Here is a 56,809-nt window from a genome sequence, read left to right as displayed (position 1 = left end):
CGCGACGGCCGCCGTCCCGGGACTGTCGGTGACAGCCACGGCGCGCGTCACCAAGATCACCTACTCCATGGGAGACGGCGGCTCGGTCACGTGCACGACCGCGGGCACGAAGTACTCCAAGGCCTACGGGGACAAGTCCTCGCCGGACTGCGGCTACCGCTACACCAAGGTCTCCGCTGACCAGCCGGGCGGGAAGTTCACCGTCACCGCGACCAGCTCCTGGGAAGTCACCTGGCAGGCGTCGAACGGTGCCAGCGGGACGCTGCCCGACGAGATCCGTACGTCCAACACCACAGCGCGCGTCGGCGAGCTGCAGGTTGTCAACTAGCGCAAGGAAGACCATCACAATGCCGCGAACCAAGCAGCCGACGGCACCCTCCGAGCCGGGCTCCGCGCCTGTGCTGCTGCCGATCACCAACGACGCCCCACGCCGGCGCCGACGCCCGGTGGTCGTCGGCGCCGGCCTGGCGCTCGCCGCCGTGGGCGCCCTGGTGTCGGTGTGGCTGGTCGACGAAGCCGGTGACAAGGTCTCGGTCGTTGCCACCCGGCACCCCATTGCGGCGGGCGAGAGCATCAAGGCGTCGGACCTGGTGGCCACCGAGATATCCCACGGCACCGAGCTGCGCTCGCTGCCCGCTTCCCACGCCTCCGACATCATCGGCAAGCAGGCCGCATCCGACCTGCCGGCCGGCGTGCTGGTCACCGAGGACTCGGTGAGCGACGGATCCAGCGTGACCAAGGGCAAGTCGGTGGTGGGCATCCTCGCCAAGCCCGGCCAGTTGCCCATCCAGAAGCTGCGCACCGGTGATGCGGTCACCATCGTCCACACCCCGCAGGACGGCAGCGCCTCAGCCTCCTCCAGCAAGGCCGGCTCCACCCCGGACAGTCTTCCTGCCGTCGTGTCCCGCGTCGGCGCGCCCGACGCCAACGGCGCCGTGGTCGTCGACGTTGCCGCGCCCGAGGTGAACAGCACGTCACTCGCCGCCTGGGCAGCGAGCGGTGACGTGGCCATCGTCCTGAAGGCGACGAGCTGATGGCGGTCATCGCACTGGTATCGGGAAAGTCCAGCGGCGTCACCTGCTCGGCGCTCGCGCTCGCCCTCTCGTCGCCGAAGCCCTCCCTGCTGGTCGAGGCCGACCCCGCCGGCGGCACGATCCGGGCCGGCTACCTGGGCGGAGAAGGCAGCGCAGCCACCGGACTCCACCGCCTGGCGGCCGCGGACCGACAGGGCACCCTCGCACGGGAGTTCTCCCATCACTTCGTCAGCCTGGACCGCGACAACACCGGCCAGCGCATGCTCCTGCCCGGACTGACCGACCCCACGCAGGCCGCATCCCTCAACCGCACCTGGGACCCCATCTCCCGACTGCTCGGCGTGATGGACCAGACCGGCCACGACGTGATCATCGACGCGGGCCGCATCCTCACCGAGTCCGAGACCCGGCTGTCCGCCACCCGCTACCCGACGCCGCTGCTGCACCGCGCCGACGCCGTCCTCATGGTGGTCCGCACCACCCAGGCCTCGATCGCGGCTGCCGCGCCCGCCATCCGGGTCCTGAGGGAGGAACTGGCCCACCACGGCACGGGCTCCGACGCGCTCGGGCTGCTGCTGATCGAGGAGGGGTCCTTCAACTCCAGCCAGGTGCAGCAGCACTTGCAGGCGCCGGTCGTCGGCATGCTCGCGTGGGATCCCGACACCGCCGACGTCTTCACGCACGGGGCCTACAAGAAGATGCCGCGCACCCTTCTGCGGTCCGCGCGCACGGCCCACCAAACGATCAATGAGCTGGTGACCAGGCGGCGCGTGCAGCTGCGGCCGGCAGGAATGCAGGTGGTCACCGGGAGGGCATCATGACCGACACCAGGCCGGAGACCCCGGCCCCCGACTACACCGCCCTCTTCGCCCAGGCGCTCCAGGAGAGCCCCACGCAGGACGCGCCGGTTCTTCGACCCTTCCCTGCGCAGGTTTCTCCGGCCGGCATCCCCCAGGGCCTCGTCCGGGTCCCCGACACCGCGGCGCCGACCGCGCTTCCGGTCGGTCACGAGGTTCTCGCCGAGCTGCGTTCACAGGCCAGCATGAAGATCGGCGAGGCCGCCGGTGCCGACGCCTCCATGACCGAGCAGGACCGCCGGCAGCGCGGACAGTCGATCATCAGGCAGGTCGTCTCGGAGTGGGCGACGAAGTACGCGGCCAGCGGCTCGGACCTGACGCCCCAGCAGGAGCGTGCCGTACGCGAGGCGGTCTTCGATGAGCTGTTCCGCGCCGGCCGTCTCCAGCCTCTCCTGGACGACCCGAACGTCGAGAACATCATCATCTACGGCGACAAGGTGCGCGTCGACTACGCCGACCGTCCGACCCGCACCTGGGACCCGATCGCGAAGACCGACCGCGACCTGATCAACCTCATCAACCACCTGGCGCGCATGCAGGGGCAGGGCGAGAGGGCGCTGACGCCGGCCACGCCGAACCTGAACCTCCGGCTGGCCGACGGATCGCGCCTGGCGGCCTCGGCATACGTCACGCCGCGGCCGAGCATCGTCATCCGGCGCCACCGCACCCGCGGCCAGGGCCTGAACGACCTGGTGCGCTGGGGCACGATCGACGCCTCGCTCGCGCACTTCCTGACCGCCGCGGTCAAGGGCCGCAAGAACATCATCGTGGTCGGCTCCCAGGGCGTGGGCAAAACGTCCCTGCTGCGCGCCATGGCCCGGGAGATCCCGAGCACCGAGCGCGTGGGCACGCTGGAGTCGGAGTACGAGCTCCATCTCCACGAGGACCCCGAGGGCCCGGAGGTCGTCGCCTACGAAGGACGCGAGTCCAACGGTGAGCGCGGCCCGGACGGCAAGCTCCAGGGCGAGCTGACCCTGTCCGACCTCTTCCCGCAGCTCCTGCGTATGTCGCTGCGGCGCGTGATCGTCGGCGAGGTCCGCTCCAAAGAGGTCGTGCCGATGCTGCACGCGATGAACGAGGGCGAGGGCGGGTCGATGGCCACCCTGCACGCCCGCAGCCCCCAGCTGTCGATCGAGCGCTTGGCCACCCTGTGCCTGGAGGCCGGGATCGGCATGACCGAGGCCCTGGCCTACCGGCTCATCGCCCAGGCCGTCGACTTCGTCGTCTACGTACGGCTGGTCGACGAGACCGAGCTCGTCGGCCACGACGGCAGGCCGGGGCGCAAGCACCGGTTCGTCAGCCACGTCATGGAGATCACCGGCATCGGCGAGGGCGGTCGCCCCTCCCACCAGATGGTCTTCGCTCCCCGCGAGCAGGACGGGCGCCGCGAGCCCAGGGCCGTGCCCCACGGGAACATCTCCCAGAGCTGCCTGGAAGACCTCGTCCGGGCCGGGCTGGACCGCACCGTCCTGCAGCGGCCGTGGGGCAGCTGGGGCGCGCCGCTGGAAACGGTGGTGCCGCTGTGACGCTCACCCTCGAATCCCTGCTCGCCGCGCTCGGCGGTCTCGCAGCCGTCGGCGGACTCGCCCTGGCGGTCGCCGGCGGCGTCGGCTGGGCACCCTCGACGACGGTGCGCCGCCGCAGCCGTCTGGAGCGCAAGATCCGGGCAGTCTTCGTCAAGGACGCCCGAACCCCCACCTCCTGGTGGGCCCGGGGCCAGACACGCCTGGTCGGCTCTGCGGTGGCGGGCCTTGGCGTGTGGCTGTTCACCGGCTGGCTGATGGGCGGCCTGGTCACCATCGCCGTCGTCATCGGCCTGCCCTGGCTGCTGAACACCTCCGGTTCCGGCAAGGCACAGATCGACAAGCTGGAGGCGATCGAGGAGTGGATGCGGCGCATGTCGGACATCCACACCGTCGGCGTCAGCCTGGAGGCCACCATCCAGCGCAGCCTGGAGACCGTCCCGGGCGCCATCCGCGAGGAGGTCCGCCTCCTCGTCTCGCGCCAGCAGGCCGGATGGGTGCCCCAGGACGCCTACCGCGCGTTCGCCGACGAGCTGAACGACGCGATGGTCGACGAGGTCGCCGCCCTGCTGATCCTGCACGTCGAGGACCGGGGCAGCGGGCTGAGCAAGGCGCTGCGTGAACTTGCCGAGGCCCTCCAGCATGAAGTGCTCTCACGGCGCGAGGTCGAGGCCGACCGGCAAAAGCCCCGCACCAACGACCGCTGGGTGACCATCTTCTGCCTGGCGATCTTCGGAATCACCGCGTTCTCCGGCGCCTACGTCGAGCCCTACGACACCGTTGCCGGGCACCTCGTCCTGGCCTTCGTCGCCGTCGCCTTCGTCCTGGTCAAGATCTGGATGCGACGCATGGCGATCCTCGAACCAGCGCCCCGGTTCCTGTCGCCGGCCGACCGCTCCGGCGGCCAGATCGCCAAGGAGGCGCCGTGATCTTCTCCCCCTATGCCATCGTCGGCGGCGCCGTCACCGGACTCGGCCTGGTCATCGCCGCCCGCGGCATCCTGCCCGGCCGGCCAGACCTCGGCGACGTGCTGTCCCGCATGGATGCCACCCGGCTCGAGAACCTCGACCGCAACCGCGACAGCCAGCCCAACTCCCTCATGGAGAAGGCCGGCGCCCTCCTGCTCCGGACGGCTGGGGAAGGCACCCTGCGCCTGCCCCGCCAGCAGTTGGAACTCGTGGGCCGGTCTCCCGCCGCGCACCTGGGACGCAAGATCGCCCTCGCGCTGTACGGGCTGCTGCTGCCCGTGCTGGCGGTGGGGCTGGCCAACCTGGCCGGCTACCCCTTCCCCGTGGCGATCCCGGCGATAGCGGGCCTCGGCCTCGCGATCGTCTTCTGGCTCCTGCCGGACCTGCAGCTCAAGCAGCAGGCCGTGGAAGCCAAGGACGACTTCCGGTACGCCGTCAAGGCCTACCTGCGCCTCGTCCAGCTCGAACGCGCCGCGGACGCCGCCCCCACCCAGGCCCTGAAACGGGCCGCGGAAGTCGGCGAGGGCTGGGTCTTCGCGAAGATCCGGGACACCATCACCCGCTCCGAGCTCGAAGGCATCAGCCCGTGGGAGGGCCTCAAGCGTCTCTCCCTCGAACTCGACGTCCCCGAACTCGGCGCGCCGGCCGACATCATCGCGATCGCCGGTGAGGAGGGCGCAGCCGTCGGCGACACCCTCGGCGCGCAGGCCAAGTCGCTCTCCGGCGCCCTGGTAACCAAAGCGAAGGCACAGGCCAACATGGCCTCCGAAAAAATGGTGATGCCCGTCGCGATGCTCGTCCTGATCATGACCGTATACATCGGCTATCCCGCGATCGCGCGGATCATGGCCAGCTAACTACCTAAAGAGACAAGGAAATCCACGATGGGCAACGACCCCAACTTCACCTTTCTGAAGACCTTCTTCAGCGCCCGGATCGAGCGGCTGCGCAACGTCCGCGACGACCGAGGCTCCGTCTCGATCGAGACGATGATGATCGTCGCGGGCCTCGTCGTCGTCGCCGCGATCGCCGCCGCTGTCATCCTCACCAAGGTCAACGAGAAGGCAAACGAGATCAAGTGATCCGCCTTCGCCGGACTCTGCGCCGTTGGTCCCGCGCGCTCGCCGAGCGCGACGTGCGGGACCGCGGAGCCGTGTCCCTGGAAATGCTCATCGTCTTCCCTGTCGTGCTGCTGATCATCCTGCTGGTCGTCCACGTCGGCCTGTGGTGGCACGCACGCAATGTGGCGATGTCCGCCGCACAGCTGGGAGTTGAGTCCGCCCGAGTACGAGGAGCGTCCGCAGGGACCGGCACCGCCGAGGCCCGGGAATTCCTCTCCAGGGCCGGCAGCAGCATCTCCGGCACGTCCGTCAGCGGGAGCAAGGGAGCCACGGTGACCATCCGCGTCACCGGCTACGTCGACACCATGATCCCCGGCCTGAAACTCAAGATCGACCAGCACGCCGACGCGGCCGCCGAGCGCATCACGGAGGCACGGTGACCATCGCCGAACGACTCCGCGACGACCGCGGCGCGCTGTCGCTGGAAGCGGTCATCCTCTTCCCCGTCCTCATTCTGGTGTTGCTGCTGGTCATCGCGTTCGGCCGGATCGGATCTGCCGACAACGCCGTCGACACCGCGGCCCGCAACGCAGCGCGCGCAGCCTCGCTGGAACGCACCGGGGGTGCCGCCAGCTCCGCCGGCTCGGAAATGGCGCGCAGCGTGCTCAGCCAGCAGGGACTGCAGTGCACGTCCACCTCGATATCCGTCTCCACCGGCGGGTTCGCCGCGCCGATCGGTGAGCCCGCCACGACCACCGCCACCGTGACCTGCGTGGTGAACCTCTCGGATATCGGATTGCCCGGACTGCCCGGATCCAAGACTCTGACCAGCAGCTTTACCTCGTCAATCGACTCCTACCGCCAGCGCGGCTGACAGGACCACCGCATGCCACCCGCCCGCTTCGCCCTCACCCAACGGATCCGTCGTGCCCTGCGCAACGACCGGGGTGCGATGAGCGTGTTCGCCCTCGTGACCATCGTGGCGCTCTTCGCCGTGGCCGCGCTCGTCTACGACGGCGCCGGCAGGCTGCGAGCGCTCACCCACGCCGAAGGCGTCGCGCACGAGGCAGCCCGAGCCGGCGGCCAGGCCATCGATGCGGGCAAGGCGATCGCCGGCGAGGGCATCACCGTCGACCGCAACGCGGCCGTCGCCGCGGCACGGACCTACCTCAGCCACGCGGGGGTCAGCGGCACGGTGAGGGTGAGCGAGGACGGCGGTTCCCTCGAGGTGACCGTGACCGAGTCGTACCGCGCCGTATTCCTCAGGGGGGCCAGCGGGTCCGTCACCGGCCACGGCAGCGCCGACCTCGTATACAAGGGGTGACGATCATGAGAAACCGCAGTGCTGCCGCCACCCTGGTCCGTGCGCTCTTCGCCCTGGTGACCCTAGTCGTGCTCCTGGCGGGCGTGCCCGCCGTCCTGCTCGGCATCGGGGTCCTGCCCGACCACGTCCCCGGCTTCGACGAGATCGCCACCGCGCTCACCAGCCCCGACTCCGGCCAGCTGTTCCTGGGCGCCATCACCCTCATCGGCTGGTACGGCTGGCTGAGCTTCGTGGTCTCGGTCGTCCTGGAGACGGGCGCCGCGCTGCGCAACGTCCGGGCCCCCCGGATCCGCATGCTGGGCGGATCCCAGCAGCTCGCCGGCGCCCTCGTCGGCGGCATCCTCGTCCTGCTGCCGACCAGCACCGCGATGGCTAGCCCCGCGAGCGCAGCCCCCGCCACCGTGGCCACGGCCAGTGTGACCGCCGACGCCCACTCCGCGACGGCCACTGCAGCCCAAGCGGCGTCCTCTACTTCTGCGGCCTGGGACGGCCCCGTCCACCACGTCCAGGACGGCGACACCCTCTGGGACATCGCGGAGAAGCGCCTGGGCGCCGGCATCGAGTGGCACCGGATCATCGACGCCAACGAAGGCGTACGCCAGGCGGACGGCTCCCTCGTCACCGCCGACACCACCGTTCTGCAACCCGGCTGGACCCTGCGCCTGCCCGCCGACGCCTCCCCCGACCCGGCAGCCGACCAGGACGGAGCCCGGGCACAGACCGCCGGCTCCAAAGCCGCAGCCCAGACCCACACCGTCCGCGCGGGCGAGACACTGTCCGGCATCGCCGAGGACGAGCTCGGCAACGCCGACGCCTACCCCCGGATCGTCGAGGCGAACAAGGGCGTCAAGCAGGACGACGGGCGCGCCCTCGACGACCCCGACGAGATCTATCCCGGCTGGAAGCTGCAGATCCCCACCGCAGCCGGCAGCGACCGGAGCGACTCGAAGCCGGACGAGGCGCAGCCGCCACAGGAACAGCCCGCCGACCAGGACAAGGCCGAGGAACGGCCCGGCGCCGAGCAGACGCAGCCACCCGCCCAGGATGATTCGGGCCCGGGCGCTGACAAGGGGGAGAAGAGCGACCAGGCCCCCGGCGGCCAGGGCGCGGACAAGGACCAGCAGGACGGCGGGCAGCCGACCGCCCGCCCCGACACCCCGAGCGAGCCGCCGGCCGCGCAGAGCCCGGCGCCCGACCGCGAGCGGGAGCAGCACGGCACGCCCACCCAGGCGCCCGAGGCGCACGACACGGCGGAGGCCGGCGACAGCGCCGACACGAGCGTGCGGACGATCGCCGCGGCGGGGAGCATCCTGGCCGCGGCCGTCCTCGCGGTCGTCGCGACCCGACGGGCGCACCAGCAGCGCCGACGGCGCCCCAAGCGGCGCATCCCGATGCCCTCCGGTGCGACCGCCGACTTCGAGAAGCAGCTGCGCGTGGCGTCCGACATCACCGGCACCGCGCTCGCCGACCGCGCCCTGCGTACCCTGGCCGCGAACTGCCGCCAGAACGGCCGGCCTCTGCCCGAGGTCGAGGCGATGCGCATCACCGCGCGCGGCATCGAGCTCCACCTGGCCGCCGTCACCCCGCCCGTCGCTCCGTTCACCGAGCATGAGGACAACCCGACGGTGTGGGTGTGCCCCGCCCGCGGCGCGGCCCTCCTCAACGAAGACGAGGCCGCCGACATCACGGTGCCCTACCCCGCCCTGGTCAGTCTCGGCGAGACCGAGGACGGCGACGCGGTCCTGGTCAACCTGGAGGCCATCGGCCTGCTGCGTCTGGCCGGCAGCCCGGCCGACGTTCGCGCGGTCATGCTCGCCCTCGCCGTCGAACTCGCCTCCTCCCAGCTGGCGCCCGACACCCAGGTCCTCCTCGCCGGCGCCGGAAGCGACCTGCACCACCTCTACCCCGACCAGATCGAGCACCACGCTGATCTCGGCCCGGCCACCAGCGACCTCCAGGCGCACGACGCCTTCCAGCGCCAGGCACTGACCGACGGCGGCCACGACCACCTGCGGGCCGCCCGGCTGGTCGAGGACGGCGGCGACACCTGGATCCCCCGCATCCTCATCGCCACCGCCCCGCCCACCGGCGCGGCGGCCGCCGAGCTCGAGGACCTCCTCGCCTCCCGGCCCCGCACCTCGGTCGCGGTCGTGACCGCCGCAGGCGGCGAACTCGACCTGCCCGGCGCCTGGACCCTGCCCGCCCAGCCCGGCACCCTCGTCGAACTGCCCGACCTGGACCTCGCGGTCAAGCTCCAGCACCTGGACGCCGACTCCTACGACCGGCTCGTCCAACTGATCGCCACCTCCAGCCGCACCGACGACGTCCCCCCGCCGGCGTGGACCGGTCACACCGGCCCGGCCGATTCCAATGGTCCCCGCCCCGCCTTCACCGTCGGCGAGGGCTCCGCGCTCGCTCCGGAGACCTCTGCCGTTCCCGCGGTGACCGCGGTCGCCGCCCAGGGCAGCGGCCTGGCGACCGCTGTGCCGAGCTTCACCGGCTTCTCCGCCGCTCGGACGCCCGACGACGCCCTGACCGGCAGCGGCGACGACTGGCAGGAGGAGGACGGCAGCGCCCTCTCCCCCGCGGTCGCGGGCTCCCCCGCCCTCGACGAGCCGGTCGACGACGACACCGACAGCAACTCCGCTGGCGAGCCCACCGGCTGGGAGACGCCCGAGCCCGCTGAGGAAGAAGACCCCGAGGAGGCGTCCGCGCTGGGTGCCGAGGTGTGGGACACCGCCGAGCCGAAGCAGGACTTCGAAAAGGTCCTCGACGAAGTGCTCGGCGAGCGCGATGACGACTCGCCGCTTCAGCCCGACGAAGAAGAGGTCGGCTCTGGTCTGTCCGCCGACGCGCTCGGCGACGGCCCGGACGAGGAGGAGACGCAGGAAGGGGACTCGGCCATGACCGGCGACCAGGACGAGGACGCGTCCGGCCTGACCGCGGCCGCGCTCGGCGAGACCACGGCATCCGCGACAGCGGCCGAAGCGCGGATCATCCCCCGTCCCAGCGCCGCGACCTCCACCGTGCTGGCCGCGCTGGCCACCCCGCCGGCCGAGCCCGAAGACCCCCAGGTCCAGGTCCTCGGCCCGGTGACACTGGCCGGCGCGCAGGGCCGGGTGGGCAGCAACCGGCGCAACCACCTTCTGGAGATCGCCGCCTGGCTCGTGCTGCACCCGGGCCTGGGCCGCCAGGACCTCGACAACGCGATCTGGCCCGGGCTGCGCAAGACCTCCAGCACCCGCAACACCGCGATGTCGCGGCTACGTTCCTGGCTCGGCCCCAACCCTCACGTCCCCGCCGACGACCCCCGCAGCGCCTATCTTCCCGCGGTCACCGACGGCATCTACCGGCTCGGCCCCGCCGTCACCTCCGACTGGGACCGCTTCAAAGAGCTGTACCAGCAGGGCATGCACCACGACGGGCAGGACGCCGACGTCGCCCTCGCCCACGCCCTGGCTCTCGTGCGCGGCCGGCCCTTCGCGGACATCGACCCCTCCAAGTACGCCTGGGCGGAGGCCGACATCCAGGAGATGATCAGCGCGATCGTCGACGTCGCCCACGAGCTCGCCGAACGCCGCCGCCAGGTCCGCGACTACCGGGCGGCAGCCCAAGCTGTCACCAAGGGCATGCTCGTGGACTCCCAGAGCGAGTTGCTCTACCGGGACCTCTTCACGATCTGTCACGAGATGGGCGACCGCGAAGGCCTGGAGCGCGCCGCCGCCCAACTGGCCCGGATCAACGCCGAGGAGGGCGTTGACTCATCGCCCGAGACCCGTGGTCTGCTGCGCACGCTCCTCAAGGGCGAGAGGAACAAGCCCACTTTGGGGTCTGCGGCCTCATGACCACGACCCGCTCGAAATTCACCGACCTCCGGTGTCACACCGCACCGCTCGATCACACCTGTAGAGAGCGAGGGGCCTCTTCGGCCGACCATCCGACGAAGGAGACCGCGCACATGAGCCGCCGTCGGCAGCACGCCGCCGTCCCGCCGCCCGCCGGGCCCGCCATCCCCGCGGCACGCTCCAGGGAAGGGGGCCGCCGATGACCACCTTCCAGTGGGCGCTGTCCGCGGGTCTTGCCGTGGCCGGGATCGGGACCGCGACAGCCGTCGCCCTGCTGCTGGGCAGCCGCCGCAGGGCCGCGGAGCAGAACGCCACCACCGAGGAGCGCGCCGCGCTCGCCCTCCAGCGCCGCAACGCCTGGCAGCGTCGCCTCGCGGTGATAGCGCTCGGTATCGGCTGCCTGATGATGTTCGTGCTCGCCGGTATCGCTGCCTGGCTCTCCTTCGGGGCGCAGCGCGAGTACGCCCACGCGCACAATGGCGGCGACTGGGACGCGGCGACCGGCTTCGCGCTGCTCCTGGACGCCGGTGCCCTCAGCCTCTCCCTCATCCGCTTTTTCGAGGCCCTGACGCTGCGGTCCTCAGCGATCACGCGGATCCTTCTGCTCGCCTTCGTGTCGGCCTCGGCGGCGATGAACCTGCTCCACGCCCCCGGGTCGGGTGCCGGCAGTGCGTTCCTCGCGGTGGTCCCGCCGCTGGTGTACGCGATCCTGCTCGAGATGCTGCTGTACAAGATCGAGCAGGTCATCATGGGCCGGCAGAAGCGCCGCAAGGCCGACAGCGAGCGGGCCTACAGCCTGCTGCTGTGGCTGCCCTGGCCGATCGGCGCGCCGGTCAAGATGTGGAAGGCGTGGCGGACCGAGCTCCTGGCGACCGTCGACAACGTCCGCGTGATCGGTTCCCAGCGCCCCCGACCAGTCGCCGCCGCGGCCGAGGTGACCGTGGAGCGCGCCGACTCGGCCGCCATCGTGGGCACCGCCGCGGTCGGCGCGGTGCCGGTCAACGCGCTGGCCAGCGCCCCGAAGACCGCCGTCGGGAAGGCCGAAGAGGCTCCGGTGGCCGCAGTGGCCCCACCCGCTGCCTCGGCGTCCGCGGCGGTCATCACGCCGCAGGAAGAGGGGGCGGCCACGCAGGAGGCCCCGGTGCCGGCCGTGGCGGTCGAGCCGCGCCCTGCGGCCGTTCCCGAACCGGAAGCAGAGCAGGACCCCGAACCTGAGGAAGAACCTGCCGCGCCCACCGCGACGGCCTCGCCCACCGGTCAGCCCGACGAGGAGCCCGTACCGGGCGGCGGCGCCCCCGGTGACGAGGATGCAGAAGAGGAGGAGCCCGAGGACGAGGAGCCCGACCCCGAGCACGACACTCCGCCGCACGACGAGGAAGACGAAGAAACTCGGGAGCGGCTGAGCATCGACATCGACCTTTCAGTGCTGCCAAAGAACCTCACCCAGCGGCAACGGGCCGAGCGGATCTACGTCGCCCACCAAGCCGCTGGCGTGGCCCTGTCGCAGGCCGACCTGGGCAAGTGGGCCGGGTACAAGAACCCCAACTCCGGCGGCAACGAATACCGCCGGCTGGAGAAGGAGCACGGCCCCATCGTCGTCCGCGAGGGTGCCACCCACGTCGACCTGAACTGGTCCCACCAACCGGTAGCCGCCTGAACGTCCAGCTCCCCCAACTCCCCGGCTGGCACGCCCCCGAGCCGGGGAGAATGCCGTGTCGGACCATGCGGGTAGCCTCAGGGCGACACCACACCGGGTACAGAAGGGGGGCGGCCGGTGAGCAGCCGCTGGCACCGGGCGATCGCCGAGCTGAGCGCCCAGGGCGACGCGGCCCGGGCCGCCGCCCAGCGCGTGCAGGACGTTCCCAGCGGGCAGCGCACGACCGCCGCGGCGATCTCCAACGTTGCCGAGACCGACTATCTGCGCAGCGCGAGCGCGCTGCTGCGCGCGCACCTCACCGACCGGCGTCCGCCCCGGCGGCTGCCGGTCGCCCGCGTCTGGCCGTTCCTGCGCGATGTGTGGAAGGACCAGGTGTTGGACCGGCGCGGCGGGGTGTGGCGGGCCATCCCCCGGAACGCCGCCCTCGTACAGATGCGCAGCGCCCCGTCCGACCCTCTCCTGGCCGCCGTCATCGACCAGGCCGAGGCACTGCAGGCCAGCCTCCGCGGCGAGCGGCAGGTGAACCGGCTGTACGAGTCGTACATCCCTGACCGGACGGGCAGCCCGGACGCGAGTCTGCTCGTCGGTGGGCGCACGGCGCCCACACTGCCCGGGTTTCCCGACCCGGGGCATCCCCTCAACCGTGCCTTTCCCCGCGGCGGGGCCACGGGTACGCGGATCCAGCCCGGCCGGGAGGCCGAGTTCAACCAGCTGAGCAGCGACCGGTCAGCCGTGCACGCCAGGGCCCTCGCCTTCGGCGACGCGGTTCTCGCTCTCCTCGTCACGCACCGGGCGGACGGCGTAGCGCCGGAGTCGGGACGACTGCGCGGTGCCGGCCGCTGGGTGGGACGCGAGCAGCAGCTGGTGCCGGACCGGGCGAAGTGGCCGGCCAAGCTCAACGGCTACCAGGGCGCGACACTGGCCGGGCTCGGCTGGCTGGTGCTCGCGTGCACCGGACTCCCGCTCACCTTCGGGCAGCGCGCCGACCTGCTGTCCCACTACACGCTGCTGTTCCTGGCGGCCGGCCTCATCGCCTGCACCGGGACAGCCCTGATCTACCGGCACGGACCGAAGCTGATCACCCCGCCGGGGCCCCAGGCCCTGTTCCCCGGGATCGTCGCGGCGGTGATCGCCTTCACGGTGTGGCAGGGCCAAGGTCCCGTCGCCGATTACTACTTCGCCGGCCCGTACGACCGCTACGACCGGCAGTACGCGAACGGATGCCTCGCCGCCAGCCCCTACCGGCACGATGCCGTCCAGGCCATGGTCGACGACGGCGTGCTGACCGTCACGCCGGTGACCGGCGGGACGACGCTGCGCCTGGGGCCGGCCGAGGACGGCAGCACGCATCCGCTGCGCCCGCTCGACCGGGTGACCCGGGCGGTGCTCGACGAGTACGGGTGCTGACCCGGCCCGTGGGATCCGCCATCAGGACGTGGTGAGCCTTTTGAAGGCGGAGGCGGCGCCGGCGGCGCCGGGACCGTAGCGGGCGCGTGCCCGGTCGAGGGCGGCTTCCAGCCGATGGAGCTTTTCGTCGCGGTCGTCGAGGGTGAGCTGGTGGGTGGCGTGGGCGGCCGGGCGGAGCCGTTCGGCTCGCAGGGCGATCCCTCGGACGCGGGCACGCTGGAGACCGAGATCAGCCACGAGCTGGCGGGCGGTTCCTGCCAGGGCGGGGGTATGCGCGGTGGCCTCGGCGAGCGTGCGCGTGCGCACGGTGTGGGTGTGGTCGGCGTACATCACGGTGAGCGTGAGGGCCTGTGCGATCTCGGAGGCCTTGCGCAGGCGCTCGCCGAGGTCCTCGGCCAGGGCCAGGGCGGTGCGCTGGTGCTGGTCAGTGTCGAGTTCATCCAGGTCGAAGCGGTGGCTCGCGCTCAGGGAGCGGGGAGCGGCGGCGGGGACGACGGGGCGTTCGTCAATGCCGCGGGCGAAGTCCTGGATCTGGCGGGCGGCGGATCCGAGGATCCGTTGCAGGGTTGCGGGCGTGGTGTCGGCGACGTCGCCGGCGGTGGTGATGCCGTAGCGGGCGAGCGTCTTGGCCGTCTTGGGCCCAACTCCAGGAAGCGCGGGGGCCGGCTGGGGGCGCAGGAACGCGGCGATCTCGTAGGGGGTGTTGCCGACGATGGTTGCGGCGCCGGGCGGGGTGAGGGCAGCGGCCATGGCGGCGATCGACCGCGTGGGACCCGCCCCTGCCGAGCTCTGCACGCCGTGGAGTGCGAGAAGGCGCAGGCGGATCACCGCGGCCAGGCCTTCGACGTCGCGGTCCCAGAATCGCAAGGAGCCGGTGACGTCCATGTAGGCGGACCAGTCGGCGGGCAGAGGTTCGGTGGTCGGGCTGATGCCGCCCAGTACGTCCATCAGCTGTGCGAACAGCTCTTCGCTGCGCTGCTGCGCATGGAAGTGGATCCGAACGATGGCGCGGGGGCGGGAGACCGGCGGTGTGCTGCTCAACCTGCGCTCCCTTGGCTCCGGTGGCCCAGGCGGGTGAGGTCGGCGGAACGGGTGCCAGCGGGCTGGAGGTCCGCGTAGGGGTGGAGCCGCGCGCCAGCGGTTCCGTCGGGGATCGTGCGTGCTGGTGTCGGCTGGGCGGGTGTGGGTGCGGGGGTCTGGCCGAGGATGTCGAGGACGGCCTGGGGCCCGTGGGTGGCGCGGGTGGTGGCGAGGGAGTCGAGGTCCCAGGCCATCTCGCCGACCACGGTGCGGCGTGGACCGCGGGCTTCGACGGTGCCGCGGACGAGGAGCAGTCCGTTGTGGAAGATGGTGTGGGCGCACTGCTCGTGGGAGTCCTCGAAGAAGGCGAGATCGACCAGGCCGGAGCCGTCTTCGAGGGTGACGAAGATGATCCTTTTCCCGGACGCGATGGGTGGGGTCTGGGTGGAGGCCCGTACGCCGGCGACGAGGACTTTCTGTCCCGGGTGCATGGCTTTGAGGTGGGCGGCGTCGGTGGCGCCGATCTCGCGCAGGAGGCGGTGGTGGTCCTCCATGAGGTGGCGCGAGACGTCGATCTTGAGTACGCCGAGCTCGGCCTCCAGTTTCTCGCGGGCGGTCATCTCTCTCAGCCCGGCCGGGCCGGCGGTCACCAGAGTGGTGTCAAGCGGGAGTTGGCCGGTGCCGGGGCGGGTGCGGGTCTGGCGGTGCAGCTCGGTCGCCTGCAGCAGCAGGTCCCGCCGTGACGCCTCTCCCTTGAACTGGTCGAGTGCGCCAATCCTGATCAGGCGTTCGACGGTCGGCAGCTTCGGCCGGGCGCGGGCCCAGAAGTCCTGGAGCGAGGTGTAGGGCTGTGCGGCGGCGATCCTGACGACCTCGTCCTCGCTGATGCCGTGTACCGATGACAGGGAGATCCGCACGCCCCAGCTGTCCGGCGTCTCCTCGACCGTGTACGCGGGCTTGGAGTGGTTGATGTCGACGGGGAGGACGGGGACGTCGTGGCGGCGGGCGTCGGCGACGATGACGCGCAGCGGCCACATGCCGGGGTCGTGCTCCAGCAAGCCGGCGTAGAGGGCGGCGGGGTGGTGGGCTTTGAGCCACGCGGACTGAAGGGCGGGGACGGCGAACGCGACGGCGTGGGCGCGGCAGAATCCGTATGCTCCGAACGACGAGACGATCTCCCAGACTTCGTCGAGAACGCTGTGCGCGTAGCCACGGGCGCCGGCCAGTTTCCGGAACCACGACTCGATCTTCGGCAGGCGCTCTTCGTCGCCGAGGGCGCGGCGGGCGACTTCGGCGAGGGCTCTGTCGCAGCCGGTCATGACGGCGAAGATGTCGATGATCTGTTCATGCCAGATCGTCACTCCGTAGGTGTCGGCGAGGACCGGTTCGAGGTCGGGGTGGGGGTAGGTGGGTGCTGCGCCGTGTCGTGCGGCGATGTAGAGGGCGGGCATGCCGCCGGCGACCGGGCCCGGGCGGAAGAGGGAGATGTCGGCGATGACGTCCTGGGGGCCGCGGGGCTGCAGGCGGCCGACCAGGTCCTGCTGGCCGGGCGACTCGAGCTGGAACATGCCGACGGTGTCGCTGGCCTGGATGAGCGCGAAGGCGAACCTGTCGTCGAGGGGGACGTGGTCGGGGTTGTCGAGGTCGATCTGCCGGCCGGTCGTGCGGCGGATCTCCTTCACCGCGTGGGCCATCGCGGACTGCATCCGCACGCCCAGGACGTCGAGCTTGAGCAGGCCGAGGTCCTCGACGTCTTCCTTGTCGGCCTGGACCATCGGGTACTCGCCACCGGGCGTGGGCTGCACGGGCAGGCGGTTCAGCAGGGTGGAGTTGGAGAGGATGACGCCGCAGGGGTGCATGGCGATCCCGCGCGGCAGCTTGTCCAGGCCCTCGGCGAGCTCCCACAGCGGGCCGAAGTTCTCGGCTTCCGTGGCCAGGCCGCGCAGTTCCGGGAGTTCTGCGAGTGCTCCGCGGATGTCGGCGGCGCGGATGTGGGGGAAGGACTTCGCGATTCGGTCGACGGTGGCCGGCGGCAGGCCGAGTGCGAGGCCGGTATCGCGCAAGGCGTGGCGGGCGCGGTAGGTCTCGGGCATGCCGGTGACTGCGACGCGTTCTGTGCCGAAGCGGGCGATGATCCGGTCGTAGACCTCCAGTCGGCGCGCGGATTCGACGTCGATGTCGATGTCCGGGAGCGAGGCTCGCCGCTCACTCAGGAAACGCTCAAAAAGGAGAGAATGCGACAAAGGGTTTGCGGTCGCCACAAAAAGCGCGTGGTTGACCATCGAGCCGGCACCGGAGCCGCGCGCGGCGACCCGGATGCCCATCGCGCGGACGTCGGCGACGACCTGAGCGACGGCGAGGAAGTAGGCCTCGTAGCCGAGTCGTCCGATGATGCCGAGCTCGTAGTGCAGCTGGTCCATGGCGCGCCGGTCGAGGTCGAGGCCGCGAGCGACCATCCCGGCCTCGCACCGCTGCCGCAGCAGTCGCATCGCGCCGCCCGGCACCGGCTCCGCACCCACCACTTCGGGCTCGGGGAAATGCGGGGTGCCCAGTCCGAGGTCCCGTACGGGGTCCAGGGTGCAGGCTTCGGCGACGGTAAGCGTGTCGGCGATGAGGCGCTCCGCCCGTCGGCCGTCGGCACCGGTGGCCGCCGCGACCCGCTGTGCGATCGCCGTCATGTCGCCGGCGGGCTTGAGCCAGCGCTCGCCGCAGTCCAGCCGTCGCCGGTCCACAGGGCGTAGCAGCCGCGCGGCGTCCAGCACGTCCGCGATCCGGTGCTGGCCCGGGTCGGCGTAGCGGACGGCGTTGGTCAGGACGGCCGGGATGGCGAGGCGGTCGGCAAGCATGAGGGTGTGCGCGGCAAGTCGTACGGAGCCGGGTCCGGTTCCAGGCAGGCCCCAGCACACGACCTCCAGCCGCAGGCCTTCGCCCGCGGCCTGCCGCCACGGCTCCAGGAGCTGTTCGGCGATGTCCGCGCGGCCTGCGGAGAGGGCGCGCAGCGGTTCGGAGGCAGGGCCGAGCATCACCACCAGGCCGCTGCCCGCGTACTGGCGGAGGTGATCCCACGACGCCGCCGGCGGAGCGCCGGCGGCAAACGCGGCGGCGTGGGTGGCGGACACCAGCCGGCACAGCCGCGCCCACCCGTCGGGGTCCTGGGCCAGGAAGGTCGCCCGGAACGGTGCTTCGGCCACGTGCGCGCCGCCCCGCACCGGAGTGCGGCGGCGGGCGGCCGGAGCGGCGGGAGTGCATGCGGCGACCCCGAGGTCCACACCGAACAGCGGGCGGATTCCCTCGGCCGCGGCGGCCTTCGCGAAACGGACGGTCCCGGTGACCATGTCCCTGTCGGTCAGCGCCAGCGTCCCGATGCCGCGCTCGGCGGCCCGGGCGGCGAGATCGCTTGGATGTGAGGCGCCGTAGCGGGCCGAAAACCCGCTCGCCACATGCAGATGAGGAAGCCCTCCGCGCATGCCACCCTCCGCCCGAATACCCCCAAACCAGTACCAACCGACTCCCTCCGCTTCGACTCTATCGAACATTAATTCGAACACGCGAGTTTCGGACACCGAGGACCAGCCATCCGGCTGCCGCGACAGAAGGCCGGCTCGGGTGAAGGCGGTGCCGAGGCCGCAGTGGTGCGGTCGCCGCGATAGGGCTCTCGGGCCTGCGGCAGCGTCCTCCCCGGGTCTCGCCCGCCCTCGGCTGGCCCGCTGAGTACCCCTGCCCGAGGCGGTCATCGGAGACAGACTGTGCGCGGGCGAGCGGGATGCGAAGAGCGTAGGACTGGACGGGTGCACCTTTCACCGCCGGTCGAGCCGATGCTGGCACGCTCCGTGACGACGCTGCCGCCATCCGGGCCCAGGCCCATGCTCTTCGAGCAGAAGGCCGACGGGTTCCGGGTCCTTGTGTTCACCGGTCCCGAGCCGTACCTCCAGTCCAGGCGAGGCGCCGACCTTCGCCCGGCCTTCCCGGAGATCGCCCGTGCCGCGGCCGCGCTCAGGGTCGCGGCAGTCGTCGACGCCGAGCTGGTGGTCTGGCACGACGGCAGGCTGGACTTCACGGCCCTTCAGCACCGAGCCCGGCTCCGCGGGCCCCGTGCAGAGCGCGCCGCCCGCGAGCAGCCCGCCCACCTGATCACCTTCGATCTGCTCGAGGTCTCCGGCGCCGTCCTCATGGACCAGCCCCTGCATCAGCGCAGGAGGGCACTGGAGAGCCATTTCGCATCCCTGGAGCTCGCAGCGCCCTGGGCGCTGTGCCCACAGACCGCCGACGCCGCAACAGCCCGCACATGGCTGGATCCGGCCTGGGGAGCAGCCGGCGTCGAAGGCCTCATGATCAAGGATTCCGGCTCCCGGTACCGGCCTGGGGAGCGCGGATGGCTGAAGCTGAGGACGCGCATGACGACGGAAGGGATCATCGGTGCGGTCACCGGCACCGCGCACGCCCCCCGCAGCCTCCTGCTCGGCCGGCTCGACGCGACCGGCCGTCTCCGGCTGATCGCCCGCTCCACACCGCTGTCCCGCACGGCGGCGATCGAGCTGGGTGCGGTCCTGCGCCCGGCGGGAGCCGACCACCCTTGGTGGGGCCGGGAGTTCTCAGCAGGATGGGGAACGAAGGAGCTGCTGGTCTTCCAGCCCGTCGTGCCCGAGCACATCGCCGAAGTCGACACCGACACAGCGCTTGACCTGGGCCGACACCGCCACCCGGTGCGCTACCTGAGGCTGCGGGACGACATGGCTCCCGGCGACATACGGGAGTGAGCGCCGCTCGCCGGACCGCTCTCGTGCTGCGCCGTCGGGTCGGAGAGTGAGAGCCGGGTCACAGCCGTAGCGCCCAATCGTGGACTATGGCGCGCCTCTCACCTGGTCATGATCAGAACTCCACTCGCGACCAGGAGGAGTTCCGCTGTGCCAGTCCTGCGCCAGATCACCACATGCACCGCGCCGTCGACCGTCGTCGTTGAACGCCGCACCCGGGCACGGGACCGGCCGGTGGACTACCGGCTTGAGGTCTGCCATCGCCACCGGTGGCTGGCGAGCAACTGGACCGGGCGGCGCGGCGCCGACGGAGCGGGAGGCAGGTGTGGCACCGTCACGGACTACCGGGCTTTCGACACGATCGTGCAGTCCCACGCCGACCTGTGGCTCCGGGCGTTAACCACGAACGGTCCCGAGGATCACGACGGCGACCTCGCGGCCGCGCTCCGCGCGGGCTTCGAGTGGCTGACCGCACACAGGGAACCGACCGGCGTGGCGATGGCTCTGGAGCACGCGGCCCGGGTCGCCGAGGCGACCGCGGCCGGCACCCTCAAGCCGGCAGAGGGCCAGGTGCAGGTCCTGGCCGCGCTCAGCCTGGCGGAAACGCTCGACGCCGGCTCACGGGGAGCATGAGCCGGCGGCCGTACGACGGAACGTGTCATCGGTTCCCGCCGGGCCCGGCGCTCAGGGCAGGGGACCCGTGGAGGCGGGCCGGTGGGAGTCGTCGCGGCGGGCCGTAGGGTCGAAGCCGACCGGCCCGTCACGGGGAGGCCGGGCTGCACGTAGGAGTCTCCTTTGTCCGTCCTCAGCGTTGCCCTGATCGCCGCCGTCGGAGCGCTGGCCGGCGCTGCGGCACGCCCGGTGGTCTTCGCCCGCTCCGTCCCGGCGGCCGCGTCCGCACGCAGTGACTGCCCGCACTGCGGCAGCAGCGTCCTCGGACGTCGGCTCCCGGTGCTGCCCGCCTCCGGGCGCTGCCCCGCGTGCGCACAGGCGATCGGACCGCACGCCTTCACGCCGGAGGCGGCAGCCGCCGTGGCGTTCGCCGTGATCGCGGCGGGCGGGGCGAACGGCTGGGTCGCCGCTGCCCAGTACTGGATCGCCGCATGCGGTGTCGCACTCGCCCTGATCGACGTCGCCGTGCAACGGCTCCCTGACGTGCTCACCCTCCCCGCCTTGTGCGGGACGTTCCTCCTGCTCACCGCGGCCCAACTGGCGGGCGAGCCCGGGAGTCTGGGCCGCGCGGCCGCCGCCGCTGCCGTGCTCACCGCCGTCTTCCTCCTCATCGCGTTCACCGGCGCCATGGGGCTCGGAGACGTCAAGCTCGCACCGGCCATCGGGGCGCTCCTGGGCTGGAGCAGTTGGACGGCTTTGTTCTGGGGAGCAGCCGCGGGCTTCGTCGTCGGCGCGGTCCTGGAGGTGGCGCGGATGGCAGTCGGCCGTACCCGCCGCACGCACGTGTCTTTCGGCCCCTACATGGTCATCGGGGCCCTCGCCGTTTCGGTCACCGCGGCCTGACCGCGCTGCGCATTCCCGGAAATACCGCTTCCTGTAATTCCTCTTCCTGCACACCGCATTCCGGAACGGCTCATACCTGACCCCGCCGTTCCGGAACGCGGATTCACGGAATAAACCAAGCCTGGTCAACTCCTCGGCGCAGAAAGAAGATCGAGTCCGGAACGAAGACGAACCTGTCACGTTCCCGATCTTCTTCGCCCTCCTAACTGTCTATCAGCACCGCGATGAGGAAGTCAGACGGGCGGGGAATTCCGGCCGACGACACCAGGAAGAGCCGCACATGCACACCCTCACCCGCCGCGTAGCGACCGTGGCAACCACCGGCGCCCTGCTCCTCGGCGGCGCCGTCGCCACCGCCTCCACCGCCAGCGCCGCGACCGTCGGCAGCGGAGCCTGCACCCACCAGATCAAGCTCAACACCGACGTGTACACGACGGTGAAGTTCCGCACCGGCCCCGGCACCGGCTACACCGCCACCGGCCAGCTCTCCAAGGGCACCGACGTCTACTGGCAGTGCAACAAGGGCGACAACGGCAAGCCCGGCGCCTGGGGCTACGTCACCGTGAAGTCCGGCGCCCACAAGGGCAAGAAGGGCTGGGTCGCCGCCCAGTACATCAACGTGCCCATGCAGCTGGACTGACCTCCACCCCCGGCCGACAGAGACGACCTGACTCGAGCTCTCCCGGCCCCACCCACGCCTGAGCCGTCACCTCGAACAGGCTCAGGACGACGCGACGGCGGCCCGGCCCACTGTGACCCCGGGCCGCCGTCGGCGTACCCGCACCCGGAACCCGGCACCCACCCCGCCGGTGGCCTGGCGCCACGCCCGCTCCGCTGGCCCGGCCCCGAGAGTCGCCGACCGGGCGATCGAGCCCCAGGACAGGCACCTTGAACCTCACTTTCTCGTCACCCGGCGCCCCGGCATCCCTCCTCGACCGCGCCCTCGACTCCGCCCCCGGCCCCGCCGGCGCCCTCCAGGCCGTCCTCCTCGCCCAGCGCCTCGCCGACGGGCTCCTGTGCTCACGGCCGCCGCAGCCTGACACCCGCGCGCTGACGGACCACGATCCGGACCCAGAGCGCATAGAACGTGTACCTACCAGGCAGTAGACGTCTAAGGTGCGGACGGGACACCAGACTGCCGACCGCTCGCGGACGAGCACACAGGAGCGGACCGCATGCTCACGATGCGCCCGGCCATTCCGGACGACCAACCCGGCCTCGCCACGATGATCCAGGCTCGCTCCGACTGGATGAAGGCCAACCAGCTCCCCGGCTGGCGCAACTGGGGGAAGCACGTCCACGAGCTGGCCGACAACTGCACGCGCCACCCAATCGAGATGTGGGTCCTGACGGAATGCGGCGACCGGATCCTGGGCTGTACCACGATCCTCCGGACATCCGCGCCCTGGACCTGGACCGCGGCCGAAGCCGTCGACACCGCCTACTACCTCAACGGCACCGTCACCGATCCCGCCGAACGCCATCGCAAGCTCGGCACACTCATCGCCGACTGGGCCGTCGACCGCGCGGCACGCGAGGGCATCAGCCGCGTACGTCGCGACTGCAGCTCCCCGGCTCTCGCCGAGTACTACCAGCAGCAGAACTTCCAGCTCATCCGAAAGGTCTCGACCCCCGGAGGGCACACTTCGTACGCCTTAGAACGCAAGGCAGAAGAAATCCCCGAGCTCGCCAGCTGGCTTATCCCCGACATTACCTCTCCGGGAATCTCTGGAAGGTGGAGGACACCTCTCGCCGAGAGCGCGAGATCGAATATGGCGGGAGCAATGGGATACTTCTCACGATCGTTCCGCGGTGCGGCCGAAGTATCCCTTTCGGTGTAGGACGCCACTGCAGTGAGGCAGTTGAAACGAGAGCGGCCTGTCTTCCCTGCGATATCGGCAGAGAGGGCAGGCCGCAACATCCGCTCACCGGGGTTGAGGTTCGCTTCAGTGAGATGCAAAGCGGCCGAACACCTGGGTGAGCCCGCCGTCTACTCGCCCTTCGGCCGCCCTGCGGCCAGCCCAGGGGCAAGCCGCGCGCAGCGGGCTGCGTAGGCGGCGAGATGCCGGGCTTCGAATTCCGTGGCATCCCAGTCATCCACTCGTACATCACCTCCAGGCCATATGTACGCCCAACCCCACCGCCCGTTGGACAGCGGCAACTCTCGCAGCTCGTATCGAGCGTCCTCGAACGCGTCGAGGATGCGCCACTCCTGGTGGCTCAGGTCGGTCAGGACCACCCCGGAGGCAACGTCGGCGGACGTTCCAGCGACGAGGCCTGGGTATACGCGGCCTTCGAGCGCGGCAGCGCGGTAGCCCGGCGCGGATGCCGGAGACTGCTGCGGGACTCGGCCCAGCAGGGCCCGGAGGACGGCGTCGAAACGGAGCGTGCCGTAGCAGAACAGCACGTCGGGGCGTTGCGAGAGTCGGTCCCGGCGCCCAGTGGCTTCCGGGGCCGAGGTGGTTATGGCTTGCGTCATGTGCTTTCCGGTCTTAGTGGGAGGTCAGGTACATCGCGTCGTAGACGGGTGATTCTGGGGCGTGCTTGATCTGGCCCAGGATCGTGTACCCCCACCGGAGATAGGCACTGCGTGCGGGCTCATTGTCCTCGATGCACGTCAGGGCTGTGACGTTCTCCTCCCGGCCGGAGATGACCGTGTCGTGGATCTGGCGTCCGAGACCGCGATTCTGGTGCGCGGGCAGCACCATCAGCTCCCGCAGCCAGAAGATGCCGCCAGAGTCGGCGAGTTCCTGCAGCCAGGCTGGGCGCTGGGTGCCGAGGGACGTCCACCAGGGCTTGTCGTGGGGCAGGGTGGCACCGTGGACGTATCCGACGATTCGACCGTCCAGCCGGGCTGTCACCGTCTCGAAGCCTTGGGTGTCGAAGGCAGCCTCGAGTCGGCTCCGGAAGGAGTCGACGGAGAAGAAAGGGTCACCGATGTAGGGGGGCGTGTCGTACACCGTGGCGTAGACGTCGACCAGTTCGGTGAGTATCGCCTTCGCTGACTGCGCATCGTGCCGCTGGAACTCCGGGTCCACCGTCTGCACTCTCCTTTGCTTGCTCACGCGACGTGAGTACGGATCTGTTCGAGTAGGTCCCCCACGCCGCGGGCGCGTCGATGGGGAATCAAGCCGTCATGAACGATCGTCAACTGCGCCGTCGTTCGCGTAGAAGACATCCCGCTCTCCACGAGTCGGAGAGCCTGTGTCGCGGCGGCCAGACCGTGGTCGACGTCGCCGTTCTGCACGGCCGCAACCGAGAGCCGGCCGAGGCACATTCCGCGGTTCCTGGAGTGGGCGACATCCTGAAGCGCCTCAGACCGTGCGAGAAGGTCTTGGGCTCGGGCCACCTGGCCGAGGTCGAGCCGGCACATGCCCTCCAGACACGTCAGCTCGGCAAGGTTGAGGAAGTGCGCCCAGTCCGGGTCCAGCTCGTGGTCTCCGTGCTCCCATTCCTGCCAGGCGCGCTTGATGGCGGCCTCACAGTTGAAGACGTCCCCGACGCGTGCGTGTCCCTGAGCCTCCCGGATAGCCAGAAGTGCGGTGACGCGGCTGGGTGCGTTCCAGAGTTCGGCGTGCCGCTGTCCGAGCTTGGCGAAGCGCACGGCTTCGCGTCCCTTGTTCAGGTCGACGGCTTGTCTGGCCATGTTGCTGAGGGTGCGGCTGGCCAACACGTCGTCGCTGGTGTAGTTGGCCGCGTTGAGGGCCTCGGAGAAGTACTGGCGGGCCTGAGTCTGCAGCCCCGCGTCGTAGCAGAACCATCCGAGCGACGTAGTGAGCTTCCCCGCGAGTGCGTGCAGCCGCTGTCCCAGAGCGTCGTCATAGATACCCCGGTCGATCATGTGATGGGTCCAGAGCAGATGAGCCCGGGTCGGTCGCCATAGTCGATTCGCGCCGAACTGCTGGTCGATCGCATAGTTGTCGTCGGCGGCACCGGACAGCAGTTCGACTTCCTCCGGCGAGATTCGCCACTCGCCGGCGCGGTTGGCGCTCGTGGTCGTCTCGGCCAGCCACGGGGGCGGCGCCTCATCGGTGAGAGGACTGGAGCCGGCCGCGACCAGGAGGGGGCCAGGTGACGCCTGGCTGATCATGGGCACCGGTGTGAGAACCAGAGGGCCGCCGCGGTCCCCATCCGTTGGAGGGCGAAACCCCAGTTCCTCGACGGGGCACTTCCAGTAGGCGGCCAGCACCGCCCGACTGTCAGGGTGCGGCCAGGGCGGAGGTTCGGCGTTCTCCCACTTGGAGTACTGGCGGAGCGTGAAGGTGGGCGCCTTGCTCAAGCGTCCCTCTGCATGAAGGCGTCGGGCAAGAGCGGAGAGTTCCTGGACGACCTCTTCCTGCGTGCGGTTCGCACGGGTGCGTAACCGCTTGAGTTCACGCATGGCCACCTCCTCACCGTCTGGATGGCCTCACGGTAGCGACTTCGACGGCCTTGCGTGTGGGTTCGTCAACTGAATGCCCTGGTCAGAGGGAAAGGGCTGGCGAAAGGGCGGCCAAAGGGCATGTAAGAGGCAGCCAGAGTTCCGGGTAAAAGACCTGTTCACCGCTCCAGCCCTTCGCTGCACTAGGTCACGTTGCAGACACCCTGCGTTTGGTCCTGATGCTGGAGGGCTCATGGAGACCGGCGAGATGGCTGACGCCGAGAGCGCGGCTCTGTCCGTGTGGTTCTCCACGGCTACGCCGGACCCGGCTACGTCGACGGGCTTGTGGCGGACGAACCCGCACCTTCCGCGACGACTTGAGTGCGGCGTCACCTTCGACATCGTGCTGGCGGACCGGCATCTGATCGAGGCGGCCTATCGGCTCCTTGCCGAGTACGAACAGCCTCTCGGGCCCGCTGTGGCGTTCACCAGCCTTCGCTCTGCCGCCGTGCTCGTGCCGTGCGGCACGAGCGAGAGCTGGAGCAGTTTGATGGCGGCCTCCCAGTGGCCGGGCAGGCTTCCCCGGCCGGCCTGCCTCGGCAAGCGCCACGCCATTCTTGTACCCGCCCCGGCCCCACGATCGGGAGCCGGAGTCGCACGATGGCTTGTCCCACCCGATGACGAGCAGGTGATCGGCGGGACGCCGCTACTGACGAGCCCTGCTCCCCTTGCCCGCTGCCTTGCCGAGGCTCTTGCCCTTCATCTGCCTTTGGAGCGATCGCCTCTGAGCCGTGCCATGACAGCGGTCAGGTCCGTGCTGCCATCAACCAGGAGGCCGTGATGGCGACGGCACTCGCGCACGTGCTGCGCGCAGCTCTATCCGGGCAAGTGACTGGGAAGCAGGACGGCTCAGGGGCGCTCGTCTGCTCGCTTCCAGTAGTTCCGAAGCATGTCAGTGGGCCATTCCGGCTGGTGCACGGGTCCGCGGGGCAGCATCTCCTGGAAGACCGGCGCCAGGTCGATGACGGGAGTCCCAGCGTCCGCGTCCAGGTCCGTGACGTGCAGATCCCGTCCCTCGACTCGCAGCAGTCGCGGGTAGGAGATGCCGATTCGGGCCGGCCGCCTGTGATTGCGGTGGACGAGTCCTCCGGTGGCCGGCCAGTCCGGATTTCCGCGGGGGCTCCGCGGCTCAAGCTCGACGTCATTGTCCGACCCAAGGCTGAAGTGCCAGACGACCTCCAGGTGGCTGAACTCCTCGATGCCCTGGAGGGCACTCTCCGGGATGCTCGGCACGAGACGGATGATCGACTCGACTCCGCCTTTGTAGTCGTCAAGTCGGCCGGTCTGGCCTCCTACGACCGTGGCGATCACCGGCAGCTGGATGTGCTGGTCGAACACGCTTCCCCTCTCGTGGGTCTTCTCCCTCGGCGCCGAGAGATGGGCTCTCTGCGCCGGATTTCCCTACCGTACGGGTCACTTGTCCGCGAGGACCGCTCGGGCTCGCGCGTCGAGGTCTGCGGCTGGCCCACCGCCTCGGCGGAGGACGGGACTCAGTGCTCGGCGCATCTGCACGACGGTCTGCCGTGCCCGCCCGGACTGGACGCCGGTCATCGTGTCGAGCGCTTGGTGCCACGTCGCGCAGGCCGCATCGAGTTGCCCTTGCCGGACCTGAACCTCACCCAGGTATCCCAAGGTCACGGAGTGAGTCCTCTTGAACTGCCTCCGACGGGTGCGGACACTGCGCTTGAACTCGCGTTCGGCGCCCTTCAGGTCGCCCAGATCCCGCAGCGCGGCTGCGGTTTCATGGGCGAGACTTGCCTCTCCGAAAAACCACACCCGGGCGGGCTCGTTGCCGCTGTCGCTGGCGCGGCCCAGGTCGGACTCCGCGCGGTTGAGCGCGACCGCAGCCCGCTTCTTGTCGCCGGCGGCGGCAAGCCCTCGAGCGTGGACGACACCCAGCAGGGCTTTCTCCCGCCAGCAGGCTTCGGTGTAACGGCGGCTGGAGAGGGATCCTTCGGCCAGGCGTACGGCTTCCGCCGGCTGGTGCAGGTCAACAGCCTGGTGGGCCATGGCCCGCAGTACGTGCCCGGCGAGCGGCGCGTCGCCGGCCTCCTCGGCCAGCTGCGTTGCGAGGGTCAGCCACCGCAGCGCAATGGGGTGCTCCCCGGCGTCGAAACTCGTCCAGCCCGCGAGGTAGGCCAGTTCGGCAGCGGCCGACGTCATGTCCAAGCGCAGACTGTCGGAGGGGAATCGTGCGGCCAGGAGCTCGGCAACGTCGGTGCGAAGATAAGCGACCAGGGCGGCGCGTCCCACACCGCGGCCGCCGCGCTGCTGGTCCCGCTGAGACAAGAAGGCCGTCATCTCGCGCACGCTAGCGACGTCCTCGGCCGTGACCGTGTGCTGCGACAGCGGCTTGCGAGTGCGTGCGCGATCGGCGGCCTCCTGCCACCAGGTCTCGGAGGGCAGGGCCAGGCCGGCGACCGAGTAGGCCGACTGTGCCAGCACCTGGCGCCGAGCTATGTCCATGTCCGTGCTCCCGAGGGTCGCCAGCGTCGCGAGTGTGTCGACGCTCCACGCCGGCGCCTGCGGGTCGGCGGCGTCGTCCGGTGCCAGCCCAATGTCGGTCAGCGTGATGGTGCGACCGAGGCCGCGGGAGAGCGTCTCGGCCAAGATATGCGCTGCTCGGCCCTCCGGGATGGCGCCGCCGATCCAGCGAGCGATGCGGGACTGGTCGTAGCGCAGAAGTTCAGTTGCACCGTTCTCCGCGGCGACAGCCCGGAAGCGAGCAGCCAGTTGCCGCTGCGACACGCCCCATTCCTGGATGACGGCTTCCAGCCGGGTGTTGCGTGTGCGCCCCATGGGTGTGCGCCCCCATCCCCGAAACGATCTTGCATCACGTGCATCGCTTTGCCGAGCCTGCCTGCATTCCCACCGGCCCCGGCACGCGGTTGTCTCGTGAAGACGATATTCCTCCAACTCCCAGGCGGCGTACCGGAATCGGCCACGTCATGCCCACGATCTCGGACGGTGACCGGAATTGGCCCCAGCCGGGGCCGGGAAAGGCAGCTGATGAACGTGCAGTACCCGATGGGCGGCCTTCGTGGGGCGCGCACCATTTCGGTGGTGCGCGGCGGCCGGAAAGCGATCGCCCCTCCGTCCGAAAGCGACAGCACCCCGACCTGCCGGACCCGTGACTTCCAGATGGCGACAGAGATCCCAGCCCAGGCGGAGGCCGTCGCCGGAGCGCGTCATCAGCTCGGCACGCTGCTCGAGCGCTCCGGACTGTCCGAATGCGCTGACACAGTCATGCTCGTCACCCAGGAACTGATGGTGAACGCCATGGTCCACGGGTGCGGAAACAAGCCGGCGCTCCGATTCGCCGTACGGGCCACGCATGGGCACGGATGTCTGCGGGTGGAGGTGGAGGACCCCTCGATCGAGCAACCTCATCCGCGGCCGCCGTCTGCGGATGAAGAGGGCGGCCGCGGGCTGCACCTGGTCGATTCCCTGGTCACCCGATGGGGAACCGACAGCTCCGCGCCGGGGCCTGGCAAGACAGTCTGGTTCGAGCTGGACCTGGCTCCCGAGGAGGCCGCGTCGTGAGTCTCCTCCACCTCGGCCGTCGCCCGGCCTCCTCCCCCTCCGTCACTCCCCGGTCGGTGATCGCCGCTGCGGAGGAGACGTTGTCGATGGTGTTGTCGGACGGCGCACCGACTCCCGAGACTGACCAGGACATTCACGACTTGATGCTGCGGCTACGGGGTCACCTCATGCAGTTGGGGGCGATGGCGCCCGACCGGTCCCGTGCTGTGGCCGAGGTGATGAAGATGGCCCGACAGCGTGAGGTCGAAGTGCCGGACAGCTGCGCCCGGGCCCTGATGCCCCTGGCGAAGTTCGCGACGGCCGTGCGCACGGTGCTCTGGACCCTTCGAGCAGAAGGGGCGTTGTGCGAGCACTCGACCCCGTGCCCGCCGGCCAGCGCAGCCGATCACCTGGCGGCAAGCGTCTTGATCGGCCACCCCGGGGCCGGCTGGAGTGTGCTGTGCAACGGCGTGATCCTTTTCGAGGACACGGGATACCTCCTGCCAACGGGCGGCGCTGTCGGCCCGCGACGGCCTCTACCAGGTGGGGCGGTGACGACATGACCCCGTCGCCCCCGTCCCCCGTCCAGCAGCTGGACGTACGGATTCTCCCCGCGACGGCCGCCTGCGACTACGAGTTCTGGAAGGCCAGACTCATCAGCCCCCATCTCCTGCGTGACGCGGTGGCCGTGGCGCTGCACCGCCTCCCGCTACTGGCAGTCCCGGTCGGCGCAGACCGCCGCAGTGGTCACATGGACATGCTCGACCCGGGCTTCGCCCAAGTACTCGCGCACGCTCTGCGGGGACGTCCCGGATTCGAGCGGCCTGTCGCCTCCGGCCAGCTCGTGCGTTGGGGCGATCCGATGCCGGACAACCTCGCCCCGGACGCACACCGCCGATTCCAGGGCCTGCGTGAGCATCCCAGGCGCCCGGCTTCCATACGGCCCCCCGCCGGACACGGGGGGCACGACTTGGGTCTTCCCCCGCCCAAGTCGCCGCCCGGAAGACAGCCCACTCCTCCCCGGGCCGTCGTCCAGGCAGGCGCCGCGCCCACCCCCTGACGCTCGCGGCGCCCGTCCCGTTCTGGTGCCGCACCGGCCCCCTACGGCGCGGCACCAGAACACCCCTCACTCACTGGAGCCACCCTCATGACCTTAGGTAGTGACTTTCCGTGGAACATCGCTCTCAGCGAGCGCCCGCCTGCCGTGGTTCCGTCGGATGCTGGCGTGGTGCGCGTGGGCCTGGCGCTCGGCCTGCGCGCGATCGACGCCCTGGTCGCTGACGGCTCGGATGTCGGGCCGGTGAAGTACTGCCTGCTCCACCACAGGCTCCTGGTGCCGGTGGAACCCGGCTCAGTCCACCGGTGGAGGGCCGCGCACTCCGACTGCGTCCCCGCACCCAGGTCCTGGGGCTGTGACGCCAGCGGCTACCGCGGCTGTTCGGGCCTATGGGTTACCCGCCCCGGCATACCCCTGATCGAAGCCACCGCAGCCGAGGCGCTGCACGATGCACTCAGCCGGACCCGCGCCAGCCTGAGTTCAGCCCTCAGCACGCCCTACCCGCGTCACCGGCAGGTGTGCCGTGCCTAAACCTGCGTCGAGGAGCAAGCGCTGGTCAGCCTGGCGTCCCAGCCGTGGTCAGCTGCGCATCCTCACCTTCACCCTCGCGATGGCCACCGTCATCTGTGCCGCATCCGCCCCGAGGCAGTGATGGCTCCCACCGGATTGGCGCGCTGATCGTGACCGCCATGGGCGCCCTGGCGCACCTGAGCCCAGGCGAACCGCTCGGCGAACCCCGCCCACGCCCGGAGACCGCCCGCCGTCCCCGCCACATGCCCCCTCCTGACCTGCCCGAACACTCCACGCAAGGACCATTCCGCCATGCTTTACGCTGCTCCGTCGCCACCGGCCGAGGCTCCGCAGCCTCCTGCCCGGATCGTGACGGGCCTCTACCTGCGGTACCTGCGCGAGACGAAGGGCATCACGCTGGAGGCCGCGGCCCACGCCATCAGGATGTCCACATCAGCCGTCAGCCGGTGGGAGCGGGCCCAGTCCCCTATACGGCCGGACGTGCTGCGCACGCTCCTACGGCTGTACGGCGTTGCGGGCGATCACACGGACTTCCTGGTGAGCAGCCTGCCGCCGCGGGCCTACACCCGCAGCGGGCGCGAGGAACGAGGCTACGTCCGGCGTGCCCCGCACGACTGCTGGGCGGATGCGGCCCGTGACGAGGCGACGGCCCGCTACATCGCCGTGATGCGGACGGCGAGCGAGGTCACCCAGTTCTGCATGATGGCCCCGGCGGGCTTGCGAACCCAGGAATACGCGCGGGCGGTTCTTGCCCCCGAGGTGTGTGCCACCCCCGATGAGCCCGTGTTGGGACTTCCGTCGTGGGTGCACCGCGTCCCGTGGGTCGCAGAACAGCGGCGGACCGTGCTCCTGGACGAGACCGTGCTCACCAGGGGAAGCCGCCAGGCAGCGGTGATCGCCGAGCAGCTTCGGCATCTGGCCGGCCTCGTGAGCCGGGAGGAGCCCGGCCGCGGCCTGGCTGTCCGCATCCTGCCGATGAACCCGGTCCTGTTCATCCACACCATCGGCCCGGTCGCCGAGGTGACCGTCCATGGGCACCGCATGGTGGCCGGCGTCGGCCTTTTCCCCAGCTACGAGACCGGCTCCCGTGTCGCCCACCTTGTCAGCGCCGGCCTGCGGGAAGCCGTGGACGCCGCTTGGACCCGCGAACAGACCCGCGAGGAGCTCGCGTGCGCGGCTGAGGCCATGGAGCGGAGGCCCGCTTCATGAACGTCGCCCGACTGCTCGCGGCCCTGCTCGGCACGGCCCCGCCTGATGAGCCCATGGCCCGGCTGCTCGTCCTCGATGAGGAGGCCTTCACCCAGCGCGTCCGCCTCCCGTACCCCGCCGACGGCGCGGACACCACGGGCGACCTGCTCCGCTCCTGGACGCCGCTGGAGACCAACGGGCCCGTGACCGCCGCATCCTGGCGTCGCCCCGCTCCCTTGCACGAACGCATCGACCACTCCCACGCCTACGCCATCCTCGCCTCGCCTGGAGACCGCACTTCATGACCACCGCGACGCCGATCCCCCTCGCACCGTCGGTGCGCCGTCCGCGCATCGAGGACTACGCCCTCATCGGAGACATGCAGACCGCTGCCCTGGTCTGCCGGGACGGCAGTGTCGACTGGCTGTGCCTGCCGCGCTTCGACTCGGCCGCCGTCTTCGCCGGCCTACTCGGTACGGACGAGCACGGGTTCTGGCGGATAGGCCCAACCGTTCCTGCGGGCGAGCCCGCCGCGCACGCGAACCGCCGCCGCTACCGCGGGCAGACGCTGATCCTCGAGTCCGAGTGGGACACTGCGACCGGCACGGTCCGCGTGCTCGACCTGATGCCGCCGCGTCACGAGCACGGTCCGCAGCTAATCCGGATCGTGGAGGGCGTCTCCGGCACGCTGGAGATGACGTCGACAATGAGCCCACGTGTCGGCTACGGCCGGCGCACGCCGTGGATCTACGACACGGACGGGCGGACGGCCGCGGTGTCCGGACCCGACGCGCTCTGGCTCGACACGTCCGTGCCGGGAACGGAGAAGGACGGTGCGGTCCACCACCGCTTCACCGTCACGGCCGGCGCGTGGGTGGCCTTCACCCTGAGCTGGCAACCGTCCCACGCTCCCGCGCCCGAGGTTCCCGATGCCGAGGCGGCGCTCACGCAGACAAGCGCATTCTGGGAAGCCTGGGCCGAGCAGCTGGTCTACGACGGCCCGCACCGCGAGCCGGTGATCCGGTCTCTGATCACGCTGAAGGCGCTCACCTACGCCCCCACCGGGGGAATCGTCGCTGCCCCGACGACCTCCCTGCCCGAAGAACTCGGCGGGGAGCGCAACTTCGACTACCGCTACGTGTGGCTGCGGGACGCCGCGGTCACGCTGTCCGCGCTGCTGCGGACCGGATGCCGCGACGAGGCGATCGCGTGGCGGCGGTGGCTGCTGCGCACACTCGGCGGCGATCCGGAGAACCTGCAGATCATGTACCGCCTTGACGGCCGCCGCGACATGCCCGAGCGGGAGCTGCACTGGCTGTCCGGTTACGAAGGCTCGAGTCCGGTCCGTGTCGGCAACGGCGCACGAGACCAGCTGCAGTTGGACGTGCCCGGTGAGGTCATCGAGACGCTGGCTCTGGCGCACGAGCACGGCGTAGCCCGGTGCGAGAACACCGAGAGCTTGATCATGAAGCTCGTCGACTTCGTCCGACGGCACTGGCGCAAGCCGGACGACGGGATCTGGGAGGTCCGCGGCGGCCGACGGCACTTCACGCACTCCAAGATCATGTGCTGGGCGGCCATCGACCACGCGGTTCGGCTCGCCGACCAGGGAGTACTCGACGCCGACCTGGCCGAGCTGGTGAGTCTGCGTGAGGAGATCCACGCCGAGGTGTGTGCGCGCGCCTTCGACTCGCAGCGCAACACGTTCACTCAGTCGTACGGCTCCAAGGAACTCGACGCCTCGCTCCTCCTGCTGCCCCGCACCGGGTTCCTGCCGGCCGACGACCCGCGGGTGGTCGGCACGGTCGACGCTGTCCGCAGGGAACTCGCCTCCGACGGCGTCCTGGTCCACCGCTACCGCACGGACGGCCGGCATGTGGGCATGGACGGGTTCTCGGGCGACGAGGGCGCGTTCCTTCTGTGCTCGTTCTGGCTGGTCGACGCGCTCGCCCTCACCGGCCGACTGGATGAGGCCGAGGCCCTGTTCGAGCAACTGTTGTCGCTGCGCAGCGACCTGGGCCTGCTCGCCGAAGAGTACGACCCTGTCACGAATCGGCAGTTGGGCAACTTCCCTCAGGCGTACTCGATGCTCGGGCTCACCAACAGCGCCGTCCTGCTGGCCGAGATCCGCAAGACGGCGGCCGCGCCGGTGATCGCCGCGTGAGCACACCGACGAGCGTCGCCGGTCCGGGCTCCTGGTCGTCTTGGCCCGGTCAGCTCACAGGCCGCACGCCAGTTCTCCAGCCGCGTCTCTGCGCCGCCGCGCGCCGCCCACAGCCGACCCCGACGTGTGAGGAATCCCCATGCTCGATCCGCAGGTGACCACGGCCATATTCGGTGTCGGCTTCGCCGCCACGTCAGCCGGTCTCTTCGCGCAGACCCGCGCCAAGCGTCTTCTGGCTTCGCGCTGCGCGGGGCTGGAGAAGCAGCACGAAGCCGACGGCACGCGCATTGCCGCGCTGGAGACGGAGGTTCGTTACTTCGCCGAGGTGACGATGCCCGCTCTGGTGGACGTCCTGGCGCGCGGGCACCGCGGTGTGCCGGTCCCCGGGCTCAGCCAGGAGCAGCTCGCTGGCACCGTCGTCGACCACGCGCACCAGGCCGTGAGACGGCTGCTGCAGGAGGCTGTGGCCGTCACGCGCGAGCAGATCGGGCGCGCGGCCAGGTCTTCGGTGCGCGACATGATCGACGAGGCGCAGACCGGTCTACACCGCTGCCAGATGCGTGTCGTTGAGGAGATGGAGCGCCATCCCGACGGCACGGCGTACCACCAGAGCCTGATGAACTTCGATCACCTGGTTACCCAGTCGCTGCACACGCTGCAGCGCATGCGGATCCTGACCGGATCGTGGCCGGGGCTACAGCGCGCGGACTGCACGGTTCGCGAGGTTGTGGAGTCGGCTCGCGGGCGGATCAGCGACTACCTGCGGGTCAGCTACACGTACGAGCCGCGCACCGGGGAGACCTGGCTGGAGGGGCGGGTCGTCGAGCCGGTCACCGTCGCGCTCACGGAGCTGCTGTCCAACGCCACGGCGTTCTCCGACGGCAAGGTGTTCGTCGAAGTGCAAGCGTTCCAGACCGGGTACTGCATCGTCGTCGACGACGGCGGCCTGAACATGAACCGCTTCCAGCGTGAGGAAGCGAGCCGGATGCTGGGGCAGCGCGATGTCCTGGACGTCACCACCGTGCAGGACACCGGCCAGCTCGGATTTGCGGTCATCGGCCGTCTCACTGGCGAATACGGCTTCTCTGCGGACGTCACCAGCACCTCCCCGTACGGCGGTGTGCGGGCGGTACTTCGAATCCCGCTGGAGCTGTGCGGGCACGGCCCGACCGACGAGGAGATCGAGGCCAACCGCCACGCGGCCGCGTCCCTTGCCGGGCACACACCCCTCCCCATGGGGGCTGCTGCGGCCGCCGGACCGACAGATGCAACTCCTTTGGAGCCAACGGCTCCTGGAGGTCTGCCCCAGCGGCGGCGGCGCACGCCGGTTGCCACCGCGCCGACCCGGGCCAGCGAGCCCGCACCGGCGGACGACCCCGATGCGTTCTCCGCCAGCCTTGCCCAGCTCGGGCGGACCATCCACGACACCGAGAACACCCCTGAAGGAGACCAACTCCATGACTGAGCAGCAGCAGCCGACCGCCGACACCCACGACATGACCTGGGTGCTCAACCGCCTCGCCGGCTCGAAGGGCGTCGAGCACGCCGTCCTGTTCACCAGCGACGGCCTAGTGCTGGCGCACTCCGAGGGACTGCACCGCGACGTGGCCGACCGGACCGCCGCCAGCTCCTCCAGCCTGTTCTCGCTGGGCCGCGGCGTCGGCGAGTTCGCGCCCACGCCCGACGACACGATCCCCCGCAAGATCATCATCGATCTTCCCGGAGCGTGCGTCCTCGTCTTCGCCGCCGGCCACAACTCGGTGCTCGCCGTCTCGGTCGGTGCGGAGATGACCGACGCCGAGGTAGCGGTCGCGTCCGCTGAGACGATCAAGGCCATCAAGGGCCTGGCCCCTGCGCTGTCCGCGCGCGCGAGGGCCCGGACCTCGTGACGCCCCGCGGCCGCCGGCGCGCCGGGATGGTACGGCCCTACACCCCCACCGGGGGCAGGGCCGTACCCACCCGTCGCACCCTGGACGTGGCCACGCTGCTGATCGCCGATCCGAACAAGCCGCTGGCCGGACTGGACGCTCACTCCCACCGCCTGATGCAGCACTGCCTGCCCGGCGTGCTGTCGCTGGCCGAGGTGAGCGCCGATCTGCAGTTGCCGGCCGCCGTGACGAAGGTCTTGGTCGCCTCCCTCGTCGACAGTGGCCACCTCCTCAGCCGCAGCCCTGTCCCCGCCGCGCAGCAGACCGACCGTCATCTGCTGGAGAGGATTCTCGATGCGCTTGAAAAGCTCTGAGGGCCACTACCTGGCGCCTGGGGTCAACCAGTCCGTGAAGGTGGTCGTGCTCGGGCCGTTCGCTGTCGGTAAGACCACCCTCGTCGGCGCCGTGTCCGAGATCCGTCCCGCCTCGACCGAAGAGCGCATGACGAAAGCTGGCGAGGCGGTTGACACCCTGCGCGGCCTGTCGGACAAGACCACCACCACCGTTGCGCTTGACTTCGGCCGGCTCACCCTGACCGACGACATCGTGCTCTACCTGTTCGGCGGCCCCGGCCAGCCCAGGTTCAGCTTCATGGTCGACGAGCTGATGCAGGGCGCACTGGGCGGCGTGGTCCTGGTCGACACCGCACGGATCACCGAGTCCTGGGACGCCATGGGACGCATGGAGGAAGCTGGCCTGCCCTACGTGGTCGCCGTCAACACCTTCGACAACTCCCCACGCTACGGCGAAGCCGAACTGCGACGCGCCCTGGACCTCGCCCCTTCCACGCCCCTGGTCGAGTGCGACGTCCGGCACAGGGAGTCGGCAAAGAGGCCGCTGATCGCGCTCATCTCTCACCTGCTGTCCCGCCCCAGCCTGGAGCCCGCCTCATGACCACGCCGCCCCCGCTCGCCACCAGTGGCTGCCCCATGCTGCACGGCGCCGCATTCGCCGCCCGCCCAAGCGCCGTCTACGATCAGCTGCGCGCCCAAGGCCCGGCCGGATGGGCCGAGATCGCCCCCGGCGTGCACGCCCTGGTCGTCACCAACCACCGGGCCGCCGTCACACTTCTCAACGACACCGCCGTCTACTCCAAGGACTCGCGGCTGTGGGCTGCCCTGGCACAGGGGCAGGTCCCCCCGGACAGTCCGGTGCTCGGCATGATGGCCTGGCGGCCCTCCGTCCTCTACACCGATGGTGACGAGCACGCCCGCCTGCGCTGGGCCATGGACGACTGCATCGCCCGGATCAGCCCCCACCGGCTCAGGGAGATCACCCGGCGCAGCGCGCTGACGCTGATAGCCCGGGTCATCGCCCGCGGTCAGGCCGACCTGATGGCCGATTTCGCCGACATGGTGCCCATGCTCGTCTTCGCCGAGCTCCTTGGCTGCCCGCCCGAGAAGACCGATCAGATGGTGCGCGCCTGCCAGGACCTCATCAGCGCTGGCCCCGAAGCCGCCCAGGGCGCCGCGGACTTCGCAGGACTGCTTTTCGAACTCATCCAGCTGCGCCGGGCGCGGCCCGGCCAGGACCTCACCTCCTGGATGATCAACCATGGCGCGGCGCTCAGCGACGACGAGGCGCTCAACCAGCTGTTCTGCGTCACCGGCGCCGGCCTCATCCCTGCCGCCGCCGCCACCGCCTGGACTCTGCACCTGCTGCTGCGGGACGACGAGTACGCCGGCAGCCTCGCCGCCGGCACGCTGACCGTGCGCCGGGCCCTGAGCAAAGCGCTGTGGGAGCGCGCGCCCATGGCGAACTTCTCCGTCCATTTCGCCCGATATGACACGTACCTCCACGGTGTTCCTGTACCGGGCGGTGTCCCGGTCCTGATCTCCCACGCCGCTGCGAACACCGACCCCGCACTGCCGAGAGGCCTCAGCTACGACAGCCAGGCGCACCTCGCCTGGTCGGCCGGGCCGCACCGCTGCCCCGCGATCTCCCAGGCCACCACGATCGTGCAGACCGCCGTCGAGACGATCCTCGACCAGCTGTGGGACATGGCGCTGACCGATGAGAGCGCCCAACCTCTGCTGCGGCACGGCCCCTTCCACCAGTGCCCGCAGACGATGCCCGTCACCTTCCGCCCCAAGTCCGCCGACCGCATCCCCGCCACTGCCATTGCAGGAGGAACCTCGTGACCAGAAGCACCTCCCCTACCGCGGCCGTCACCCTCGACAGCAGCGGCGGCCGCGCCCTGTTCGCCCAAGCCGACATGCTCCGTGCCGCCGGACCCGCCGTCCGCGTCCGTCTGCCTGGTGCCGTGAGTGCCTGGGCCGTCACCCGCGGCGCCGTCGCCAAGGTGCTCCTCACCCACGACAACGTGTCCAAGGACGCCCGCAAGTCCTGGCCCTCCCACACCCCCGGCTCCATACCGTGGCTGTACCCGTGGGTGGACGTCGTGTCGATGTTCACCTCCGACGGCGCCGACCACCAGCGCCTGCGCCGACTGGTCGACCGCGCGTTCACGCCCGCCCGCATCGAGGCCATGCGCCCCGCCATCCACGAGATCGTCACCGACCTCCTCGATCACCTGGAGACGCTCGCCCCCACCGGCCCCGTCGACCTGCGCGCGCACTTCTCCTACCCGATCCCGACCCGGGTGATCTGCGACCTCTTCGGTGTGCCCGCCGAACAGCGGCCCGAGATGCTGCGCGTGATCGACTCCGTGCTCGCCACTGACGTCACACCTAAAGAGGCTGAGGCCATCAAGCGTGATCTCGGCAAGGCCATGCAGGCCCTGATCGACACCAAGCGCAGCCACCCGGGCGAGGACATGACCAGCCTGCTGCTGGCCACCCACGAGGAGGACGGCGACCGCCTCAGCCACACCGAGCTCATCTCCACCCTCATCCTGATGATCGGCGCCGGCAGCGAGACCGCCGTCGCCCTCATCAACGCCGCCGTCCGCGAACTCCTCGCCCACCCCGACCAGCTCGCCGCCGTGCTGGCCGAGCCGGCGCGCTGGAGCGACGTCATCGACGAAGCCCTCCGCCTACACCCCCCGATCATGTACATGCCGCTGCGATACGCCACGGCGGACATCGACCTCGGCGACGGCGTCGTCATCCGTCAGGGGGACGCGATCATCATCGGCTTCGGCGCCCACGGCCGTGACCCGGACATCCACCAGAACCCCGAGGCCTTCCGCGTCGACCGGGAGGACAAGCAGCACCTGGCCTTCGGCTACGGCATTCACTACTGCCTGGGCGCCCGCCTCGCCAAGCTCGAAGCCGAGGTCGCCCTCCCGGCCCTGTTCCAGCGCTTCCCCCAGCTCGCCCTGACCGGCGACGTCAACGACCTCGAGCCGCAGCGGTCCTTCATCGGCACTGACGTCACCGCGCTGTCCGTCGCACTGCATCCCAAGCCGTAACGGCACCCGGGCGCGTGCCGGGGAGCCCTCGCCCCGGTACGCGCCGACCCCCTTCGACAACCCACCCGCCCTCCCCCTGTCTCAGGACCGCCGATGACCACCACCGACACCCCGCCCTCGCCCGCCCTCCTCACTCACGACCAGCAGCGCGTCGCCGCACGACTCGTCTACGGAGCCTCCAACCAACTGATAGCTCGCCAGGTCAACTTGACCGTGTTCACGGTGGCCAGCCACCTCGCCGCTGCCCGCCGCAAGCTCGACGTCCCGAACTCCTCGCGCGCCGTCCTCACCCATGCCCTGCTCACGGCTCGGGAAGTGCCGCCGCCCTCCACCACCGGGCCGGCACCGGAATTCACCGAGCACGACCGGCAGGTCATCCGCGCGGTCGCCGAGCACACGCTCAACAGCGACATCGGTGGTGCGATCGGAGTGCGCGCCGACGACGCGCGCGCGGAGATCGACGCCGTCGTAGCCAAGGCGGGCGCCCACAACGCGGTCCACCTCGTCGGCCTGGCCCGCGCCTGGGGCATCCTCACAGACACTGCCCCGCCCCGCCTCCGCAGCCAGCCCGTGCCCGCCGCTGCCACGGCCACGGCAGGAGCAGCGTGATGGCCACCGTCGGCACACCGGCGTACGCGATGCTTCCGGTCCGCACCGGCGCGGCAAGAGCCGAGGCCGCGGCACTCGCCCAGGAGACCACCCGCAGACTCGCCGAGCAAGGCATCGACCATCCTGCTGATCAGCTGGTCGCCCTCATCCGGTCGCAGGCCACCGTCACCGGCCTCTACGACGACGGCGAACTCGCCGGATGTCTCGTCGTGCACCCCGGCGCGGATCTGCCGCACTGGAGCCATGGCTGCCCGGGCCCCGGGATCTGGGTGTCCCTGGTTCCGCCGGTGCCGGGACACGACGACCAGGCGGCGCGACTGCTCACGCTGTGGCTCGCCGACCACGCGGCACAGCACGGCTTGGAGTGGGTCTGGTGGGAGGTCCCAAGTGACTCCCAGACCCGCGCGACGTTGCTGGCCCTGCTCCGTGATCTTGGATGGGAGGATCTGCCGCCTGTCCGCCGCGCCGACGGCGAACGCATCACGCCTCTACGACTGCGCGCCGAGCCGCGCCCCGCTCCCACCGTGGCGATCTCCGCTGCTGACGACGCACTCCCCTTGCCGGAGGTGAGCGCCCGATGAACACCCATGCACCCACCCTGTCTGCCGCTGCCGACCCGCGCCAACGGCCGCCCGACGGTGTCCGGACCCTCACCCCTCGGACCCTCACCCCTCGGGCCCGCAGCCAGCGCCCCGCACCCGTGCCGCCGTGGCGCCCCGCAGGAGCGCAGGCTCTTGCTCGGCAGAGGACCGCCATCAACCAAGCCGCACTGCGGCAAGTCGACGGGCCGCCGCACGTGGTCTTGTATGCCCTCACCCGTGCAGACCTGGACCCGCACGACGACCTCGCCGCCGCCCAGGGACATGCCGCCCGGCACTCCTTCACCGTCGCCGACCGGATCGTCGACACGCTCGACGGCCACGGGGACGGCGACGACCCCACCCTGCGGCGCGGCTACGCCCGTGCGCTGCGCCTCCTCGCCGACCCAGCCTCGCCCGTCCGCGGCGTCGTCGCCGTCAGTCGCACTTCGGTATCCCCCATCGACCGGATCTATGAAGCCCAGCTGCATTGGATTGCCGCTCGGTCGGGCGGGCTGTGGCTGGTGCGCGCCGAGACCGACATCTGACCAGCCGGACCAATCGAGAGGCAGACGCATCACCATGACTACGCCCGGCAGCCCGCCCAACTGGCCCGCCATCGGCCGCGAGCTGACCACGCGGGCCGAGATCGCCAGGGAGTCGTGGCGCACGCCCGCCCACCGCCGATCCGCCACGCCTGCGGACGTGTTCGCGGCGGCCCGGAAGGCAGACGCCGACAACGCCCTCTTCCTAGGGGAGATCGTGGTCCGGTACGGCTGGCCAGGGCGGTCCCAGGTCGGTGAGAACGGATGCCAGGCCGCAGTGGCCATTGCTGTTCACGCCGATCAGGACCGCCAGCTTCAGAGCCGGTTCCTCGCCGCCTTGCACGAGGCGGCGCAGCAAGGCGAGGCGACGCCTGCCCAGTGGGCCCACGTGCAGGACCGGATGCTCGTCAACAGCGGGCAGGCGCAGCTGTACGGAACCCAGCATTGGTACCGCCCCGACGGGCTCCTCGAACCGCACCCGATCACCGATCCCGCCCAGCTCGACGCCCGCCGGGCCGACGCGGGCCTGCCGCCGTACACCGAACAGGCCCGCCGTCTGCGTGAGCGGCACGGGCCAATCGCATCCTTATCCGCCCCCGCTGCGGTGGGGCCCGCTCCTGCACCCGACGCACGCGCGGCGTGACCGCGCCACCACCCCAGCCCGAGTCGGTCCTGCGAGCCGCAACCCGCCCAAGGAGATGCCCTCTTGTCCCTTGCAGAGCCCCCTTTCGACAACGAAATCCGCATCGTGTGCTGGAACGTCGAGCACAACGGCGGCGGTCGGCATGGAGGGGAAGACCACCGCGACCTGGCCCGCGACATCCTCGTCTCCATCAAACCGCACGTCGTGCTGCGCCAGGAGCTGACCGGCGCGTGGGACCGAGGAAAGGCGGACCTGTACGCCGAGGCCAACCGGCTCGGTGGCCTCACGCCGTTCATGGCCGCCCCGCGGGAAGGACGCAGCCATAACCCGGTCGGCGTGATGGTCGACCCCAACCTGTTCTTCGTCGACGGCGAGTTCGAGCACGACATGCCGTGGAAGCCGATCTGCAATCCCCGCGTCCGCCTCAAGGGCTGCGCGAAGCCGATCGACCTCGCCTCGGCGCACCTGTGCCACTTCGACCCGGACCTGCGCGCGACCGAGGCGCGGCGGCTCACCACCCTCGCCGACAACTCCCGCAGCGCCCTGGTCGGGATGGACGCCAACAGCTACCCGCACCGCACGGACCTGGAATCCGTGGCGCTCCCGGACTGGGACAAGGTCGAGGACCGCGTGCACTACCAGCACCGCACCATCGAGCGCGCTGGCCGACGTGTCTCGGACACTCGACCGGACGAGATCCTCTCCGGCGGCAACCCGGTCTTCACCGACCTCGGCCTGCACGCCGCCACGGCCCTCGGCCAGCCCGGCGCGCTCACGGCTACGGCGAGCCTGAAGCGCACCGACCAAGGGCCCGCCCAGCGCATTGACCGCATGTACTGCACCCCCGACCTCGCGCCAGCTCTGACCGCCTTCGAGGTCCTGGCGAACGACGACGTGCAAGCGGTCTCCGACCACGCCCTGCTCCTCGCGCGGTTCGACCTCGAAGTCCTCCGCCGAGCCCTCACGCCCACCCGCTGACACCTCTACCTCCGGGGAGACCTTCGTGCTCATCAACGCGGCGATCTGCAATTTCGAGAACAACGGCGGCGGCGACCGCGACCTGTGGCAGCGCATGCACGACCGCCTGGCCTCGCTCGACCTGCACCTGCTCCTGCGGCAGGAGATGTGGGGCGCCCACGACAACGGCAACGCGCTCGCGGACGCGGCCGAAGCCGTGCTGGGTATGGTCGGTTTCATCGGCCGCGAGTGCTGCACCGCCGTCTACCACGACCCGAAACTCTTCATCCCGATCAGCGAGTACCCGAATACCGGTCCCGTGTGGGCGCTCCCGCCGGCCGTGTGCAGCTTCCAGCTCGCCGGAACGGCCCCCGACGCCACCCCGCTGATCGTGGGCTCCTACCACCTCAACTACTGCTCCACCACGACGCGCCTGGCGGAGGCCGAATGGCTGACCAAGTGGAATGACAAGTGGGTGAAGGACGGCGACCGGTACGTCCACTACCCTGCGCTGCTCGGCGGCGACAACAACAGCTACCCCGCCGTCGGCACTCCGGGAGACCCCGCCCCGCCCGTCCTGGAGGAGATCCGCGACGAACCCCACCAGGCGCACCGTTCCTACCTCGGGCCGGACGGCGTGCGCCGGATGGACGACCGCCCAGACGACACCCTGCGCACCGCCGGCCTCCAGGACGTCGCCCGGCACCTCGTCGCGGCCACGGGTGACACCAGCGCGGTCGCGCCCACGGTCGACGCCTGCGACACCCACGGCCCGGACGCGCGCGTCGACCGGATCTACGCCAGCCAGCAGCTCTTGCCCGCCGTCCGCGAGGTCGAGGTCGTCGACATGAAGGGCCTGTCCGACCACCACACGGTCGTGGTGCGCCTGGACCGGGACACCCTCACCGAGATCCTCAACCACCCGCTCACCCGGGCGGCGTGACCGATGTCCACGACGCGAGGCCCGCACCTCCTATGCCGCGCTCCCCGCTGGCGCGAATCGCCGCTCCGCTCTGCCGCCCCTCACCCGAGGAGTGCGCTGAGGACTAGGCCTGGTTCCGGGCACGCCTCGCCGACCCGAATCTCCTCGACGGCGCGGTTGGGGTGAAGGTGGACGGCGCCGTACTCCTTGGGGTGCCCGCCGGCGGTAGCCGCCGTGCCGGCTACCTGCCGGTGGGCAACGTGGCCGATGCCGTGCGCGTAAGTGCGGCCCTGCGGGGCCGGCCCGGATTCCCGCGCATCCGACTCGGCCTGTCGGTCCACCGAGACACCTGCCACACGGTCAACTGGGGTCCGTGCGAGTCCAGGAACGACGCTGAGCGGGGCAGGCACTTCGGGTACGCGCCGTCCGCCATCGACACCTTCGTCCGCCGCCGCTCGATCCCCGACCACCCGGCGGCCCAGGCGGAGCACGACCCGGATCAGGACGACCGGTGGTCCTGGTACCAGGATCCGCTGAAGTCGACGCTGCGCGACCTCGGCGGCTGCCTCGCCGTGATCCTTCTGGGCGTTCTGATCACCCTGCTCGTCTCGGCAGCCAAGGCGAACGCCACCGGTCCCACCTCTACTTCCCCTCCCTCCTCAACGTGGAAGCCAACCGTCGAAACAGCGCTTTCGGCAGGCACCACTTCGCCCTCTCCACTGACCTCACCCCGATGGGCGGCGCGATGACGAAGCCGAGATCAGCGAAGGCGGAGCGCAACGAGGTCTTACTCAAGCATCTGGAGACACTGGACTGGTCCATCAGCGGCTTCGCCCGCCGGATCGCCGCTCGATGCGAGGCCATCCACCTGCCCTACACGGTGGTCACGAGCACCGTCTCGCGATGGTGCAAGGGCGCAACCCCCAGCGACGACCTCGCGGCCGCCGCGTGCCATGTTCTGTCCAATGCCCTGCACCGGGTGGTGACGCCGGAGAGCCTGGGCTGGCCGTCCCACACCGGCCTGGTCGCGGCGCAGTCGCTGGAGTACCTGGACGTCCCTCACGCCGTGCGGATGCTCTCGAAGCTGTGGGCCCTGGACGCCATGCGCCGACGCAACGTCGTCAAAAGCGCATTCTCACCTAGCGTTTTCGGCCCCGCCTCAAGGGAGGCGCTCGTCATGCCGGCCGACGCCGTGATCGGTGGTCACGGGCAGCACAAGGTGACCGCGGCGGACATTGACCTTCTCGACGAACAGACGCGGTTGTTCGGCAAACTCGACTCCCAGCACGGCGGGGGCAAGTTCCGCGGCGCGTTCGCGTCGATGATGGACACGCACGCCACGCCGATGTTGAACGGAAGCTTCTCCGCCCGGACTGGGCACCGGCTGTACGGCAGCGTGGTCGACGCCGTCCTCGCGATGGCCTCGATGGCCTACGACGACCAGCTTCCCGGCCTAGCCCAGCGTTACGACCTTCAGGCGATGCGGCTGGCCCAGGCAATCGGCGACCGCGCCCGCATCACCCGGGTCCACATCCACCAGGCCCGGTTGGCGGCGACGCAGGGAGGGCAGGCGGATGTGCTCGCTCACGCACGTAGCGCTGTGCTGGCGGCCAGTGGAGCGCCGCCTCTGGTCAGGGCCTACGCGTGCGTGACCGAAGCCCGGGCGTGGGCGCTGAACGGTCACGCGGACCAGGTTGTGGCGGCGGTGAAGCGGGCCCGCGAGTTCTTCGTCCGCGCGCAGAGCAGCACGGGCCCGGCCTGGCTCGAGTGGTTCGACTTGCGTGAGCTGGAAGGACAGGCGGCGTGGGCGTTCGCCGTCGCCGGACTGGCCGAGCAGGGTGCTCAGGCCCTGAAAGAGGCCTCGGCCCTTCCGTCGGACCGGACGCGCGACACGGTGGAACTCTTGATCACGGAGGCCGAGCTGGCGCGGCTGCGCGGTGACTCGGCCGAGCACATGGCGGCGGCGAGGCGGGCCTCCCAGGCCTCGCAGCACCTGATGAGCCGACGGCTGTCCGAGCGCCTGGACCGCCTGAACGCGGGCGAGCCGCTGCGCGACTTCTGACCTTCTTCGTCCCCCGCCAGGACGCCCCGTGCCCGGGGCCGGGGCCGCGATGTACCGGAGGCCGCGGCCCGGTGGCCGGTCAGCCCGCGGGGAAGAGGTCCCGGTAGAGCGAGTGGGACCTGAAGGCGCCGCCGTGATGCGGGGAGATCAGAGATCCGCGGCGCTGTTGCCCGTCGGCGGTGCGCAGGACAGCCTGGAGCTGATAGTCCGGGTGAACACGGTCGTCGCTGAGGGCGGCCGCGAAGGTGAGCTCCAGGACATCTCCGGGCTCGACCGGCACGGGACTGTCGAAGAGCGGCAAGTAGATGGTGGCCCAGTTCGTCTTCATGCTCAGTGCGTCGAGAGGCTCTTCGTCCGGCAGGCACCAGAGGTTGAGCCAGGTGAGCACGCCATCCACGAGGCCAGACCGCGTGATGGCCAAGTGCGTAGTCGTACGCTGCTGCGTCTGCAGGTCACCGTTGAAGTCGAGCACCTCGATGGGAGCTCCCTCGGAGAGCAGCGCGTCGGCGGGCGGGTTCTCGACCCTGAGTCGTACGTCGAAGGGGCTGCCGTGCCAGCCGAAGATGCTTCGTAGGTACGGGAGTGCGGCCTCGGCGAACGCCACGGGCTGTTCGGGGAGCAGGTCGGACAGGCGGACCGCGGCGGCCAAGGTGACCGCGCGGTGGGGGATGACCAGCCCGCCGGGTTCCAGGAGGCGGGTGCGGGCGTCGGCCAGGACGGCTGCCGCGCCTTCGGCGCCGGCGAGCGAGCCGATGATCTCGGCGACGCAGACATCGGCGCGGGGGGCGAAGCGGAGTCTGGTCGACTCGCCGAGCAGGAGCGTGATCCGGTCCGGGGACTCGAGGGCCGGCAGGTTGGCGGCCGCCTTGTGGAACGCGTCCTCGATGACCTCGATGGCCACTGCGTGCCGGGCTCCGGCCTGCACGCCTTCGCGTGCCCAGAGCAGGTCCTGGCCCGTTCCGATGTCCAGGATCCGCCGGTCTGGTGCCAGGTGCGCCAGTGCCGCGCGGAACCGGTGGTTGCGCTCGTCGTCGGTGGTCATGGTCGTGTAGAGGAACGGGTCGTAGATCGGGTACTCCCCCACGCTCGGCCACAGGGCGGGGCGGCCCTCTCGTTCGGGGCCGGGGTCGACGCGCACGCTCAGGGTGTGCCCGGGGATCTCGATGTGCTGGATGTCGCGCACGGTCTGCCTTTCGCGGAGGTTCGGCGTCCGCCCAGCTCCGCTGCCGCGACTGCCGGCGTGTCGTGTGCTGGGTGACGGGCTCAGATGCCGGTGGTGTGCCAGGTGATCCTGGCGGGGGTGTCGAGCGGCCGCCGGTCGGCGGCGTTGGAGGCGCACCGGGTCCCGACGTAGAGCCAGCCCAGGAGCTGTTCGTCCTCGTCGACGCCGAGGTACTTGTGGACCTGGGGTGCCCGGACAGCGGCGCCGGTGCGCCAGATCGAAGCGAAGCCTTGGCTGTGCAGGAGCAGCGAGAGGGTGGTGACCATGCCGGTGGTGGCGGCCAGTTGCTCCCACTCGGGGACCTTCGGGTGGTTGGGCACGGGCCGGTGCACGATCGTCAGGAGCAGGGGCGCGCGCAGGGGCTTCGCGGCGGCGCGGCGGGCCTGTTCCGGTGTGTCGGCGGCTTCGCCGAGCGCGCCGCCGAGTCGGGCCCGCTCGTCGCCGCTCACCGCGACCACTCGCCAGGGGCGAAGCCGCCCGTGATCGGGTGCGGTCGCCGCGGCCTGGACGAGGCGCTCCAGTTCGGCGGGGCCGGGGGCTGGCTCGGTCAGGCGGGGTGCGCTGCGCCGGGTGAGGACCGCGTCCAGGACCGGGTTCGGGGAGCGGGTCATCGGGTCGCCTCCCCGGCCGGGGCGCGCTCGGGATCGTCGTGGGGTGCCGGCGGGGTCATTCGCGGGTCGTCGCCGGCCACGCGCCGGAGGATCGGGGCGGTGGCCGCGGTGGTGATGACGGTCATGATCACTAGGAGGGTGAACAAGGTCTCGGTGATGACGCCGGTCTGCAGGCCGATGCCCAGGACGACGAGTTCGGTCAGGCCGCGGCAGTTCATGAGCGTGCCGACGGCGGCCGCCCAGCGCCAGTCGGAGCCGGTGAGCCGGGCGGCACCGGCCGCGCCGCCCCACTTGCCGACGACGGCGACGGCGAGGATGGCCGCGCCCCAGCCCCACTGTCCGGCGGGCAGGGTGGAGAAGTCGGTGTGCAGGCCGGCGTCGACGAAGAACAGCGGCAGCAGGAGCGGCAGGACGACGGTGCGGATGCGTGCGGCGCTGCGTTCGACGGCCGGCAGCCCGCGGGGGGCGGCGGCGCCGAGCAGGAACGCGCCGAAGGCGGGGTGCACGCCGATCTGGTCGGTGGTGTAGGCGCTGAGGCAAAGCCCGGTGAAGAGGAGGGCCAGGACGAGTTCGTCGCCGGTGCGGCCGGCGCGCTCGAGCAGGGTGCGCAGCAGCGGGCGTATGAGGGTGAGGCCGGCGGCGAAGGCGGCGGTGAGACCAAGGGTGGTCAGGGCCGACAGGGCGGTGCCGGTGGTGGCCAGGGCGACGGCGGCGGTGAGCAGGCACCAGGCGAGGGCGTCGTCGGTGGCGGCGCAGGCCAGGGCGAAGGTTCCCAGAGGCGTGGTCTCCAGGCCGCGGTCGGCGAGGATCCGGGCGAGGACCGGGAAGGCGGTGATGCTCAGGGCGACGGCGACGAACAGGGTGAACGGCAGCCGCTCGACGCCGTCGGGGGCGAAGTGCGGGTAGAGGGCGGCGGCCAGGGCGGCGCCGAGGGCCATGGGGAGCAGGAGTCCGGTGAGGCTGACCGCGGCGACGGCGCCGCGGGTGGTGCGCAGGCTGCGCAGGTCGAGTTCTAGTCCGGTCAGGAACAGGAAGGCCAGGAGGCCGAGGGTGCCCAGGGCGGAGGTGACGGGCAGGACCGAGGGCGGCAGGAGGTGCTGCTGGACGGTGGGGGCGAGCCAGCCGAGCAGCGAGGGACCGAGCAGGGTTCCGGCAAGGATCTCGCCGATGACCGGAGGCTGGCCGAGCAGCCTGACGGCCCGCCCGCCGGCCTGGCAGGCGAGGACCACGACCGGGACGGCGAGGAGCACGGGCAGCAGCGGGTCGGACACGACAGCTCCAGGAGTCGGGCGAAGAACCGCACGGCGGTGCGGCGGCCGGGCGGGAACCAGGAGTGGATCAGGCGCGGGTCAGCGGCAGGGTGGTGCAGCGCAGCGAGCCGGGGATCCGGGTGACCTCGGAGTAGTCGACGGTGAGGATTTCGAGTCCGCGTGCGGCGAGCTGCCCTGCGATGCGGTCGCTGCCAGCGGTGACGATCACGGTGTCCGGAGCGATCGCCAGGACGTTGGCCTGGACGGCGCGCGCCTCTGTCTCGGTGACGTCGACGAGGTCGAAGTGCTGCTCGAAGAAGTGCAGTTCGGCGGGCGGGAAGACCTCACGGTGGATGAGGGCGGTGCCGGGCGCGACGATGGTGAAGTGGTCGTCCAGGTGGACGATGCCGTCGACAGCGAAGCGGACCGGGCGGACCTCACGGTCGACGCCGTGGTGGGCCAGTGCCCGTTGCAGCGCCCCCAAGCCCGCGGGGGACGTCTCCTCCCCGAGGCCGACCAGGACGGTGCCGGCGTGCAGGGCGACGTCACCGCCCTCGATGGTGCCCTCGTCCAGGTGGGCGACGTGCGGGGCGCCGGTCAGCAGCGGGGCGAGCGCTTCGGCCTCGGGGAGGCGGTGCGTGGAGTTCAGGCGCGCCATGACCAGGACGTGGTCGATGACGAAGGCGATGTCGCGGGGGTAGTGCTGGACCGGGCACCCCGGCACGGCGTCGAGGAGGGTCACCTCGGTGCCGCGGCCGCGAAGGAGGTCAATCAGGGTGTCCTGCTGGGAGCGGACGGTAGCCGGATCGTACGGCTGCCAGGAGCTGGTGGTCTTCTGGCGGGTCAGGACGGGGTGGACGCCGGGGCCGTCGAGGTCGGGGGTGACGTCGCTGGCGTAGCGCATGGCGACGTGGCGCAGGGCGCCGTACTCGCTGGTGGCGTGCGGAGTAAGCACGATGGTGTCTCCTGGGCGGGGTGCGGGACGGTCGGACGGTGAGCCGGACCCGGCGCAGACGGTCCCAGGAGGGTGCGGGTCCGGGGGCCGGCAGGGTCAGGGCTGCCGGCTCCCGGAGGTCTCGCGGGTGTCAGGCGACGGGGCTCTTCTGGGTGTCGGGGACCTGGGGCAGCCAGTGCACGGCGTCGTCGCGGAAGGACTGGTTGACGGGGACGAGATCGGCTCCGCTGGTGTCGTCCAGGGCGGTGACGACGATGCCGAGCTCGGGGACGTCGCTGTCGATCGCCGCGAGGCGGCTGCCGCAGTTCGGACAGAAGCCGCGCTGGGCCTCGCCCTCGAACGTGGTGTACCAGGTCGGCTCGACGCCGCCTGTCCAGGTGACGTTTTCGGGGGCGAAGCCGGCCCACCACATCATCGGTCCGCCGCCGAGCTTCTTGCAGTGCGGGCAGCTGCAGGTGTGCGGGTAGACGGCCTTGCCCTTGACGGTGAAGCGGACCCGTCCGCACAGGCATCCGCCGGTTCGCTCCTGGGCTGCGGCGACGATGTCGGGGGTGGCGTTCATCAGTTCATCTCCGAGGCGCGGTGGGCGAGTTGAGCCCACCAGTGTGTCATCCCTTCGGTGATCGTCAGCCAGCCGTCGAGGGCCTGGGGCAGGTCGATGTGGAAGAGTTCACTCTCCTTGATGAACCTGGCCAGGCCCTCGATGTGGGCGGCCTCGACGCTCATGCCGCTGACCTGGGCGGCCTCGTGCTCGTCGTCGAGGTGGAGTTCGTAGTAGTAGTGCAGGGCCTTGAGCTCGCTGCCGCTGCGGCCGGTGGTCAGCTCGCCGTAGCGGTTGGTGATGTCGCGCAGGATCTCGGTCTCGGCGATCGCCACAGCCTCGGTGGCGTAGTAGGCGCCTGCGATGTGGCTGGGCATGTGCGAGCCGACCATCCACTGGTGGAGGTTGACCAGCGTCTCGGTCTCGGGGGCGGGCCCATGGCCGTTGACGAGCAGGCCGAGATCCGACAGGAGCGCGTTGGTGTAGAGGACGTAGTGCGCGGGCACCTTGCCGCGCTCGCCCCCCTCCTCCAGGTGGTTGCGGCGCAGCTCGTGAGCGAGCTCAGGGCAGTAGCCCTCCACGGCGGTGGCGGCCGCCTTGAGGAACTGGGCGTTGTAGCGGGCGAACACCGAGAGCTCCTCGATGTACATCCGGGCCTGGCGCTCGTTGAGGTCGGCGGCACCCACCATCTCGGCGATCCGCGCGTACGCCCAGTCGACCAGCGGCGCCAGGTGCGCGGTGACCAGGGCGGTGCCGGAGGTGAACTTGCCCAGCAGGGTGCCATTGACGGCGCTCTGCGTCTCGGGGTGGGCCTTCAGATAGGCCTGGACGAGGCTGTTTTCGGGGGTCACGCGTCGGCGTCCTTGAGGTCGGAGGGGCGGGGGGTCAGGTGCAGGCCGCCGGTGGCTCCCAGGGCGCGGACGGCGGTCAGGAGCTCGGCGTTGTCGGGCAGGACGAGCGTGTCGCCGCGGTTGAGGGCGGTGGCGGTGTCCCGGTCCAGGCCCGCGCCGTCGAGAGCGATCCCCGGCAGGTGGCCGCGCAGCAGGACCTGGTGGGAGTCGCCGTCGTCGTCGAGCAGGGTGGTCACCTGGTAGGGGGCGATCACGCGGATGCTGGCGCCCGGCGTGACCTGCTCGGGGTCGAAGGCGTCCGCGGCTTCCTGGCGGGAGAGGTCGCCCTCGACGAGTTCCCAGCCGCCGTTGCTCAGCAGCGTGGCCCACCGCTGCTCGGCGTGTCGGCGGGCGACGCCGCGAACACGGTCGGCGGCGACGGTCAGCAGTTCGCGGCCCACGCCGGCCAGCCGGTCGGCGACGGCGCCGGGCCCCGTGGCCATGTCCGCCATCGCGGAAGGCTCGTTGAGCGGGTCGTCGGGCCCGTCACCGGCCAGGTCGGCGAGGACGTCCGGGATGATGCGGCTCTGCAGGATCTGCGCGTATGGGTAGGTGTACAGCGGCATGGCCACCGAGACGGAGAAGGTGTCCTGGGTGCCGACGTGGAAGACCCGGCGGGGCAGGAAGAGGGCGTCGCCCGGCTCCAGCAGGAAGTGCTCGGCTTCCTCCAGCAGCGCGCGGTAGTCGCCGTAGGTGGGCTCCTTGCTGCCGGTGAGCTTCTCGTACTGCTCGGCGGGCCAGCAGTAGAAGTTCTTGGCGTTGGGGCCGAGGTGGACGAGGAAGGCGTCCTCGTAGCCCTCGTGGATCCCGAAGGCGGTGCCCGCGTAGTTCCCGGCGAAGGCGACCTGTTCGGCGCCGCCCAGCGGCAGGCCCCACCCGTCGATGAGGGTCTTCAGGAAGGTGCCGAGGCCGGCGGCGAGGGCGGGGCTGACCGTCTCCAGGTTGTTGATGACCAGGGAGAACCGCTCGGCGTTGGCGAGGTCCTGCATCCACGGCACGAAGGCGCCCACGCCCCCGTCCCAGGACGGGGCGGTCAGCGCCTGGGGCAGAAGGTCGTCGCGGCGGTCCTCGCCGACGTAGACGCGGGCGTGCGCCTTGATGTCGGTGCCAGCGGCGTGGGCCCGGCGGATGGCCTCGAACCCTGCCAGGACGTCGTCCGGTCCGGCCGCGGTGGCGGGGATGATGCCCTTGAAGAGGAAGGGCGTGGTCCGCCCGGCGGTGTGGTCGGGGAAGGTGCCGGTCCAGAAGGTCTGGTCGGGCGGCCAGGGGTAGGCGGTGTCCATCAAGAATCTCCTGACGTCGGGGCGGACTGCCGTGTTCGACGGAGCCGTGGCGAGGGGGCGCCGGGGTTAGCTGAGGTAGTCCTCGGGGCCGCCGCGGCGGACGGTGTCGAGGGTGAAGCAGTGGAAGCCGCCGCCGAACAGCCGCCGGTGGCGGTGGCGGACGGGGACGACGGTGAACCCGTGGCCCTCCAGGACCTCGATCAGTTCCGGGTAGAGCGAGTTGACGACGACGGTGTTCTCGTCGATGGACAGCAAGTTGATGTCCATGTACCGACTGCCGATGGGGATGACGAAGCCGAGGTCGCTGTAGTCCGGGAAGTTGCTGTCGTCGGTCTCGGGGGCATAGATCACGTCCCAGGACTGCATGGCCGCGGGCAGGTACTTCAGGTAGGCCGGGGAGCGCAGCAGCATCAGGCCGGGGCGCAGCGGGACCAGGACGCTGTCGATGTGGTTGTCGGCCATCGCGTCCAGGCGGTGAAACCGCAGGTCGCGGATGTTGTCCCTCAGCCAGCGCAGGGCGAGTTCGTGGTTGTGGTTGGCGACGTTGACCAGGACGTCGCGGCCCAGGCGCATGCACTGCGCGCCGTCGAAGACCATCTCCAGACCCAGGCCCTCGATCGCGCCGGCGCTCTCGCTGTCGGTGGCGCGGCTGACGTCCAGGTTCTGGCGAGTGAAGTAGGCGGTGTCCAGGGAGTCGCGGGCCAGGGCCGGGCGCGGCATGCTCAGCCAGTTCGCCCCCTCCTGGTAGTAGCGGTAGAAGGCGGGCTTGAGCAGGTCGTTCTCGAAGATGCGGGCGCGGACGTGGGGCGCGGTCTCCACGATGGTGTTGCCGAGGATGATGGTCTGGTCGCGGACGTTGAGCGGCGGGGTGGCCCTGGCGTCCCAGTGCGGGGAGCGGATGTCGATGTCCTTGCCGGGCGCCGCCGGCCGCAGGACCTTCACCCCGCATCCAGTCAGGGCGTCGGCCAGGCCGGCGATGTCCTCGTTGAGCTCGTCGACCAACTGCCCGGGGATTGGCAGCAGTTCCTCCCCTGACGGGGTGGCATGCCGGCCGAGGACCGGGGCGACGTTGTCGTAGAAGAACAGCCGCCACGAGGTGTCGGTGTGGTGGGCGTCGTAATGCTCGGCGCGGCCGAGGACGACTTCGTCGAGCCGGGTGAACTCGTCGAAGCTGTTCAGGGCCGTCGGCGAGGCAGGTGCGGGCTGGGGCATGGTGGGCCGCCTCCTCGGCGGCGGGTGACGGCGCCCCCTCGCCTGCGGCGCGCGGGTGCGCGGCCGGGGGGCGGTGCCGTACAGGGTTCGGAGGTCGGGCGAGGACGAGGTCAGGCGACCGAAGCGTGCTGGGACGGGGTGCAGGCGGCACCGGGAGCAGCGGCGAGCCGGGTGATGATGTCCTCGATCACGCACGGTTGGTCGGGGGTGGAGCGCCGCCGGAAGAAGTAGCCGGAGCACCACGGCACTTCGCCGAAGCGCGGCAGGTTCTGCGCGGCAAGGGCGCGGGCCTCAGGCAGGCGCCGCCAAGGGATCTGAGGGCACCAGTGGTGGATGGGGTGGAACATGTCGTCCAGGTGGCCGCCGAGCAGGTGCCGGGTGAGCCAGTGGGAGGTCCAGCCACGGGTCTGAAGGAGGACATCGCCGTTCTCGATCAGCCCGGCGTGGTTGCCGAGATCGGTGATCCAGGTGACGACCGGCCGCACCAGGACAAGGGGGAGCAGCCAGTAGAGAAGGAGGTACGGCACGCCGCCCACGGGCCACAGCGTGGCGACGACGCCGGTCCACAGCACGGCTCGGGTGGCCAGGGCCCGCCAGGTCTCCCCCGGCGCGCGGGTGACCAGGGCCAGCACCGCGGTCTTCGGCAGCCGCCACAGAGCGTTGCGCACGATGACCCGCAGAACGAAGGCGCGGCGGCTGGGCGCCCGGCCCGCGGCGCGGATGTTGCCGGCGCGGTAGGACTGGAACATCGGGTCGTCGTCCGAGCCGAGCTTGGCGTGGTGGACGTAGTGGCTGCTTCGGTAGGGCTCGAAGCCTTCGCCAAGCAGGCCAGTCAGGAGGTAGCCGACGATCCGGTTGGCGCGGCGGGTGGCCATGAGCTTGGAGTGCACGCACTCGTGGCCGAGATTGGACAGGTGGCGCTGGCGCACCCCGATGTAGCACACGGCGAGCAGGGGGCCGGCGACGTGACCGATGAGGTGACCGGCGATCGCTGCGGCGGTGATCGCCATGAGGTCCCAGGTGACGTCCCACAGGCCGATGGTCGGGCGCCCGCAGAGCTTCTCCAGGTCGGCGATGAGCTGCTGCCCGAGGGCCTTGCGCACAGGGCCGGAAGCTCCGGTGCCGCTGCGGGTCCTGCCGGCGGCGGGGCTGCCCATCAGGTTCTCCAGTCGACGCGGTGCGGATGAAAGGGGGGCCGGGCTCCGGCGCGCCCCCCGGGGGGCGCGCCGCACGGGTGACCTGCCGTTGGGCGGGCGCGCCGGAGCACGACGAAGGGGTGGATCAGCCGCGTGTCAGGCGGCGACGGGGGCGCTGTCCGGGCGCATGCCGGCCTTCAGACCGGCGGCGTCCGGGCGCATGCCGGCCTTCAGACCGGCGGCGTCCGGGCGCATGCCGGCCTTCAGACCGGCGGCGTCCGGGCGCATCCCGGCCTTCAGACCGGGGGCGTCGGGGCGCATCCCGGCCTTCAGACCGGGGGCGTCGGGGCGCATCCCGAGCTTCAGACCGGCGGCGTCCGGCCGCATGCCGGCCTTCAGACCGGGGGCGTCGGGGCGCATCCCGAGCTTCAGACCGGCGGCGTCCGGCCGCATGCCGGCCTTCAGGCCGGTGTCCGGGGTCATTCCAGCGGTAGCGGTCATCGAGTTCTCCCTGCTCGGTCGCGGGTGATCCGCGAGTCCGGGTGATCGGGCTGTGGAACTGCCGGGCCGCGGGTCCGGTGAGGTGCTGAACCGTCGGCTCGGCACGCCGTGGTGTGGGCGCACGCCGGTGGAGAGGGCCGCGCCGGAGCACGTCTCCTCCACCTGTGGAGGAGCGTTGCGTGGTGGTCACGCCGGGCGCTTGGTCAGTCACGCTAGGACTCCGCCGAGGAGGGCCGCAATGGCTCTGGCCGTTGCGCCGGTTGCACGGGACCGTTGCGTCACCGTTGCGCACAGACTCTGGTTGACCTGCGAAAACGCCGAACTCTGTTCCTGAACGGGCCTCGTTGCGGGCCCGTTGGGCGTGGCAGGACCGGTGGGAGGGCTTCTACTGCTCGTACAGGCGCGGCTACTTTGTGGCCCCGCCGAGGACCTGAACGACAGATCACCGTGGGGCCCGGCTTCCCGCGAACTGCGCCCGGAAACAACGGCCTTGAGGAGTACCCGTGCTCAACCCCGTCGTCATGAAGTCCGACCTGCTGTTCAGCCTGCGGGACACGCTCCGCGCCGAGGCCTTCGTCGAGGTGACCACCCCGACGATGCGCAGAGCCGATCTCAGCCCGGGGCGCCGTCTGCCGGTGGACCATGACGGCGGGCGGTTCCTGCGGGCGATGATCGGCCCGGCCTTGCGCGTGAACCTGGAGCACCACCGGCGCATCTTCGAGATCGGCGCGTGCTTCCGACCCGAGAAGCTCGACGAGCTGCACGCGCCCGAGTTCCAGATGCTCGATCTCTACGCTGCCGGCGAGGACTTCGACTTCCTCCTGGCGCTCGCCGAGAGGCTGATCGGCCCGCACATCCCGTACGCCCCGCAGCGCGTCTCCGTCGCCAGCTACGTCCGCGACCAGTTCGGCATCGACCTGCACCGCGAGCCCCTCGGGGACCTTCCCGCCCAAATGGCCGCCCACCTGGGCATGAGCGCGGACGTGCCGTTCAAGACAGTGCTCGGGCAGTACGTGGAACGCGAGGTGGAGTCCCAGAGCGCCGGCGCCGCGCTGTTCCTGACCGAGTACCCGGTCGGCGGGGACGAGCCGTGCGCCCGCCTGGCACCCGGCACGACGGCCGTCCTCAACCGCTTCGAGGTCCTGGTCGACGGCATCGAGGTCGTCCACGGCTACGAGGACGAGCCCGACGGGGCCGCGTTCGTCGAACGGGCCCGCGCGGTGGACCTGTACGACGACGAGCAGGCCCTGGCCAGGGAGGCGATCGACGCGGGACGTGTGCCGGCCGGCAGCGTCGGACTCGGCATCGGCATCGAGCGGCTGTGCATGGCCGCCTCCGGTGTCAAAGACATCAGCGTCTTCCAGCCCTCGCCCCAGTTCTGACCGTCCGGAAGGAGTAGCGATGGACCTGTCGCTGCGCCCGCTCGACGAGAGCGGCTTCGGCGCCATCGTCGATGCCAACCTCGCGATACACGCCGAGCGCCTCGCGCCGCAGTTGGCGGCGGCCCTGCATCAGCACCGGCTGCTGATCGTGCCCCGCCAGCACCTGAACCACGCCGACTTGCTGACCGTCGCCTCCTGTTTCGGGACGGTGGACACCAGCGTCGACCGCCGGTACGCCGTCGGCGGCTTCCCGGGCCTGACCGTCATCAGCAACATCGTCGAGGACGGCAAGCACATCGGCGTCTACGACGGGGACAACGAGGAGGAGTGGCACGCCGACAACAGCTTCAAGCCCCAGCTCA

At 70.8% G+C, this 56,809-nt stretch carries 58 protein-coding genes and 1 pseudogene (2 of these 59 only partly in view); 43 read left to right on the top strand and 16 right to left on the bottom strand.

The window, feature by feature from the left end; translation table 11 throughout:
- From JS756_RS16715 to JS756_RS16650, 13 genes are all read left to right on the top strand, one after another.
- Positions 1–328: the 3' end of an ATP-binding protein gene (locus tag JS756_RS16715; RefSeq protein ID WP_240203868.1), read on the top strand. 632 nt of this gene lie to the left of the window's left edge; only the last 328 of its 960 coding nucleotides appear in the window; its start codon lies off the left edge, out of view; its stop codon occupies positions 326–328.
- Positions 329–347: 19 nt separating this feature from the next.
- Positions 348–1,034 carry an SAF domain-containing protein gene (locus JS756_RS16710; RefSeq protein WP_200402270.1) on the top strand — a complete coding sequence of 229 codons (687 nt, stop codon included), beginning with the start codon at positions 348–350 and terminating at the stop codon, positions 1,032–1,034.
- On the top strand, positions 1,034–1,855 hold the full coding sequence (locus tag JS756_RS16705) for a CpaE/TadZ family protein (protein WP_205383882.1): 822 nt from the start codon (positions 1,034–1,036) through the stop codon (positions 1,853–1,855). The genes JS756_RS16710 and JS756_RS16705 overlap by 1 nt, the downstream gene beginning before the upstream one ends.
- Positions 1,852–3,417, top strand: coding sequence for a TadA family conjugal transfer-associated ATPase (locus JS756_RS16700; RefSeq protein WP_024126718.1), 1,566 nt, complete (start codon positions 1,852–1,854; stop codon positions 3,415–3,417). Before JS756_RS16705 ends, JS756_RS16700 begins: the two co-directional genes overlap by 4 nt.
- Positions 3,414–4,343 carry a type II secretion system F family protein gene (locus JS756_RS16695; RefSeq protein WP_024126719.1) on the top strand — a complete coding sequence of 310 codons (930 nt, stop codon included), beginning with the start codon at positions 3,414–3,416 and terminating at the stop codon, positions 4,341–4,343. The genes JS756_RS16700 and JS756_RS16695 overlap by 4 nt, the downstream gene beginning before the upstream one ends.
- The gene (locus JS756_RS16690; protein WP_024126720.1) at positions 4,340–5,239 is read left to right on the top strand and encodes a type II secretion system F family protein; all 900 of its coding nucleotides are present in this window, start codon (positions 4,340–4,342) and stop codon (positions 5,237–5,239) included. Before JS756_RS16695 ends, JS756_RS16690 begins: the two co-directional genes overlap by 4 nt.
- 27 nt (positions 5,240–5,266) lie before the next feature.
- Positions 5,267–5,464: a hypothetical protein gene (locus JS756_RS16685; RefSeq protein WP_024126721.1), complete on the top strand. Its 198-nt coding sequence runs from the start codon at positions 5,267–5,269 to the stop codon at positions 5,462–5,464.
- Entirely contained in the window at positions 5,461–5,883 is a 423-nt protein-coding gene (locus JS756_RS16680; RefSeq protein ID WP_024126722.1) for a TadE/TadG family type IV pilus assembly protein, read from the top strand. The genes JS756_RS16685 and JS756_RS16680 overlap by 4 nt, the downstream gene beginning before the upstream one ends.
- Entirely contained in the window at positions 5,880–6,317 is a 438-nt protein-coding gene (locus JS756_RS16675; RefSeq protein ID WP_024126723.1) for a TadE/TadG family type IV pilus assembly protein, read from the top strand. Before JS756_RS16680 ends, JS756_RS16675 begins: the two co-directional genes overlap by 4 nt.
- A gap of 12 nt (positions 6,318–6,329) precedes the next feature.
- Positions 6,330–6,767 carry a hypothetical protein gene (locus tag JS756_RS16670; RefSeq protein ID WP_240203867.1) on the top strand — a complete coding sequence of 146 codons (438 nt, stop codon included), beginning with the start codon at positions 6,330–6,332 and terminating at the stop codon, positions 6,765–6,767.
- A 5-nt stretch (positions 6,768–6,772) separates the two neighbouring features.
- A complete protein-coding gene (locus JS756_RS16665) occupies positions 6,773–10,612 on the top strand; it encodes a LysM peptidoglycan-binding domain-containing protein (RefSeq protein ID WP_240203866.1) in 3,840 nt (1,279 codons plus the stop codon).
- A 199-nt stretch (positions 10,613–10,811) separates the two neighbouring features.
- Positions 10,812–12,269: a DUF2637 domain-containing protein gene (locus JS756_RS16660; RefSeq protein ID WP_205383881.1), complete on the top strand. Its 1,458-nt coding sequence runs from the start codon at positions 10,812–10,814 to the stop codon at positions 12,267–12,269.
- Between the two features lie 117 nt (positions 12,270–12,386).
- Positions 12,387–13,676, top strand: a complete 1,290-nt coding sequence (locus JS756_RS16650; RefSeq protein ID WP_240203865.1) for a hypothetical protein — start codon at positions 12,387–12,389, stop codon at positions 13,674–13,676.
- Between the two features lie 21 nt (positions 13,677–13,697).
- Here the strand turns inward: JS756_RS16650 and JS756_RS16645 are convergent, their stop codons facing one another.
- Positions 13,698–14,717, bottom strand: coding sequence for a DNA polymerase Y family protein (locus tag JS756_RS16645; RefSeq protein ID WP_240203864.1), 1,020 nt, complete (start codon positions 14,715–14,717; stop codon positions 13,698–13,700).
- Complete coding sequence (locus JS756_RS16640; RefSeq protein ID WP_205383879.1) at positions 14,714–18,163, bottom strand: DNA polymerase III subunit alpha; 3,450 nt, start codon at positions 18,161–18,163, stop codon at positions 14,714–14,716. The genes JS756_RS16645 and JS756_RS16640 overlap by 4 nt, the downstream gene beginning before the upstream one ends.
- Before the next feature lie 348 nt (positions 18,164–18,511).
- Between JS756_RS16640 and JS756_RS16635 the strand changes: the two genes are divergently transcribed.
- The 6 genes from JS756_RS16635 to JS756_RS16610 all read left to right on the top strand — a co-directional run bounded on the left by JS756_RS16635 (position 18,512) and on the right by JS756_RS16610 (position 22,806).
- Complete coding sequence (locus tag JS756_RS16635; protein ID WP_240203863.1) at positions 18,512–19,453, top strand: ATP-dependent DNA ligase; 942 nt, start codon at positions 18,512–18,514, stop codon at positions 19,451–19,453.
- Between the two features lie 147 nt (positions 19,454–19,600).
- Positions 19,601–20,083 (top strand): hypothetical protein, encoded by a 483-nt coding sequence (locus JS756_RS16630; RefSeq protein WP_307790716.1) that lies wholly within the window; start codon positions 19,601–19,603, stop codon positions 20,081–20,083.
- Between the two features lie 162 nt (positions 20,084–20,245).
- On the top strand, positions 20,246–20,965 hold the full coding sequence (locus tag JS756_RS16625; RefSeq protein ID WP_205383876.1) for a prepilin peptidase: 720 nt from the start codon (positions 20,246–20,248) through the stop codon (positions 20,963–20,965).
- 280 nt (positions 20,966–21,245) lie between these two features.
- Positions 21,246–21,605, top strand: a complete 360-nt coding sequence (locus JS756_RS16620) for an SH3 domain-containing protein (protein WP_234388944.1) — start codon at positions 21,246–21,248, stop codon at positions 21,603–21,605.
- A 248-nt stretch (positions 21,606–21,853) separates the two neighbouring features.
- A complete protein-coding gene (locus tag JS756_RS16615; protein ID WP_053761302.1) occupies positions 21,854–22,072 on the top strand; it encodes a hypothetical protein in 219 nt (72 codons plus the stop codon).
- A 68-nt stretch (positions 22,073–22,140) separates the two neighbouring features.
- Positions 22,141–22,806, top strand: coding sequence for a GNAT family N-acetyltransferase (locus tag JS756_RS16610; protein WP_205383875.1), 666 nt, complete (start codon positions 22,141–22,143; stop codon positions 22,804–22,806).
- Between the two features lie 149 nt (positions 22,807–22,955).
- Here JS756_RS16610 and JS756_RS16605 read toward each other — a convergent pair whose 3' ends face one another.
- The 5 genes from JS756_RS16605 to JS756_RS16585 form a co-directional block, all read right to left on the bottom strand.
- The gene (locus JS756_RS16605; protein ID WP_079001393.1) at positions 22,956–23,444 is read right to left on the bottom strand and encodes a gamma-glutamylcyclotransferase family protein; all 489 of its coding nucleotides are present in this window, start codon (positions 23,442–23,444) and stop codon (positions 22,956–22,958) included.
- A 13-nt stretch (positions 23,445–23,457) separates the two neighbouring features.
- A complete protein-coding gene (locus JS756_RS16600; protein ID WP_200402260.1) occupies positions 23,458–24,030 on the bottom strand; it encodes a GNAT family N-acetyltransferase in 573 nt (190 codons plus the stop codon).
- Positions 24,027–25,346, bottom strand: coding sequence for an NsdA family TPR-like regulatory protein (locus tag JS756_RS16595; RefSeq protein ID WP_053761305.1), 1,320 nt, complete (start codon positions 25,344–25,346; stop codon positions 24,027–24,029). Before JS756_RS16595 ends, JS756_RS16600 begins: the two co-directional genes overlap by 4 nt.
- An 888-nt stretch (positions 25,347–26,234) precedes the next feature.
- The gene (locus tag JS756_RS16590) at positions 26,235–26,723 is read right to left on the bottom strand and encodes a TrmO family methyltransferase domain-containing protein (protein ID WP_053761307.1); all 489 of its coding nucleotides are present in this window, start codon (positions 26,721–26,723) and stop codon (positions 26,235–26,237) included.
- 75 nt (positions 26,724–26,798) lie between these two features.
- Positions 26,799–28,184: an NsdA family TPR-like regulatory protein gene (locus JS756_RS16585; RefSeq protein ID WP_200402257.1), complete on the bottom strand. Its 1,386-nt coding sequence runs from the start codon at positions 28,182–28,184 to the stop codon at positions 26,799–26,801.
- A gap of 210 nt (positions 28,185–28,394) precedes the next feature.
- On the opposite strand from JS756_RS16585, the gene JS756_RS16580 reads away from it, so the two are divergent.
- The 21 genes and pseudogenes from JS756_RS16580 (at position 28,395) to JS756_RS16480 (ending at position 45,464) form a co-directional block, all read left to right on the top strand.
- A complete protein-coding gene (locus tag JS756_RS16580) occupies positions 28,395–28,928 on the top strand; it encodes an ATP-binding protein (protein WP_024126757.1) in 534 nt (177 codons plus the stop codon).
- A gap of 56 nt (positions 28,929–28,984) precedes the next feature.
- Positions 28,985–29,470, top strand: coding sequence for a DUF5999 family protein (locus JS756_RS38570; RefSeq protein ID WP_234388945.1), 486 nt, complete (start codon positions 28,985–28,987; stop codon positions 29,468–29,470).
- The gene (locus JS756_RS16570) at positions 29,467–29,967 is read left to right on the top strand and encodes a DUF6302 family protein (protein WP_159054188.1); all 501 of its coding nucleotides are present in this window, start codon (positions 29,467–29,469) and stop codon (positions 29,965–29,967) included. The genes JS756_RS38570 and JS756_RS16570 overlap by 4 nt, the downstream gene beginning before the upstream one ends.
- Before the next feature lie 87 nt (positions 29,968–30,054).
- On the top strand, positions 30,055–30,495 hold the full coding sequence (locus JS756_RS16565) for a hypothetical protein (protein ID WP_053761310.1): 441 nt from the start codon (positions 30,055–30,057) through the stop codon (positions 30,493–30,495).
- 291 nt (positions 30,496–30,786) lie between these two features.
- Positions 30,787–31,704: a Scr1 family TA system antitoxin-like transcriptional regulator gene (locus JS756_RS16560; RefSeq protein ID WP_205383874.1), complete on the top strand. Its 918-nt coding sequence runs from the start codon at positions 30,787–30,789 to the stop codon at positions 31,702–31,704.
- On the top strand, positions 31,701–31,988 hold the full coding sequence (locus JS756_RS16555; protein ID WP_205383873.1) for a hypothetical protein: 288 nt from the start codon (positions 31,701–31,703) through the stop codon (positions 31,986–31,988). Before JS756_RS16560 ends, JS756_RS16555 begins: the two co-directional genes overlap by 4 nt.
- Positions 31,985–33,847, top strand: coding sequence for a glycoside hydrolase family 15 protein (locus JS756_RS16550; RefSeq protein WP_205383872.1), 1,863 nt, complete (start codon positions 31,985–31,987; stop codon positions 33,845–33,847). Before JS756_RS16555 ends, JS756_RS16550 begins: the two co-directional genes overlap by 4 nt.
- A gap of 139 nt (positions 33,848–33,986) precedes the next feature.
- Positions 33,987–35,312 (top strand): histidine kinase, encoded by a 1,326-nt coding sequence (locus JS756_RS16545; protein ID WP_200402252.1) that lies wholly within the window; start codon positions 33,987–33,989, stop codon positions 35,310–35,312.
- The gene (locus JS756_RS16540; protein WP_024126765.1) at positions 35,305–35,736 is read left to right on the top strand and encodes a roadblock/LC7 domain-containing protein; all 432 of its coding nucleotides are present in this window, start codon (positions 35,305–35,307) and stop codon (positions 35,734–35,736) included. The genes JS756_RS16545 and JS756_RS16540 overlap by 8 nt, the downstream gene beginning before the upstream one ends.
- A 26-nt stretch (positions 35,737–35,762) precedes the next feature.
- The gene (locus tag JS756_RS16535) at positions 35,763–36,089 is read left to right on the top strand and encodes a DUF742 domain-containing protein (RefSeq protein WP_024126766.1); all 327 of its coding nucleotides are present in this window, start codon (positions 35,763–35,765) and stop codon (positions 36,087–36,089) included.
- Positions 36,070–36,669: a GTP-binding protein gene (locus tag JS756_RS16530; RefSeq protein WP_200402251.1), complete on the top strand. Its 600-nt coding sequence runs from the start codon at positions 36,070–36,072 to the stop codon at positions 36,667–36,669. The genes JS756_RS16535 and JS756_RS16530 overlap by 20 nt, the downstream gene beginning before the upstream one ends.
- A complete protein-coding gene (locus tag JS756_RS16525) occupies positions 36,666–37,916 on the top strand; it encodes a cytochrome P450 family protein (RefSeq protein ID WP_205383871.1) in 1,251 nt (416 codons plus the stop codon). The genes JS756_RS16530 and JS756_RS16525 overlap by 4 nt, the downstream gene beginning before the upstream one ends.
- Positions 37,913–39,148 carry a cytochrome P450 family protein gene (locus JS756_RS16520; protein WP_307790714.1) on the top strand — a complete coding sequence of 412 codons (1,236 nt, stop codon included), beginning with the start codon at positions 37,913–37,915 and terminating at the stop codon, positions 39,146–39,148. The genes JS756_RS16525 and JS756_RS16520 overlap by 4 nt, the downstream gene beginning before the upstream one ends.
- 93 nt (positions 39,149–39,241) lie before the next feature.
- Positions 39,242–39,757, top strand: coding sequence for a LuxR C-terminal-related transcriptional regulator (locus tag JS756_RS16515; protein WP_069086972.1), 516 nt, complete (start codon positions 39,242–39,244; stop codon positions 39,755–39,757).
- The gene (locus JS756_RS16510) at positions 39,757–40,338 is read left to right on the top strand and encodes a hypothetical protein (RefSeq protein WP_205383870.1); all 582 of its coding nucleotides are present in this window, start codon (positions 39,757–39,759) and stop codon (positions 40,336–40,338) included. Before JS756_RS16515 ends, JS756_RS16510 begins: the two co-directional genes overlap by 1 nt.
- Before the next feature lie 215 nt (positions 40,339–40,553).
- Entirely contained in the window at positions 40,554–40,883 is a 330-nt protein-coding gene (locus tag JS756_RS16505) for a hypothetical protein (RefSeq protein WP_205383869.1), read from the top strand.
- A gap of 34 nt (positions 40,884–40,917) precedes the next feature.
- A complete protein-coding gene (locus tag JS756_RS16500) occupies positions 40,918–41,523 on the top strand; it encodes a DUF6624 domain-containing protein (protein WP_205383868.1) in 606 nt (201 codons plus the stop codon).
- Positions 41,524–41,586: 63 nt separating this feature from the next.
- Positions 41,587–42,501 carry an endonuclease/exonuclease/phosphatase family protein gene (locus JS756_RS16495; protein ID WP_240203862.1) on the top strand — a complete coding sequence of 305 codons (915 nt, stop codon included), beginning with the start codon at positions 41,587–41,589 and terminating at the stop codon, positions 42,499–42,501.
- Between the two features lie 25 nt (positions 42,502–42,526).
- Positions 42,527–43,423 carry an endonuclease/exonuclease/phosphatase family protein gene (locus JS756_RS16490; RefSeq protein ID WP_205383867.1) on the top strand — a complete coding sequence of 299 codons (897 nt, stop codon included), beginning with the start codon at positions 42,527–42,529 and terminating at the stop codon, positions 43,421–43,423.
- 122 nt (positions 43,424–43,545) lie between these two features.
- Positions 43,546–44,151, top strand: a pseudogene (locus tag JS756_RS16485) (DUF6302 family protein); the annotation flags it as partial.
- Entirely contained in the window at positions 44,067–45,464 is a 1,398-nt protein-coding gene (locus tag JS756_RS16480) for an NsdA family TPR-like regulatory protein (protein ID WP_307790713.1), read from the top strand. The pseudogene JS756_RS16485 and the gene JS756_RS16480, both read left to right, overlap by 85 nt.
- A gap of 79 nt (positions 45,465–45,543) precedes the next feature.
- Here the strand turns inward: JS756_RS16480 and JS756_RS16475 are convergent, their stop codons facing one another.
- The 9 genes from JS756_RS16475 to JS756_RS16435 all read right to left on the bottom strand — a co-directional run bounded on the left by JS756_RS16475 (position 45,544) and on the right by JS756_RS16435 (position 54,585).
- On the bottom strand, positions 45,544–46,647 hold the full coding sequence (locus tag JS756_RS16475; RefSeq protein ID WP_205383865.1) for an SAM-dependent methyltransferase: 1,104 nt from the start codon (positions 46,645–46,647) through the stop codon (positions 45,544–45,546).
- A gap of 80 nt (positions 46,648–46,727) precedes the next feature.
- Positions 46,728–47,297 carry a nitroreductase family protein gene (locus JS756_RS16470; RefSeq protein ID WP_205383864.1) on the bottom strand — a complete coding sequence of 190 codons (570 nt, stop codon included), beginning with the start codon at positions 47,295–47,297 and terminating at the stop codon, positions 46,728–46,730.
- Complete coding sequence (locus tag JS756_RS16465) at positions 47,294–48,568, bottom strand: cation:proton antiporter (protein ID WP_205383863.1); 1,275 nt, start codon at positions 48,566–48,568, stop codon at positions 47,294–47,296. The genes JS756_RS16470 and JS756_RS16465 overlap by 4 nt, the downstream gene beginning before the upstream one ends.
- Before the next feature lie 67 nt (positions 48,569–48,635).
- Positions 48,636–49,502, bottom strand: coding sequence for a dimethylarginine dimethylaminohydrolase family protein (locus JS756_RS16460; RefSeq protein ID WP_205383862.1), 867 nt, complete (start codon positions 49,500–49,502; stop codon positions 48,636–48,638).
- A gap of 130 nt (positions 49,503–49,632) precedes the next feature.
- Positions 49,633–50,064 (bottom strand): GFA family protein, encoded by a 432-nt coding sequence (locus tag JS756_RS16455; protein ID WP_205383861.1) that lies wholly within the window; start codon positions 50,062–50,064, stop codon positions 49,633–49,635.
- On the bottom strand, positions 50,064–50,894 hold the full coding sequence (locus JS756_RS16450; RefSeq protein WP_205383860.1) for a DUF3865 domain-containing protein: 831 nt from the start codon (positions 50,892–50,894) through the stop codon (positions 50,064–50,066). The genes JS756_RS16455 and JS756_RS16450 overlap by 1 nt, the downstream gene beginning before the upstream one ends.
- On the bottom strand, positions 50,891–52,216 hold the full coding sequence (locus tag JS756_RS16445) for a JmjC domain-containing protein (protein WP_205383859.1): 1,326 nt from the start codon (positions 52,214–52,216) through the stop codon (positions 50,891–50,893). The genes JS756_RS16450 and JS756_RS16445 overlap by 4 nt, the downstream gene beginning before the upstream one ends.
- Positions 52,217–52,282: 66 nt before the next feature.
- Entirely contained in the window at positions 52,283–53,428 is a 1,146-nt protein-coding gene (locus tag JS756_RS16440; RefSeq protein ID WP_205383858.1) for an inosamine-phosphate amidinotransferase 1, read from the bottom strand.
- Between the two features lie 110 nt (positions 53,429–53,538).
- Complete coding sequence (locus tag JS756_RS16435) at positions 53,539–54,585, bottom strand: fatty acid desaturase family protein (protein ID WP_205383857.1); 1,047 nt, start codon at positions 54,583–54,585, stop codon at positions 53,539–53,541.
- A gap of 132 nt (positions 54,586–54,717) precedes the next feature.
- Between JS756_RS16435 and JS756_RS38840 the strand changes: the two genes are divergently transcribed.
- From JS756_RS38840 to JS756_RS16420, 3 genes are all read left to right on the top strand, one after another.
- On the top strand, positions 54,718–55,110 hold the full coding sequence (locus JS756_RS38840; RefSeq protein WP_498063049.1) for a hypothetical protein: 393 nt from the start codon (positions 54,718–54,720) through the stop codon (positions 55,108–55,110).
- A gap of 458 nt (positions 55,111–55,568) precedes the next feature.
- On the top strand, positions 55,569–56,447 hold the full coding sequence (locus JS756_RS16425; protein ID WP_205383856.1) for an amino acid--tRNA ligase-related protein: 879 nt from the start codon (positions 55,569–55,571) through the stop codon (positions 56,445–56,447).
- A 19-nt stretch (positions 56,448–56,466) separates the two neighbouring features.
- Positions 56,467–56,809, top strand: partial view of a TauD/TfdA dioxygenase family protein gene (locus JS756_RS16420; RefSeq protein WP_205383855.1) — the 5' portion only. Its footprint extends 500 nt past the window's final position; the window shows 343 of its 843 coding nt (coding positions 1–343); the start codon lies at positions 56,467–56,469; its stop codon lies off the right edge, out of view.

The sequence above is a fragment of the Streptomyces actuosus genome, from assembly GCF_016921115.1.
GTDB lineage: Bacteria > Actinomycetota > Actinomycetes > Streptomycetales > Streptomycetaceae > Streptomyces > Streptomyces actuosus_A.
The sequence above is the reverse complement of the archived record's forward strand: the minus strand, read 5'-3'. Positions and strand labels throughout refer to the sequence as shown.

Coding starts and splice junctions, on each gene's coding strand:
- JS756_RS16700 (WP_024126718.1), top strand. CDS start 1,852: ATGACCGACACCAGGCCGGAGACCCCGGCCCCCGACTACACCGCCCTC.
- JS756_RS16525 (WP_205383871.1), top strand. CDS start 36,666: ATGACCACGCCGCCCCCGCTCGCCACCAGTGGCTGCCCCATGCTGCAC.
- JS756_RS16530 (WP_200402251.1), top strand. CDS start 36,070: ATGCGCTTGAAAAGCTCTGAGGGCCACTACCTGGCGCCTGGGGTCAAC.
- JS756_RS16560 (WP_205383874.1), top strand. CDS start 30,787: ATGCTTTACGCTGCTCCGTCGCCACCGGCCGAGGCTCCGCAGCCTCCT.
- JS756_RS16635 (WP_240203863.1), top strand. CDS start 18,512: ATGCTGGCACGCTCCGTGACGACGCTGCCGCCATCCGGGCCCAGGCCC.
- JS756_RS16515 (WP_069086972.1), top strand. CDS start 39,242: ATGACCACCACCGACACCCCGCCCTCGCCCGCCCTCCTCACTCACGAC.
- JS756_RS16565 (WP_053761310.1), top strand. CDS start 30,055: ATGACCTTAGGTAGTGACTTTCCGTGGAACATCGCTCTCAGCGAGCGC.
- JS756_RS16540 (WP_024126765.1), top strand. CDS start 35,305: ATGACTGAGCAGCAGCAGCCGACCGCCGACACCCACGACATGACCTGG.
- JS756_RS16665 (WP_240203866.1), top strand. CDS start 6,773: ATGAGAAACCGCAGTGCTGCCGCCACCCTGGTCCGTGCGCTCTTCGCC.
- JS756_RS16685 (WP_024126721.1), top strand. CDS start 5,267: ATGGGCAACGACCCCAACTTCACCTTTCTGAAGACCTTCTTCAGCGCC.
- JS756_RS16445 (WP_205383859.1), bottom strand. CDS start 52,216: ATGGACACCGCCTACCCCTGGCCGCCCGACCAGACCTTCTGGACCGGC.
- JS756_RS16440 (WP_205383858.1), bottom strand. CDS start 53,428: ATGCCCCAGCCCGCACCTGCCTCGCCGACGGCCCTGAACAGCTTCGAC.
- JS756_RS16595 (WP_053761305.1), bottom strand. CDS start 25,346: ATGCGTGAACTCAAGCGGTTACGCACCCGTGCGAACCGCACGCAGGAA.
- JS756_RS16535 (WP_024126766.1), top strand. CDS start 35,763: ATGGTACGGCCCTACACCCCCACCGGGGGCAGGGCCGTACCCACCCGT.
- JS756_RS16585 (WP_200402257.1), bottom strand. CDS start 28,184: ATGGGGCGCACACGCAACACCCGGCTGGAAGCCGTCATCCAGGAATGG.
- JS756_RS16510 (WP_205383870.1), top strand. CDS start 39,757: ATGGCCACCGTCGGCACACCGGCGTACGCGATGCTTCCGGTCCGCACC.
- JS756_RS16620 (WP_234388944.1), top strand. CDS start 21,246: ATGCACACCCTCACCCGCCGCGTAGCGACCGTGGCAACCACCGGCGCC.
- JS756_RS16555 (WP_205383873.1), top strand. CDS start 31,701: ATGAACGTCGCCCGACTGCTCGCGGCCCTGCTCGGCACGGCCCCGCCT.
- JS756_RS16660 (WP_205383881.1), top strand. CDS start 10,812: ATGACCACCTTCCAGTGGGCGCTGTCCGCGGGTCTTGCCGTGGCCGGG.
- JS756_RS16570 (WP_159054188.1), top strand. CDS start 29,467: ATGACCCCGTCGCCCCCGTCCCCCGTCCAGCAGCTGGACGTACGGATT.
- JS756_RS16710 (WP_200402270.1), top strand. CDS start 348: ATGCCGCGAACCAAGCAGCCGACGGCACCCTCCGAGCCGGGCTCCGCG.
- JS756_RS16605 (WP_079001393.1), bottom strand. CDS start 23,444: ATGACGCAAGCCATAACCACCTCGGCCCCGGAAGCCACTGGGCGCCGG.
- JS756_RS16455 (WP_205383861.1), bottom strand. CDS start 50,064: ATGAACGCCACCCCCGACATCGTCGCCGCAGCCCAGGAGCGAACCGGC.
- JS756_RS16705 (WP_205383882.1), top strand. CDS start 1,034: ATGGCGGTCATCGCACTGGTATCGGGAAAGTCCAGCGGCGTCACCTGC.
- JS756_RS16500 (WP_205383868.1), top strand. CDS start 40,918: ATGACTACGCCCGGCAGCCCGCCCAACTGGCCCGCCATCGGCCGCGAG.
- JS756_RS16435 (WP_205383857.1), bottom strand. CDS start 54,585: ATGGGCAGCCCCGCCGCCGGCAGGACCCGCAGCGGCACCGGAGCTTCC.
- JS756_RS16550 (WP_205383872.1), top strand. CDS start 31,985: ATGACCACCGCGACGCCGATCCCCCTCGCACCGTCGGTGCGCCGTCCG.
- JS756_RS16470 (WP_205383864.1), bottom strand. CDS start 47,297: ATGACCCGCTCCCCGAACCCGGTCCTGGACGCGGTCCTCACCCGGCGC.
- JS756_RS16545 (WP_200402252.1), top strand. CDS start 33,987: ATGCTCGATCCGCAGGTGACCACGGCCATATTCGGTGTCGGCTTCGCC.
- JS756_RS16640 (WP_205383879.1), bottom strand. CDS start 18,163: ATGCGCGGAGGGCTTCCTCATCTGCATGTGGCGAGCGGGTTTTCGGCC.
- JS756_RS16580 (WP_024126757.1), top strand. CDS start 28,395: ATGAACGTGCAGTACCCGATGGGCGGCCTTCGTGGGGCGCGCACCATT.
- JS756_RS16670 (WP_240203867.1), top strand. CDS start 6,330: ATGCCACCCGCCCGCTTCGCCCTCACCCAACGGATCCGTCGTGCCCTG.
- JS756_RS16610 (WP_205383875.1), top strand. CDS start 22,141: ATGCTCACGATGCGCCCGGCCATTCCGGACGACCAACCCGGCCTCGCC.